This is a genomic window from Labrys sp. KB_33_2, from assembly GCF_052114505.1.
Lineage (GTDB): Bacteria > Pseudomonadota > Alphaproteobacteria > Rhizobiales > Labraceae > Labrys.
Genome location: NZ_JBFREW010000002.1, coordinates 229604 through 286813, shown reverse-complemented (window position 1 = coordinate 286813; position 57210 = coordinate 229604). Strand labels below are relative to the sequence as shown.

Here is a 57210-nt window from a genome sequence, read left to right as displayed (position 1 = left end):
CCCGCGCTGATCCGCAAATGGCGGATGTTCGTCTTGTCCGATGCGGCCAACGAATCCTTCTACAAGGTCGCCTCGATCCACAATGAGCGCGGCTACGAGAATATCCGCGCTGCCCTCGCCCACAGTTATGACATCGGCGCCAACCGCTCGGACATCCAGGTCGTCGATGTGGACCTGCTGGGCGACCGGCATCTGCGCCTGCAGCACAAGGTCAATGACGGCATCGTGCTCGAGCCCAACAGCCGCGACGCGACGCTGCGCCATATCCGCAGCCTTTGGGGTTACGAGGTGAGCCTGGAAGGCATCGACGCGCGGACGGGAACCAGGATCTATGAATGTTCAACCCGCCAGGCGGCGAGTTGAGTTGGCCACGAGTTGAGTGGGTCGGGGCGAGTGGGTCCCGCCCTCAGGGCTTGCCCGGCTCCAGCGCGATGCGCGCCTGCTGCGGCCGAACCAGGCGAGCAGCGCTTCGCCGCCGGGCAACTCGTGCAGGCCTGAAGCGGGGGCGGTCATCGGCTCACGCAAGCTCCTCGGGTGTTTCGGAATCGTTGCGGAACGTCGCAAGCTCCCCCAGGAGATCGACCAACTGATCGATGCGCTCGCGGCCGAAGCGCTCTTCCAGCACCGCATAGATCTTGCGGCTGTCGGGCAGGACTTCACGAATGACGGCCTGGCCCGCGGGCGCGAGTTTCAGAAGCACGCGGCGCCCGTCCCCCTTGTCCTTGTGCTTGGTGATGAAGCCGCGCTCTTCCAGCGAGCGGATCATGCGGGTGAGGCTGGGCGCCAGGATGAAAGCGCGATCGGCGACCTCGGAGGCGTCCAGCATGCCGGCTTCGTTCAGCACGCGCAGCACACGCCATTGCTGCTCCGTCACGCCGTGATTGGCGAGCATGGGGCGAAAATGGCTCATCACCGCCTCGCGCGCCCTCAGGAGCGCGATCGGCAGCGAACGCCGCGTTTCCTTCAGCCTTGCTTCCTCGATCACCGGAGGCGTTTCCTTCACTTCATCCATGCATCGTCACCCGATAGCGGCTCTGGGGCTTGAGCACTACTTGCATACTCTGCCCGCTGCGCAAACTCCGGGCGCCGTTCATGGTGTCCTGGCACCGCCATGGCGCGCCTGACCGATGCGCCATTCGCCCGGCGGCTCGCCGACATGCTTGCGGAAGAAGCGCGAGAAATAGGCCGGATCGCGAAAGCCGATCTCATAAGCGACGTCCTCGACCGAACGGATGGTGAAGACCAGGAGGCGCTTGGCCTCGATCAGGCGCCGCCTGTCGATGAAGGCCTTGGCCGACAGGCCATGGGAGGCCCCGCAGGCCCTGGCGAGCAGATGTGGGGTGGTGCCGAGCGCCGTAACATAACGCTCGATCGGCCAGGCGTCCCGGAAATGCCGGTCTACCAGGCGCCTGAAGGCCAAGGCGAGGTCATGGCCCTCGCGTTCGCCGATGCGGCCGGTCTGGCCGAGCAAGGCGATGTCGTTCATCGCCACCGCCAGCAAGGCCCCCAGGGGCGCCATCTGCCCCTGCCGATAGTCTTCGAGAAGACGCTGCATGGTCGCGGCCAGAGAAAGCCAGAAACGGCTCTCGCTCTGCCCGCGCACCATGATCGGCTCCTCGATCGGCAGGGCCGAAAGCGCGGCGATCGGCGGCAGAGCGCTGTCGGCGATCGAGGCGACGATGGCGTCGGTCTCCTCAGGCGCGACAGTGAAACCATGCACCACGCCGCTGGGGATGTAACTGACCGCAGGTGCGATAAAGTCCAGCCGCCTGTCCTCGATGAAATATTCGCCCCGGCCTCTGGTCCAGAAGGTGATCTGCGCCATCCTGTCATGTCTATGGGCGGAAACCTGGCCTGAATGCAGCGATTTTCGCTCCATTACCGTTTCCATATGCAGGAATCCGACATCAACAGGGCGATCGGGCTCACCATAAATGAAGAAGCTGGGAACCTTGTCGGACACGGGCGCCTTCTTAAAAAAGTACAAGTGATTTTACCATTCTGTCCATGGTACGCGCCGCCGGCAAGGCCTAGCCTGGCGTCAACGAACATCAGGGAGGAAGGCGATGCGATCGGAAGATTTCCGCGCCGATAAGAAACGGCCCTTCACGGGCGCCGAATATCTGGCTTCGCTGCGCGACGGGCGCGAGGTCTACATCAATGGCGAACGGGTTGCCGATGTCACCGCCCACCCTGCCATGCGCAATTCGGTGCGCTCGCTGGCACGGCTCTATGACGCGCTGCATGACGAGAAAACCAGGCCGATCCTGACTGCGCCGACCGATACCGGTTCCGGCGGCTACACCCACAAATATTTCCGTGTCGCCCGCTCCTCGGCCGAACTGGTGGCGCAGAAGGACGCCATCGCCCATTGGGCCCGCATGACCTATGGCTGGATGGGCCGCACCGCCGACTACAAGGCGGCGCTGATGAACACGCTCGGCGCCAACGCCGACTGGTACGGCCCCTTCAAGGACAATGCGCTGGCCTGGCACAAGCGGGCGCAGGAAGCCGTGCTGTTCATGAATCACGCCATCGTCAACCCGCCGATCGACCGCCACAAGCCGGCCGATGCGGTGAAGGACGTCTTCGTCCACATCACCAGGGAGACCGATGCCGGCATCCACGTCTCCGGCGCCAAGGTGGTCGCCACCTCCTCTGCCCTCACCCACTACAATTTCCTCGCCCAGAGTTCAGCCACCGTCACCGAGGACCCATCCCTCTCCGTGATGTTCATCGTGGCGATGAACGCGCCCGGGGTGAAGATGTTCTGCCGGACCTCCTACGAAGAGACGGCCAATCGCGGCGCCCACCCCTTCGACTATCCGCTCTCCTCCCGCTTCGACGAGAATGACGCCATCCTGGTGCTCGACAATGTCTTCATCCCTTGGGAGGACGTGCTGGTGCTGCGCGATGCCGGCAAGATCCTGTCCTTCCATCCCGCATCCGGCTTCATGCACGGCTATTGCTTCCAGGGCTGCATCCGCTTCGGGGTGAAGCTCGATTTCCTCGCCGGCCTGTTGGCCAAGGCCCTGCGCGCCACCGGGGGCGACGCCTTTCGCGGCAACCAGGCGATGCTGGGCGAGGTGATCGCCATCCGCCACCAGTTCTGGTCCTTCGCCAATGCCATGGCCCATAATCCCCTGCCCTGGGCCAATGGTGCCGTGCTGCCGAACCTGGAAGCCGCGCTCGCCTACCGCACCTTCATGTCCGAGGCCTATCCCAGGGTGATCGACATCGTCAGGCGCACCATCGCCTCGGGCCTGATCTACTTGCCATCCTCGGCCCGGGATTTCGCCAATCCCGAGATCGACCGCTACCTCGCCCAATATGTGCGCGGCTCCAACGAGATGGGCCATGTCGAGCGCATCAAGATCATGAAGCTGCTGTGGGATGCGACGGGCACGGAATTTGCCGGCCGCCACGCCCTCTACGAACTCAATTACGCCGGTGCACCCGAGGAAGTCCGCCTGCAGGTGCTCAAGGGCGCCGAGCGCGGCGGGCGCCTCAAGGAGATGGAAGCCCTCGTCGACCAATGCATGGCGGATTATGACGAGAAGGGCTGGACGAGCGAGACCTGGCTGCCCCCGCTCGGCGAGGCCATACCGCCCCGCGCCGCCGCCGAATGAGGCCGCCATGCAGGAGCGCCCCTCGAAAAACGCTTTCCGTGACGCCATGGCGCGGGTATGCGCCAGCGTCAACGTGGTTACCACCAACGGTACGGCCGGGCGCGGCGGCTTCACCGCCACCGCCATGTGTTCGGTGACGGACGAGCCGCCGACCCTGCTGGTGTGCATGAACAGCCGCTCGGCGCAAACAGGCCACTTCATCGAGAACGCCCGCTTTTGCGTCAACGTGCTGACACCGGACCACCAGCACCTCGCCGGCTATTTCGCCGGCCAGCGCACAGAGATGGAGGCCCGCTACGCCGCCGCCGATTGGATCGACTTTCCCTCCGGCAACCAGGCTTTGGCCGACGCCATCGTCTCCTTCGACTGCCGCCTGATCGACCGGCATCTCATCGGCAGCCACCACATCTTCATCGGCGAGGTGGTGGATCTGCGCAGCCGCAAGGATGGCCATGCGCTGCTCTATTTCGACAGGGGGTATGCGCAGGTGCTCGGGCAGGCGGGGAGTTTTGGGGGGGAGGATGACCTGAGCCCTAAAAACTGGATCGCTTCAGGTTAGAATTCTTCGCAATACAAGCGTGGCAGGATATTGCGGTAAAAATCTACTCAATTCAACAACACGCCCGCTCTACCCGTGCCGAACGACCGCGATCACAGCGATATTGATCTTATTCATTCCTGTCACGGCGTCGAACGTATGTTTTGCTTCAGCGCCACCGACTAACATCTCCTCGATCAATCCGCACCGTGTGATCCGCAAGAAGATGCGCCCTCGCCAACAATCGCATAGCGATAACGGTCCGTCTGCTCAGACCATCCGTAACGATCCGGAATGACGAGGCATCACCATGCTTTAACACCGGCAGCCGTGAACTCGACCGCCGGCAAGCCCCTCCCTGCCGAACGGATATTTCAATCCTGCCTGCCAGCGTGCTTGATACGGCCCATATTTCACGCCACATCTTCCGGGATGAGAAACGACCAGCCGGATCAGCGATGGTGGAAATGGAGCCTGCTGGCCTCCCTTCTCCTCAATTTGCTGGTCGCCGCGCTCATCCTGCCGCGACCACTGGTGTCGCCTCTGAAGGAAGAGCAGGCGATAACGGTCGAATTGGTGCAGTCGGTCGATCCGCCACCGAAGCCGAAAGCCGAAGCGCCCCCGCCAGCCAAACCGGTACGGCCACCGGCAGAAAGCGCCGTGAAACCACCGCCGCCGAAGGCTGCGGACGAACGGCAGGGCACGCAGCCTGTCATGAAGCCGGTGTTTCTGTTTGGCGACAAGGATCGCGGCCCCCGAAAGGCGCCGGATGGCAACAGCCCTGAAAACGGCTCGGCCCTACCCCCGGCCCGGCCTGATCCGGCTCAAACAAATGGTCCGAACACACCGGCCGTGACGCCGGCCCCAACCGAGCAGGCTCCCCAGGTTGCTGCGACAGAGGCGTCGGCTGCACCCACCCAACCCCAGGCCCCAAATCAGGCACAACCAGATCCGAAGCTGCCCGAATCCAGAACCTTGTTTTCGCAAGAGACGACCAACGACATCAACGCGATGCTTGCGATGGGAAGCATGTCTCGCGGCGAGCGGGTGGGCCAGCTTTGCGTCACGGAACTGCATGAGCAATTGCTGCATGCCTCGCCCTCCTATGTCCCCGATATGCTCCCTCGCGAACAGCTCGAGCAAGGCACCGTGCTCGAGGATTCCAAGGCAGCATTCGCCTCCAAGTCACAATGGTACAATTTGAGCTATCGTTGCGAAGTCGATGCGAAGGTAACGAAGGTCATCGCCTTCGCCTTCCAGGTCGGCAATCCGGTTCCGCGCAGCGACTGGAAAAGCCGCGGGCTCCCAGCGCCATAAACGAGGCGTGAAACGCCCGGCTTGGCTGCGGGGCGTCAGCGATCTTGGTGCATGGCAATCCGCGCGGCAGAGGCCCCAACCTGCCTATCGCGCCTTGCGCGGGCAATTTCAGCCCTGCGAGACGTCCGGCCGCCGATGCCGTCGCGATGGACGAAGCGCTTTGGCCGGAACTTGTCCCTGGTCACCCCGAGATGATCTCGTAGTGAAGGATCTGGGCCTCGCTGAGGGACGATCGCACACCGGGCGATATCAAACCGGAGCCGAAGAGTAGAACGTCTTCACGCCGCACGAATACTTCAAGGCCGGGTCCCGTCGACACGAATGTGCCCGACGAGCTTCGCTCGGCCAGCCTGGCCCTGCCGTTCGAAATGGTGAAGGTCGCGTGATGCCTTGAGACCCAAGGCTGCGGCACAACGATATTGCACTCTGGGGATCGGCCGACGGTCACGGATTCATTGTTGCGGCAGGATCGCAACTGATCCCCATATCTGATGACGAGATTGAGGTGCCGTGTCGGGCTGGCAATCCTGTCGAAAGCGGTGCTCTGGTGGGCAAGCTGCGTACTGACAACACCATCGTCATCCCGCAGGGTATAGACATCGAAGGGCTCCTGCTTCCCCTTGAAGGCCATGCTATCGAGGAGCCGCAAGGCACCTCGGCTGCCCGGGATAAGTGCTTCGAAAAAGCTCTGGCTGACCAGCACCTCCCCGGGGTTTGCCGTGCTCGACAACCTCGCGGTGACATTGACAACATCGCCGAATATGTCGCCCCGCATTCGAAGGACCGCTCCGAAATGCAATCCGACCCTGGCCTTCAACGGCCCATTCGTCAGCTGGCTGCTGATCTGGCCGACAGCCTTCAGCGCCGCCTCCGGCCTCTTGAACAGGCTGAGCACGTCGTCCCCCTTCGAGGAAATGAATTCACCGCCGTATCGGGCGGTGATCTCGCGAATCGCGTCCAGGCATTCCGAGATTTGCCGCAGAGCACCAACATCGCCGATGCGCTCATAGAGCGGCGTGCTCCCCACGACATCGACCAAGAGGACGGCAGCTAGAATTCTCTCCTGATCCATCAACGTGCATCCGCCCCGAGAGCGCAACACCTGTATACTACACCCAAATTACCCCTGGTTTCATTACTTGAGGTCCAAATAAAACGGTGTTGGTAACGGGCGAAGCCGGCTTCATGGCAGGATGAGCCATTGTCGAGCTGCGGCGGGCTATACAGTGCGCACCTTCGAGTGCAGCGCCGGCGCAAGTGGCGCCGACGGCTCCCCGGCGTCCGTCTTATTTTTTTGAGCAACGTCGGGCCTTGCACGGTCAATGTGCAAATACCAGACCGGCGATGATAAAGGCCGCGCCCCAGATGTCGTAGTAGTGCAAACTTTCCCCGAGCAAAAGATAGGCGAGCAAGGCCACGAAGACGGTCTGCAGATAAAGCAGCATGCTGGCGCGGCCAGCGCCAAGCACCTCGACGCTGCGATTGTAGAGGTAGTACATCAGTGCGCCGCCTGGCCCGGCCAAGTAGGCAAGCGCCAACAGGCCATTCGCGTGCAATGCCGAGCCGCCGCCGTATATTGACTCCCACAGATAGAAAGGAAGGGCGGCAAGGGAGCCGGCCCCGAGCAGAACCACGACCGTGGGCAGGAGGGCGATGCCGAATTTGGAACGGCGCAAGAGCACAGTGTAAAGGCCCCAGCAGAATGCGCTTCCTACGATCCACAGTTCGCCGATACTGAACTGGAGCCCTATCAGCGCGCGGAGATCACCGTGGGCAACAATCACCATCATGCCGGCCAGGGCAAGTAACGCTCCGATTGCCTTCCGGAGACCAAGCGGTTCGCCAAGCACGATCCGGGCGATAACCATGGTCATGACGGGTGAAAGTGCCATTATGATGCCGGCAGTGGTGGCATTGGTGGAATGGAGGCCTGTGTAGATCATGCCCTGGCACAGGGTCAGACCAATCGTTCCTATAAGCAGAACCTCCACCGCCCGCGATCGGATTAACGCGATTATCGCGCGGTAGTGGTGGTGCACGATCGGCAGCAAAATTGCGCAAGCAAGCAACAGCCGCCAGAAGCAGAGCGCCCATGGCCCCATTTCCGGCGCCACCCATTTGGCCGCGATGTACACGCCAGCCGAAAGAAGCCACCCCAGGACCGCGGTCGAGTAAGCGATTGGAAGGGACACGCCAGAGGCGGCCTTCGCATCGTCAGCATGTGTTATCGGCAGCATTTGGATCTCAGCCTCCTCCTACCGCGAATGGCCCCGGAGCGATTGCAGCGTCGCGTCGCCGGGTGCTGTTCTCTCGCTTGGAGCCCAATCAGCGCTCTTCAACCTGCCCGGCCTGACGACCAACCATCCGATTTCTTCTGATGGGATGGTTTCCTGGCAACACAACGACGCTCTCACATTACTCCGTCTCAGAAGATTAGAGTGTCCGCTGTTGCAAAAAATATTACGCGCTTCACCCCAACCTCACTTCCGCGGCTGAAATTACTACAAATTGCGAAGATTGATTACCAAGCATAGTGTCACGATGCGCCAACCTTTATCAAGGAACATGCTGTGACCGATCACGAACGCACCCTGAAGGAAATCGCAGCCATCCGCGAACTGCTGACCTCGAAGCCTCGGCCGGTCGGATGGGGCGAGCGGCGCGCACGGCTCGATGAGGTCGGAACAAACTGGCCTATTGCCGATGATATCCTGTGCACAGCTGTCCAGTGCGATGGCGTCCCCGGTGAATGGTCGATGGCGCCGGGCAGCGACGCTGAGAAGGTGCTGCTGTATTTCCACGGCGGCGGTTACTGCTCAGGCTCTATTGAAAGCCATCGCCGGCTGGTGACGGAAGCAGGTCGCGCGGCGCGCATGCGAACCCTTGCGATCGACTATCGCCGCGCTCCCGAGCACCCTTTTCCGGCCCAGCACCAAGACGCACTCGCCGCATGGCGCTTTCTGCGGCGGCAAGGCATCGCCGCCGAACACATTGTGGTCGGTGGTGATAGTGCGGGCGGCAATCTCACTTTGGCCCTGATCGCTTGCCTGCGCGCCGCTGGTGACCCTCTTCCCCGCTGTGCATGGTTGATTTCGCCCTGGACCGATCTCACCATGTCCGGCTCGTCGCTCGCCAGCAAGGACTCGATCGATCCGATCATCCATAAGGCCTATCTGGAGGAGCTCGCCGGCGCCTATGTCCCCGTGGGGAAAGAATATTGCGACCCGCTAATCTCGCCGCTGTTCGCCGATCTGCACGGCTTTCCGCCGCTGTTGATCCAAGTTGGTTCGGCTGAGACGTTGCTGTCGGACGCCACGCGGCTTGCCGAAGCAGCAGGGATTGCGGATGTGCCGGTGCGACTCGAGATATGGCCGCATATGATTCACGCTTGGCCACTTTGGAACGCCGGTCTGGACGATGGCCGCCGCGCGCTTTCAACTGCGGGTGAATTCATTCGCAAAGCCGGGTGCCAGCCAGCCAAATGTTAGGAACGGCAGCCTTTCATATAATCGGTTCCAAAACGCCCATATTGCTGCCGGCCACCTTGGAAGTCAGCGCGAAGTGAGACCGCAAGACCGCGTGGACCTTGCAGACTTCGGTGCAAGGCTGCGCGCGCACAAAGACCCAAAGCTTGCCAATCGGGCCGCGGGAGGGCAATTTCAGCCCAGCGAGACATTCGGCGGCCGATGCCGCTGTCTTCTCTGGTCGGACAACGGGACAAGGGAACGCGAAGATCATGATCATGGACGGTGGAATTGCCGATACCGGCAAGATGGACGAGGCCGCCAAGCTCGGGCTCGGATCGGGGCTTCTCAGCCGCCGCTCGTTCCTGGTCGGCTCCGCCGCCGGCCTTGGCGCACTCGGTCTGGCCGGCTGCGCGACGTCAGGCGGCATGAGCCGGGCCGAGGCGGCGAGGCTCTATGCGGCGGTGCCCGAGGAGAAATTCCCGATCCCGGCGGTCGATGTCAGCAAGATCGACCCCAAATATTATCGCCGGAAAGTGCAGTACCCCAGCAAGGAAGTGGCCGGCACGATCATCGTCGATCCGAGCAAATATTATGTCTACCGCATCGAGGGCGACGGGATCGCCACCCGTTACGGCGCCAATGTCGGCCGCCAGGGCTTCCTGTGGCATGGGGACGCCTATGTCGGGCGCAAGGCCGAATGGCCGGTGTGGACGCCGCCCAGGGAGATGATCGCGCGCCAGCCGGAGGCCGCTAAATATGCCGGCGGCATGCCGCCCGGCCTGAACAACCCGCTCGGCGCCCGCACGCTCTATCTATATCAGAACGGCAAATACACGCTCTACACACTCTACAGCACCATCATTCCCCAGTCGATCGGCTCCGGCGTTACGAGCGGCTGTACCGGCCTGCTTACCCAGGACATGCTCCACCTCTACGGCCAGACGCCGGTGGGGACGAAGGTGGTCGTGCTGCCGGCCTAAGGCTAAGGCCCAATACGGTTTCCCGGCGTATCCTTGCCCTACCATTGAAGTCGCAGCCTTGCGGCCTCAATCCGCCGAAGGAGGGTCAGGACGCCTCCGAAAACCGGGCGGCTATGTCCAGGCGTTGAGGTCGCTGACGAGCTGCCTGTCCAGCGACAGACTTTCGAGGCCGCTGGAAAGCAGGATGCCGCCGCGATCATGGTGACCACTTCCGCCCAGCTTGCGTTTGTGGTGCAGGAAGTGGCCGACCTCGTGCGCCATCACGCCGATGAAGGCCTCGCCATAGTCGAACACCCCTGGATTACCCTGGTCGACGACCACGCAGACCTGCTCGTCCGGCAGGAACTGCCCCGCCGCCTCACTGTCCGTGGCATCGTAATCGCCGACGAGAAAGCAGGTGAGATCGGCGCCGCCCTGTTTGAGCGGCACGATGTCCTGGCGGAAGACATCCCGCATGATCTTCGGCCCCAGGGCCTTTTCCACCATGATCCAGTCGGCGCCGGCCGGGGTGAAGAAGATGTTCGTCTGGGCCCCGAAGATCCAGTTCAGCCGGGTAAGGAACCAGGACGCGTCATCAGGCTTGAATTTCGTTGCGTTGACAACCTTGCCCGCCTGGTCGAAATGCCTGAGGAACTTGAAGGCGAGCGTGTAGCTCTTGCGCGGCATGATGGCGACATCGAGCTTGATGACCGTGCCGCCGCGCGTGCCCGTGAGCGGGGGAATGCCGGTCCCCTTGGCCTGGACCTTGAGGGCACGTGCCCCGGCCTGCGGCCGTATGGTGCCATAGAGTGAAGTGCGCAGCCGCAGCAACTGGTCGTCGCGCTCCTGGCTTTGCTGCTTACCGTAGCGGGTGTCGATATAATCCTGGGCGACGCGCTCGACCTGCTCGACGCGGACATCGTCGATCTGCAGTCGGGCCTGATCGTAGGACAGGTGAACGCCCTTGGCGTCACGCAGGCAAACCAGATTGAAGCCACCCTCTGGAACCACCATGAAGTTTTGCGCGGCAAACACCCCGGAATATTGCAGGAACTGCACGAAACTCGCCATGACGTTCCCCAGCCTCGATCCGCGATGATGCCGCGCCCGGTCCATCGCAGCCGCGAGAACCACCCGTGATCATTGTTGTCCGGTTGAGTGAACAATATAGCGGAAATCGGCTTTGCGAGGCAATCAACCGGCACCGATCCCGCCTGGCGCCGACCTGAACTCGGATCGCTCGTCAAAACCTCCAATTGAAAATCGTCTTGAAGGCATGCTGCTGGGCGTAGCCGGGGAGCTGCCCGTTGTGGGAGAGGCCGATAAAGGCGGGCACTCCGCAAAAAATCTGCGCCGCTCTGTCGGGCGGGCAGAGCGGCGTTCGTCCTCGGGGCATGGCAAGATGCTTTCTACCATGACTTCCTGCTCTCCAAGCCAAGAGCTCTTCTCCCAGCCAAGAGGACAACGATCATGCCCAGCACCATCCGTCTGCACCGCGTTCTGGCCACCAGCCCCGAGAAGGTCTACCGCGCCTTCCTCGAAGCAGATGCCCTCGCAAAATGGCTGCCGCCGAACGGCTTCACCTGCACCGTGCATCACTCCGAGCCGACGGTCGGCGGTACGTTCAAAATGTCGTTCCGCAACTTCACCACGGGCCATGGCCATTCGTTCGGCGGCGAGTATCTCGAACTCGTCCCGGGCGAACGGCTGCGCTATACGGACAAGTTCGACGATCCCAATCTGGCGGGCGAGATCGTGGTGACGGTGACGCTGAAGAAAGTGTCCTGCGGCACCGAGCTGAATATTGAGCAGGCCGGCATTCCCGACCTCATCCCGTCCGAGGCCTGTTATCTCGGCTGGCAGGACTCGCTGCGCAATCTAGCCCGGCTGGTCGAGCCCGAGATCAATCAATAACCGTCGACCCGCGTACCAGGACGCCCGGCATGGTGCGCCCTGGCCGCGTTCCATGTTTGAGGAGGTCGCCCCGGCAAAGGTGGCCTCTTCCCCTGCCCTCCGCGGGGYGATTGCTGGAGGATCGGCCGATCCAGTTGCCTGGCGCCCGGAATCAACCCACTCTCGGCAGCGACACGGCGCGCTCTACCTTGCGCGTCGAACAGCCCCCGAGCCAGCCATGTCTCTCCGTTTTCAGAAAATGCATGCCAATGGCGACGACTTCGTCATCGTCGACCTGCGCGGCCAGGCAGATATCATCGATCGCGATATCGCCAGGCGTCTGGGAGACCGCAATCGCGGCATCGGCTTCAACCAGCTCGCGGTCATGACGGATTGCGAAGACGCCGCAGCCAGCCTGACCTTCTGGAACCCGGATGGCTCGACGCTCGATGCCTGCGGCAGCGCCACGCGCGGCGTCGCCTGGATCATGTTCGAGGAAACCAAGTCCACATCCACGATCCTGAGAACTAATCGCGGCCTGCTGGCCTGCGCGCGGGAACCGAACGGCCTGATATCCGTCGATATGGGCGCGCCGCTCACCGGGTGGCAAGACGTGCCGGTGGCCAAGGAGATGGAAACGCTGAAGCTGCCGTTGCCCGGCGAACCCGCAGCCTGCAGCATGGGCAATCCGCACTGTACTTTCTTCGTCGACGATATCGATGCCATCGAGGTGTCGAGCCTCGGGCCGCAGATCGAAGCCCATCCGTTGTTCCCAGCGAGGACCAATGTGCATTTCGTCGAGGTCATCAGCCCGACGCGGATCCGCCTGCGCATCTGGGAGCGCGGCGGCGGCATTCCGCTCGGCTCGGGTTCTTGCGCGTGCGGCGCGGCGGTCAACGGCATGCGCCGTGGCTTGCTGGCTGGTACCGTCGCGGTGGAATGCGACGGCGGGATGTTCATGGTCCGCTGGGACGGCGCTGGCGGCGCCTTCCTGACGGGGCCGGTCGAGCCGAGTTTCAGCGGGGTCTGGTCCGGCTCGCTGACGCCGGCTGCCTGATCGCATAAGCAGTATCGACGGCCTGGGCACAGCCAAGTGACTGCCACTGCCATCTTTCCATTGATCGCCCAGTCAAAGCTGGATCCAGGCCGTCTTGAGATCGCTGTATTTGTCCAAGGCGTGCAGCGATTTGTCATGACCGTTCCCGGACTGCTTCACGCCGCCGAGCGGCACGGTGTGGTCGGCGCCGCCATAGGTGTTGACATGCACGACGCCGGCGCGAAGGGCGCGGATCATGCGATGAGCACGCGAAAGGTCGGCGGTCCAGACGGCGGAAGCAAGACCGTAATCGCTGGCATTGGCGATGGCGATGGCCTCGGCTTCCGTCTCGAAGGGGATGATCGACAGGATCGGGCCGAAGACTTCCTCCCGTGCCAGCGTCATTTGGGGCGTGACGTCGAAGATCGTCGGCTGCATGTAGAAGCCGCCGCTCTCCTGCAGGATCCGCCGGCCGCCGGTCCTGAGATTGGCCCCCTCGCCGAGGGCCTGTTCGGCATAAGCGAGATCCTTCCTCAACTGAGCCTCACTGGAAACCGCGCCGATCTCCGTGGAGAGTTGCAGGGGATCGCCGACTTTCATGCACGAGGCGATGGTGGTGAGCTTTTCGGTAAAGGCCTCGCGAATGGAAGCGTGCACCAGCAGCCGGGAGCCGGCGACGCAGACCTGGCCGGCATTGCGAAAGATGCCATGGGCCGAGACTTTCGCGGCCCGGTCGAGGTCGGGCACGTCGGCAAACACGATGTTGGGCGACTTGCCGCCGAGCTCGAGATAGACACGCTTGAGGTTGGAGCGGGCCGAGTATTCCAGCAGCTTGCGCCCGACACCGCCCGACCCGGTAAAGGCTATGACGTCGATATCCCCGTGCAGGCCGAGTGCCTCGCCGGACACCGCTCCCCTGCCCGTGACGACGTTCAGCACGCCTTCCGGCAGACCGGCCTCGGCGCAGAGCGAGGCCAGCTTGAGGAGGCTCAGCGAAGCCCCTTCCGCCGGCTTCAGCACCACGCAATTGCCGGCCGCCAGCGCGGGCGCGATTTTCCAGGCCCCGATCATCATCGGAAAATTCCATGGCACGATGGCGGCGACGACGCCGACCGGCTCGCGATGCACGAGCCCGAGCACGTCACCGGCCGTCGGCGCGATTTCGCCATAGACCTTGTCGATCGCCTCGGCATAGTAGCGGAAGGTTGCCGCGGCACTGCCCGGCTCGGCCTTCAGGGCCATGGCCATTTCCGTACCGTTGTCGCGCACGCCCAGCACGGCAAGGTCGAGGGCGTCGCGCTCGATCAGCTCGGCGATGCGCAGCAGCACCTTCCTGCGCACCGATGGCGCCGACTTCGACCAGGAGCCTTTCTCGAAGGCAAGACGGGCGGCGCGCACGGCGCGGTCGACATCCCCTGCCCCGGCGTCGCCGATCGTGGTCAGCTTGCGCCCGTCGATCGGCGAGATGACGTCCAGGACAGCGCCATCCTGCGGCTCGCTCCAGCTGCCGCCGATGAACAGTGATTGCGGGGCGACGGGAAGGAGCCGGAGACGATCGATCTGGTCCTGCATTTCTCAATTCTCACACGATAACGGGTCACGAAGTCGAGGGCGACGGCAGGATGGGCGGATTGCGTCATCCCTCACCCTTACCCTCTCCCTGCCCGGGAGAGGGAGGCATCAGCGTTATGCTTCTTCTTATCCCCTCGCATCTCTCCCAGTCGAAGCCCCCCCTCTCCCCTGTGGGGAGAGGGGTTAGGGGTGAGGGATCTCGGCCTGCTTTGCATCCGGAATTCATCACGCCTCCTGCCCGACGCCGAGCCGAGCAAAAGCAGTGGCGTCGGTGGATTTGAGCCGGATGGCGGAAAGGAAGCCGATGATGCCGGCGATCGGAACCAGTCCAGGCAGCAGCACGGCGAGCACGCCATTGGCGCCCGCGAGCGCGCCGAAGTTCACCGCGATGAAATAGACCAGCGCCAGCAGGATCAGGCCGGTCACCACCGGCAGGATCTTGGTCACCAGCACATTGCCTTCAAGCTCGGGATTGCGCGTGAAGAAGGCGACGATCGCCAATGCCGTGAAGGCCATCAGCAGGATGATCGCCAAGGTAGCGACATTGGTGAGCCAGGAGAACAGGGCCAGCACCGGATCCAGGCCGGTGGCGGCAAACAGCGCGACCACCAGCGCGGCGATGACGGTCTGGATCATCGAGCCGACATGGGGGCTCTGGAACAGGGGATGCGTCACGCCGACCGATCTCGGCAGAAGCCCCTCGCGGCCGGCCACATAGAGGTAGCGCGCCACGCCATTGTGGAAGGCCAGAACACCGGCGAACAGGCTCGTGATGAACAGAAGGCTCATCACCACGGTGATGCCGTGGCCGACATAGCGTTCGGCGAGGCCGAAGAGGAAGGTCGTCGGATCGGTAAGGCCCTGCAGCTGCGGCACGAGCTTGTCGACGCCGGCGCCGTTCACCATCAGCCATGAGGTCAGCATATAGAATACGCCGATGATCAGCACCGAGATATAGGTCGCCCGCGGCACGGTCCTGTGCGGTTCGCGGGCCTCCTCACTGTAGATCGTCGTCGCCTCGAAACCGATGAAGGCGGCAAAACAGAACAGGAGGCCGATGGCAGGCGTGCCGCTCCAGAACGCCGCCGGCGTGAAGGGCGTGAAGGTGAGGCCAGCATCGCCTCCCTTGAAGAAGATCGCCGCATCGATGACCAGCACGACGAGATATTCCAGCGCGACCAGCACGGTGAGGATCTTGGCCGACAGATCGACACGGCGATAGCCGAAAACAGCCACCGCGGCGATGCCGACATAGGTCCACACCCACCAGGGCAGGTCCAGGCCGAACTGCTCGGCGAAGAATCCCCTTGTCGCCGCACCGAACATGCCGAACACGCCGATCTGCATGCAATTATAGGCGAGAATGGCGATGAGGGCCGCCGCTCCCCCCATCAGGCCGCCAAGCCCTTGCGCCATATAGGCGTAGAAGGCACCGGCATTGCGGATATGGCGGGCCATGGCGACATAGCCGACGGCAAAGAGCAACAGGATCAGGGTGACCAGGACGAAGGTCAGCGGGATGCCGGGCCCATTTCCGAGCAGCATGGACAGGGGCACGCCGCCGGCGACCGCTGTCAGGGGTGCTGCCGCCGAGACCACCAGAAAGGTGATCGCCCCCACGCCGAGGCTGTTCTTGCGGAGCTGGTTAGATGGTTGGCTTTGCGAGTCTTGTCGCGTGTCTTGCCACGAATCTTGCACGGTCATGGGCGTTCGTTCCCCTGGTTGAAGGCGTCGGCATGCGTGGGGAAGGCTCGCCCGCCGTTTCGTCAGAAACGGCGCGAACGATGCTGCCCCTTATTCTTGTTGGCGTCTGTATTGATGCGCGAACTTCGGTTCATTATTTGAACCATTACTTCAAATATAGACTTGCAAAGAACCGCGGCAGCTGTCAAGTTATTTCGCATGTTAATTATCTCGGGTCGCGGCAGAAGAACCCGCAAGGCTCCCGGCGCACCGGAAGCCAAGACGAACCGACCCCCGGTGGAGGAAGAATGAGCACGATCGGCAAGGCCCTTTCATTGCTGGACACCGTGTCGCGCCTGCAAGAGGAGGCGGGGCTGACCGACATCGCCCGGCTCTGCGCCCTCGATAAGGCCACCGCCCGGCGCTTCCTGGTGGAACTCACCAAGCACGGCTTCGTCGAGCAGGATCCGGTGACACGCAAATACCGCATCGGGGCAGCGCCGGTGCGCCTCGCCCGCATTCGCGAGGCCCGCTATCCCTTCCTGCGCATCGCACTGCCCCATATCAAGGCGCTGGCGGAAGCCTCGACCGAGACGGTACATCTTTCTGAATTCTCGGGCAGCCAACTCGCCACCATCCATGTCGAGGATTCACCCAAAGCGCATCGGGTCATTGTCGATGTCGGGGGCATCCTGCCCTTCCACGCGACGGCGTCGGGGCTAGCCTTCCTGGCCTTTCGCCCCGCGGCGGAGATCGAAGCTGCCCTGGCATCGCCGCTGGAACGCTTCACCGAGCATACGATCACCGACCCGGCCAAGATTGGCGAATTGCTTGGCGAAACCAGAGCCCGCGGCTTCTCGATCGGCCATCAGGGCTTCGAGGTCGGCGTGGTCAGCGTGGCCGCGCCGATCCGTGCGCCCAACGGGGAGCCGATCGGATGCATCGCCGTTGCGGCTCCGACGGTGCGTGTCGGCAAGACAGCCCTCCAGGCCTTGGGTGCCGAGACCGTCGCCACGGCCGAGGTCATTTCGGAAAAATATTACGGTCTGGAACGGCCCACTGAAACCAATGCTCGTTTTGGGAGAACTGCCTGATGAGCGTGACGGTCTCGACGCCCAGAATACTCGTCATCGGAACGGGCGACACCAAATCGGACGAGCTGCAATTCATGGCCTCCGTCATCCGGGAAGCGGGCGGACACCCTGTCATGGTCGATGTCAGCATCCTGGGCGATCCGCCCTATCTCCCCGATCATTCCAGGCACGATGTCGCCACGGCTGCCGGTACCTCCATCGATGCCATCATCGCCAGCGGGGACGAAAACAGCGCTATGGCCCTGATGGCACAGGGGGCGGCAGCCCTCGTCCTCGACCTCTACCGAGCCGGCAAGGTGGATGGCATCATCGCGCTCGGCGGCTCGATGGGCACCGACCTCGCCCTCGACGTATCCGCTGTCCTGCCGGTGGGCGTTCCCAAATTCGTCGTCTCGACGATCGCCTACTCCCACCTCCTTCCGCCCGAGCGCATCGCGCCAGACCTGATGATGATCCTGTGGGCTGGCGGCCTCTACGGTCTCAGCGGCATTTGCTGTTCCGTGCTCTCGCAGGCCTGCGGCGCCGTGGTCGGCGCGGCCCGACATGGCCGGAAGCCGGATTCCGCGCGCCCCCTGATCGGCATGACGTCCCTCGGCTCCACCTGCCTCAAATATATGAAACATCTCAAGCCCGAGCTGGAACGGCGCGGCTATGACGTCGCGGTGTTCCATGCCACCGGCATGGGCGGACGCGCCTTCGAGGCGGTCGCTGAGAAGGGTGGCTTTGCGGCGGTGTTCGATTTCTGCATCCAGGAAGTCAGCAACCACCATTACGGCAGCATCGTCACCTCCGGTCCCGACCGCCTGGAGAATGCCGGGCGCGCCCGCATTCCCCAGATCGTCGCCCCGGGCGCCGTCGACATGGTGGACCTGCCATCCTGGCGCGAGCCGCCGCCCATCCTGGTGGACCGCCCCTATCACGCCCATAACCGCCTGATCGGCTCGGTGACCGCCTCCCCCGAGGGCCGGCGCGAGATCGCCCGGGTGATCGCCGCAAAGCTCAAGCGGGCCGCCGGGAGAACCGCCTTCCTGCTGCCGATCGAGGGATTGCAGGAATGGGACAAACCGGGCGAGCCCCTGCACGATCCGGCCGGCCACGCCGCCTTCGTGGATGAAATCCGCAAGGCCCTGCCCCCGAGCGTCACCCTTCGCGAGATCAACGCCCACATCAACGCGCCGCAATTCTCGGACGTCGCGCTCGCGCTCTTCGACGAATGGGTGGCCGAGGGCATCGTACCGGAGGGACGGCCATGACCGGCGAGCGCGCCCTCATCCTCGATTTCGGTGGGGTGGTGACCCGCACCCTGTTCGAAACGCACGATGTCACAGAGCGCACCCTCGGCCTGGCGCCTGATACGCTTACCTGGCGCGGCCCCTTCGCCCCGGAGACCGATCCGCTCTGGGTCTCGATGCAACGCCAGGAGATCAGCGAGCGCGACTACTGGCTCACACGAGCCGGCGAAGTCGGCCGCATGGTCGGCGAAGACTGGACGGATATGCAGACTTTCGTGCGCCGGGCCCGCGGCGCCGAACCCGAGCTGGTGCTGCGCCCGGAAGCGCGCGAGGCCATCCTGCAGGTGAAGGCAGCGGGGCTGAAGCTCGCCATCCTCTCCAACGAACTCGACCTGTTCTACGGCGTCGAATTCCGCCAGCGCTTTCCCCTGATCGACCGCTTCGATGTCATCGTCGATGCCACCCATACCGGCATTCTGAAACCGGATGCGCGCGCCTATGAGCAGGTCCTCGCCGAGCTCGACCTGCCCCGCGAGGCTTGTGTCTTCGTCGACGACCAGCTCAAGAACATCGAAGGCGCCAGAGCGGTGCGCCTGCCCCATGTCCATTTCGACGTCACCCGGCCGTCCCAGGGCTATGCCCAGGCTCTGGCCATGCTCGGCATTTGAATTTGAAGAGGAATGAACGATGCGTGAGACCAATTTCCTGATCGAGAACAATGCACGCCAGCTCTGGCATCCGATGGCGCATCCGGCCGACATGCAGGCCAATCCGCCGCGCATCATCACCTCGGCCAGGGGCGTCGAAATCACCGATATCCACGGCAAGACGGTGCTGGACGGCGTCGGTGGCCTCTGGAACGTCAATCTGGGCTATTCCTGCGACCCGATCAAACAGGCGATCAAGGACCAGCTCGACGAACTGCCCTATTACTCGACCTTCCGGGGCACCACCAACGCGCCCTCGATCGAGCTCGCCTATGAGTTGGCGGAGTGGTTTAAGCCGGACGGACTCAGCCGCGCTTTCTTCACCTCCGGCGGTTCGGATTCGGTGGAAACCTGCCTGCGTCTGGCGCGGCAATATCACCGGGTCAGCGGCCAGCCCGAGCGTACCAAGTTCATCGCGCTGAAGAAGGGCTATCACGGCACCCATTTCGGCGGCGCCTCCGTCAACGGCAACCAGCATTTCCGCCGCAATTACGAGCCTTTGTTGCCGGGCGTATACCACCTGCCGGCACCTTGGCCCTACCGCAATCCGTTCGGGACCAGCGATGGCGCCGAGATCACGGCGGCGATCGGCCGGCTGTTCGAGGAGGAAATCGCCTTCCAGGGCGCCGATACCATCGCGGCCCTGATCCTCGAGCCCGTGCTCGGCTCCGGCGGCATCATCGTGCCGCATGAGAGCTTCCTGCCGCTGATGCGCGAGATCTGCGACCGGCACGGCATTCTCCTGATCGCCGACGAGGTGATCACCGCCTTCGGCCGCACCGGCGCCTGGACCGGGTCGCGCCTGTGGGGCATCAAGCCCGATTTGATGTCCACAGCCAAGGCGATCACCAACGGCTATTTCCCCTTCGGCGTGGCGATGATCTCGGAGACGATCGCTCAGGCCTTCGAGAGCAACAAGAACACGCTCGCTACCATCAGCCATGGCTACACCTATTCCGGCCACCCCATCGGCGCGGCGGCGGCGATCGCCACGCTGAAGGAAATCCGCCGGCTCGACGTCGCCGCCAACGCCGCCGCCCGCGGCGCGGAACTGGGCCAAGGGCTCGAAAACCTCAAGGCCAGGCACGAACTGGTCGGTGACGTGCGCGGCATCGGCCTGATGTGGGCGCTCGAACTGGTCGGCGACCGCGCCAAGAAGACGCCGGCCGCCAAGGATGTGGTGCAGAAGGTGCAGGACGTCGCCTATGAGGCCGGCGTGCTGGTGCGCACCTCCGGCGCCAATGTCATCATCTCGCCGCCGCTGGTGATCAGCGCCGAGGACGTCGCGCGCATCGTTGCCGCCCTCGATGCCGGGCTGGCCGCGGCGGGAGGACGCTGAGATGGCCGGCAATGCCGCTCTGCTCGCGCGCCGCGAAAGGCTGCTCGGGCGCAACATGTCGCTGTTCTACCAGGAGCCGGTGCATCTGGTGCGCGGCGAAGGCGTCTGGCTCTGGGATGATGAGGGCCGGCGCTATCTCGACTGCTACAACAACGTGCCGCATGTCGGCCATTGCCACCCGCGCGTGGTCGAGGCGATCACGCGCCAGGCTTCGACGCTCAACACGCATACACGCTATCTGCATGAGGGCATCCTCGACTATGTCGAACGCCTGACCGCGACCTTCGACACCAACCTGAACGCGGCGATCCTCACCTGTACCGGCAGCGAGGCCAATGACGTCGCTTTGCGCATGGCGCAGGCCATGACCGGCCGGATCGGGGTGATTGCCACCGACCACACCTATCACGGCAATACCGCGGCGGTATCGCAGCTCTCCACCCGCATGCCGCCCGTCGGCGGCTTCGGTGGCCATGTCCGCCACGTGCCGGCGCCGGACAGCTACCGCCCGCTGGGCGGGGCGCCGGGCGCGGCCTTCGCGGGGGCCTTCGCCTCCAAGATCGAGGAGGCGATCGCCTCGCTGGAGGCGAGCCCGCACGGCTTTTCCGCTCTGATCATCGATCCCTTCTTCGCCAATGAAGGCTTTCCCGATCTGCCCCGGGGCTTTCTGGACCGGACGGTCTCAGTCGTGCGCAAGGCAGGCGGACTCGTCATCGCCGACGAGGTCCAGCCCGGCTTCGGCCGAACGGGCAGCCATATGTGGGGCCACCAGCGCGCCGGCTTCCTTCCCGATATCGTCACGTTGGGCAAGCCCATGGCCAATGGTCATCCGGTCGGCGGCGTGGTCGCCAACATCGATACGCTGAACACCTTCCGCAAGGCCTTCCGCTACTTCAACACCTTCGGCGGTAATCCTGTTTCCTGCGCCGCGGCGATGGCGGTGCTCGACGTGATCGAGGAAGAAAGGCTGATCGAGAACGCCGGCACCGTCGGCGCCCATGCGCGCGCCGGCTTCGAGCGTCTCGCAGGCAAGCATGCCCTCATCGGCGACATCCGCGGCAGCGGCCTGTTCATGGGCACCGAATTCGTGCTGGACAGGACGACCAAGGAGCCGGCCCCGGAGCAGGCAAGCCGCATCGTCAACGCCATGCGCGAGCGCGGCGTGCTGATGGGCAAGATCGGTGTGCATCAATGCGCCACCAAGATCCGCCCGCCCATGCCGTTCTCCAAGGAACATGCCGATCTGATGCTGTCGACCCTCGACGATGTGCTGTCGGGTCTGTGAGGCGGTGATGATGGGCGATCCGGCGCAAGAACTGAAGAACACGCTGTTTGAGCGAGCCAGCGAAGCGCTGCAGCATTGGCCGGCGCCGGCCCAGCAGCCGCAACTCCTCAAATATCGGGAGAATGCGGTTTTCCGTATCGTCCTCGCCGATGGCCGGCCGGCGGCTTTGCGGCTGCACCGGGCGGGCTATCACGACGAGGCAGCACTGCAATCGGAATTGGCCTGGATGACGGCCCTGCGGCAGGGCGGCCTGGCGGTACCCGCCACCATTCCGGCCGAGGATGGGCACCCCCTGGTCGCGCTGCCCGCCACTCACCGTTTTGCTGCCCAACATGCCGACATGGTCAGCTGGATCGACGGTGTGCCGCTCGGCCAAACGGGAATGCCCCTGGCGCAGCCGCCGGAAAAACAGGCCGAGCTTTTCTTCAGGATCGGCCAGGCCATGGCCACCATGCATGATCTCGCCGATGCCTGGCAGCGGCCATCCGGTTTCCATCGGCCGGCCTGGGATATCGAAGGGCTGGTGGGCGAGCAGCCGCTCTGGGGACGGTTCTGGGATTGTCCGGGCCTTTCGCCACGGGAAAGCGAAGCTCTTGCCAAGCTGCGGATCAGGCTCCGCCAGGCCCTCGACAGCCACGCCCCTCGCCTCGACTACGGCCTCATCCATGCCGACCTCGTGCGCGAGAACGTCTTCATGACCAATGGCGGCGTGGCCTTCATCGATTTCGACGATTGCGGCCACGGCTACCGCCTGTTCGACCTTGCCACGGCGCTGCTGAAGAACCGGCGCGAGCCGGCTTATCCGGCCATCGAGCAGGCGCTGGTCGCCGGCTATCGCAGCCGCCGCGGCCTCAGCGAGGAGGCGCTGGCGGCCCTGCCGCTCTTCCTCCTCTTGCGGAGCCTGACCTATATCGGCTGGGTGGCGCAACGGCCTGAGACCCCCGACGCCGCCGAACGCCTGTCGCGTTATCTGAAAGAAAGCTTTCAACTGGCCGAGACTGTGCAAATCGACCCTTGACACGGTTCACAATTTTATTAACATGTTAATTAAATAGATCGGGAAACGCCAAGGCCATGCCGCACCTCACCGTGGAATATTCCGGCAATCTCGAAGGGCGCGTCGAGATCGGCGCGCTCTGCGACCGGCTGCACGCCGCCATTCTGGCCACGGGGCTCTTCGAGCTCGGCGCCATTCGCGTTCGGGCCTTGAAGGCGGACCATTTCACCATAGCCGACCACCTGCCCGAGAACGCCTTCGTCGACCTCAACTTCCGCATCGGCCACGGCCGCAGTGCCGATGAAAAGAAGCGTACGGGCGAGGCCCTGTTCGCCGCGGCGGGCGAGGTGCTCGCTGCCCTGTTCGCAACCCCTCATTTCGCGCTTTCGCTGGAGATCCGGGAAATCGACCCGGAGCTGAGCTGGAAGCGCAATGCCATCCATCCGCGCCTTCGCGGCAAATAGCCTGCGCGACGGCCGCCCCCGATCATCGAGAGATCCATTCATGTCGACACTGCAGGAAAACCTGGCCAAGGCCGAAGCCTATCTGGCTCGTTTCAAGGGCATGGTCGTGCCCAACCGCATTGGCGGCGAAGACGTCGCAGCAGCCGATGGTGCCACTTTCGAGACGATCTCGCCGATCGACCTGAAGCCGCTGGCCCGCGTGGCGCGCGGCTCGAGCGCCGATGTCGATCGCGCCGCCAAGGCGGCCAAGGCGGCTTTCGCCGAATGGGCGGCCATGCCGGGCGGGGCTCGCAAGAAGCTCCTGCACAAGATCGCCGATGCCATCGTGGCGCGCGCCGAGGAAATCGCCTTCGTCGAATGCATGGATACCGGCCAGGCCCTGAAATTCATGGCCAAGGCAGCCTTGCGCGGCGCCGAGAATTTCCGCTTCTTCGCCGACCGGGCACCCGAGGCCCGTGACGGCAAATCCCTGCGCACCGAGGGCCAGTTCAACGTCACCACGCGCGTGCCGATCGGACCAGTGGGCATCATCACCCCCTGGAACACACCCTTCATGCTGTCGACCTGGAAGATCGCGCCGGCGCTCGCCGCCGGTTGCACCGTCGTGCACAAGCCGGCCGAATTCTCGCCGCTGACGGCAAGGCTGCTGGTCGAGATCGCCGAGGAGGCCGGATTGCCCAAGGGCGTGTGGAACCTCGTCAATGGCTTTGGCGAGGATGCCGGCCGCGCCCTCACCGAACATCCCCTGATCAAGGCGATCGGCTTCGTGGGCGAGAGCCGCACCGGCGCGATGATCATGCGGCAGGGCGCCGAAACCCTGAAGCGCATGCATTTCGAACTGGGCGGCAAGAACCCCGTGATCGTCTTCGCCGATGCCGATCTCGAACGCGCGGCAGACGCTGCCGTCTTCATGATCTATTCGCTGAACGGAGAGCGCTGCACCTCCTCCTCGCGCCTGCTCGTCGAGGAGAGCATCTACGACAGGTTCACCGCACTGATCGCCGAGAAGGCCAGCCGGATCAAGGTCGGCCATCCGCTCGATCCGGAAACGGTGATCGGGCCGCTGATCCACCCGGTGCATGAGAAGAAGGTGCTCGACTATATCGCCATCGGCCAGGCCGAAGGTGCCAAGGTGGCCGCGGGGGGCACCAAGGTCGAGGGACCGGGCGGGGGATGCTATGTCTCGCCGACCTTGTTTACGGGTGCCAACAACCGTATGCGCATCGCTCAGGAAGAGATCTTCGGACCGGTGCTGACGGCGATCCCCTTCGCCGACGAGGACGAGGCCCTCGCCCTGGCCAACGACGTCCAATACGGCCTGGCGGGCTATCTGTGGACCGCCGACCTCGGCCGGGCCCTGCGCTTCACCGACCATCTCGAAGCCGGGATGATCTGGGTCAATTCGGAGAATGTGCGCCACCTGCCCACGCCCTTCGGCGGGGTCAAGAATTCCGGCATCGGCCGCGACGGCGGCGACTGGTCCTTCGACTTCTACATGGAGACGAAGAACATCGCCTTCGCGACCAAGCCCCACGCCATCACGAAGCTGGGCGGCTGATCGACCGCTCACCAGAAATACATCGTCATCCCCGGCCGAGCCACTCGCGAGCGCAGCAAGAGAGGGCGAGGGGAAGGGGATCCAGAGGCTCAATGGCTCAACTTACGACTCCTGGATCCCCTTCCCGCCACCTGCGGTGGCGCTGTCGCCCCAAGTTGCATCGCAAGTTGGGCTGAGGATGACGCCTCAAACCGGTACTTCATGAATAGGCCCCAGGCCTAGCCGTCATAGAATACAGCCCGCCCCTCGATGGGAGCGGGCGGGAGGAAGACCCGATGCCCCTACCCCAACCTGTTCTCCATCCGCCCTTCAACATCGTCAGGCTCAGCCATGTCGAGCTCGCCGTGACGGATCTGGCCAAGTCGCGCGCCTTCTATGTCGACATTCTCGGCCTGCAGGTGACCGACGAGACATCGGACACCATCTATCTCAGGGCGATGGAGGAGCGCGGCCATCATTGCATCGTCCTCAAAAAGGCCGAGACCGCCGAGGCGCGCGACCTCGGTTTCAAGGTCTATTCGGAGGACGACCTCGACAGGGCGGCGCATTTCTTCAAAGGCAGAGAGCTGCCGGTCGAATGGATCGAGCGCCCCTACCAGGCCAGGACCTTCCGCACCCGCGATCCGCAGGGCATTCCGCTCGAATTCTATGCCAAGATGGAGCGCCTGCCGCCCATCCACCAGAAATACGCGCTCTATCGTGGCGTCAAGCCGCTGCGCATCGACCACTTCAACTGCTTCTCGCCCAATGTCGACGAGGCCGTGGCCTTCTACAACGAGATCGGCTTTCGCGTCACCGAATATACCGAGGACGAAGAAACCGGCCGGCTCTGGGCGGCCTGGACCCATCGCAAGGGCGGCGTGCACGACATCGCCTTTACCAATGGCCGCGGGCCGCGCCTGCATCACACCGCCTTCTGGGTGCCGACGCCCCTCAACATCATCGACCTGCTCGATCTGATGGCGACGTCGGGATGGGTTGCCAATATCGAGCGCGGTCCCGGGCGCCATGGCATCTCCAATGCCTTCTTCCTCTATATTCTCGATCCGGACGGGCATCGCATCGAGATCTATTGTTCCGACTACCAGACGGTCGATCCCGATCTGGAGCCGATCAAATGGGACCTCAAGGATCCGCAGCGCCAGACTCTGTGGGGAGCCCCCGCCCCCAAATCCTGGTTCGAGCATGGCAGTCCCTTCGCCGACACGCCCATCATCGACTCCATCCTCAAGGCCCAGCCGATCATCGCCCCCTGATCGCCAGTTTGGGCATCGCTGCCCCGGAACCAACGAAACGGAGCGTGTTCTGTCCTGAATGCACTCCGCCCTGCACTGTCAAGGAGACGATTGTGACCGACAGGCCCCGTTTTGCCGCCTTCTCCCATCAGGGAGCCCTGAAATACGGCCTTGCGAAGGGCGAGGGCATCATCGACCTGTCGAAGCGCCATGGCGAGCGCTGGCCGAGCTTGCGGGAGGTGATCGAAGCCGGCGCCCTGGCACAACTCGCCGAGGAAGCAGTATCGCTACCCCCCGATTATGCCCTTTCGGACATCACCTTCGAAATTCCGATCCCTACTCCGGAGAAGCTGATCTGCGTGGGCGTGAACTTTCCCGACCGCAACGAGGAATACAAGGACGGCCAGGCCGCGCCGGCCAACCCCTCCCTCTTCATCCGTTTTCCGCGCTCCTTCACCGGCCACGGCCAGCCGCTGATCCGCCCGCCCGAAAGCCCGCAGCTCGATTATGAGGGCGAGATCGTCATCGTCGTCGGCAAGGGTGGCCGGCGCATAGCCGAGACCGAAGCGCTCGACCACATCGCCGCGTTGTCACTGTGCAACGAAGGCACGATCCGCGACTGGGTGCGCCACGCCAAGTTCAACGTCACCCAGGGCAAGAATTTCGATCGCACCGGTTCGATCGGCCCCTGGCTCGTCCCCTATACAGACAGCACCCAGCTTGCCGACATCGAACTCACGACCCGCGTCAATGGCGAGATTCGCCAGAAGGACCGGACCAGCCGGATGATCTTCTCCTTCACCCGGATCATCGCCTATATCTCGACCTTCACCACGCTGGTTCCCGGCGACGTGATCGTCACGGGCACGCCGACCGGGGCCGGCGCGCGCTTCGATCCGCCGATCTGGCTCAAGCCCGGCGACGTCGTCGAGGTCAGCGCCGAGGGTCTCGGCACCCTCAGCAACACGATCGCCGACGAGGTCTGAGATGATGACAGCAGCTGAAATCGAAGCCGCCGCGGAAAGCCTGGACGAGGCCGAGCGCACCCGCATCCAGACCGGCCTCCTCTCCCTCAAGCATCCCGGCATCGACATGGCCGACGCCTATGCGATCCAAGCCCGCTGGGTGAGCAGGAAGATCGATCGCGGCGCCAGGGTGATCGGCTGGAAGATCGGCCTTACCTCCAAGGCGATGCAATCTGCGCTGAACATCGACATTCCCGATTCCGGCGTGTTGTTCGACGATATGCTGTTCGAGGACGGCGCCACCATCCCAGCCGACCGCTTCATCCAGCCGCGCGTCGAGGCCGAACTCTCCTTCGTGATGAAGGCACCGCTTCGGGGGCCACGCGTCACCGTCTTCGACGTGCTTGAAGCCACCGACTATGTCACCCCCGCCCTCGAAATCCTCGATACACGCATTCTTCGCGTCGATCCCGAGACCGGGAAGGCCCGCACCATCTTCGATACCATCTCCGACAACGCCGCCAATGCCGGCATCGTCACCGGTGGTCGAGCGATGCGACCGGATCAGGTCGATCTGCGCTGGATCGGTGCCATCGTCACGCGCAACGCCGAGGTCGAGGAGACCGGCCTCGGCGCCGGTGTGCTCAACCAGCCGGCGCGCGGCATCGCCTGGCTCGCCAACCGACTGGCCGAGTATGGTCAGGGCATCGAGGCCGGACAGATCGTGCTCGCCGGCTCCTTCATCCGTCCCATCGAGGCGCGGCATGGCGACACGATCCACGCCGATTTCGGCCCCTATGGTTCAGTGAGCATCTATTTCGCCTGAGAGCGGAAATGCCCTGGGATCGGAGGGCCGATCTCCTCAGCCCCATCAAGAGATGGAGCGGGATCGACCGTCTTTGGAAACCTCGCGCGCGATGGAAGGCGAAGATGGTCGATCTGGAGATCGACCCTCCAGGTTGCGTATTTCAATCCCCGAACAGCTCTAGCAGGCTCGCCACCTCGAGATCGGGGGTCACATCCGGCCGGGCGGCAGCCACCACTCCGGTCGTGACCAACACGGAACGCATGCCCGCCCGCTTGCCGGCCAGTATGTCGGTGGCGATCTGGTCTCCGATCATGACCGTCCCCTCGCGCGGCGTGCCGAGAAAGCCGAGCGCCTCTTCGATCATCAGCGGCTCGGGCTTGCCCACTACGATCGGCCGGCAGGACGGCACCGCCGCCTGAACGGCCGCCATCAGCACGCCGACGCAGGGCTCGAAGCCCCTCTCGACCGGAGCCAGCATGTCGGGATTGGTCACCACCACCGCGGCTCCGCCGAGTGCCGCGCGCACCGCCGTGCTCAGCTTGGCATAGCTGAGCTGATAGTCGAAGCCGAGCACCACGACCTCGGCATCGTCCCCCGCCAGGGTGAAGCCCGCCGCCTCCAGCGCTGCGAATAAGGGCTGTTCGCCGATGGCAAAGACCCGCGCTCCCGCAGGCCAGCGCCGGCGCATCAGGCTGGCGGTAGCCGAGACCGCGCAGAAGACCTGTTCGGGTTCGGTAACAATGCCCATCCGCGTCAGCTTAGCGGCGAAATCGGCCGCCGATTTCGTGGCGTTGTTGGTGACGAAGGCATAGGGAATGCCGTCGGCATGCCAGCGCCGGAAGGCCTCGACAGCATCGGGAATCGGGCTGTCGCCACGATAGGCCACCCCATCGAGATCCGAAACGATCCCTTTCAGACTCATGGATTGGAATGACGGCATCGACGAGGTTCCCTGACACGATTCGGCCGGGATCATAGGCTGGCCTGGTACGCAGCGGCCATTGCCTGAACTCCTGCATTCCTGTGCCTGTAACCACCCCGCGCAGAGTCCGGTTTTCCATGCCTCTTGATTGGGCATGGCGCGAGAAGGGTCAGCAATGGAATCGTGGAGCTGTAGGCATCAGGCTCCGGCGCCATCTGGTCTAGAGTTTCATCACCCACCAACGACAAGGTGGGACGGCTCGGCACTGCGTCGGATCGGAAGGCGAGCCCGAAAAACTTCTGCGCCCCCATTCAGAGGAACGAGAGATGATCAACCGCAGAGACCTTATGCTGGGCGCGCTGGCTGGAGCCGGCGCCTTCGGCTTCGGCCGCGTCAACCCCGACTTCCTGGTCAGTTCGGCCTTCGCCGCCGAAGGCCGGTCCCTGCGCTTCCTCGGCGCCGAGGCGCTGACCGGCAATTGGGACCCGACCACGCATACCAATCTCGGCCAGCTCATCGTCGAGGGTTTCGTGTTCGGCTATCTCACCCGGGCACCGATGAAGCCCGACAATCCGGAAGAACTGGTGTTCGAACTGGCTGAGTCCCTCAAGCCGATCGACACCTACACGCTGGAAGTGAAGCTGCGCAAAGGCGTGAAGTTTCACGACGGCACGCCCTTCACCTCGGCCGACGTCAAGGCCACCTATGAATATGGCTCGCAGCCCGACAGGCCGGCGCAATGGTATCCGGGCCAGGTCAAGGTCGACATCGTCGACGAGCACACCTGCCATATCAACACCAAGGACTATGGCTATCCGGCTGCGCTCTATTACTACCTCTCGTCCTTCCTGCCGATCATGGCTGCCAAGGACATCGCCAACAAGGCGCAGCTCTCGGCCCGCATGAACGGCACCGGCCCGTTCAAATATGTCGACCAGAAGGGCGACACCACCATCCTGGCCGCCAATACCGATTTCATATTCGGCGCGCCCAAGATCCCCGGCGTCGAATATCATTTCGTCGGCGACACCACGACACGCACTTTGTCCCTGCTCAACGGCCAGGCCGACATCATCGAGCGCCTGGAACAGGAGCAGGTCGACACCATCGCCAAGGACGACCGTTTCGCCATCCACAAGGCTGTTTCGGTGGAGAACAAATATCTGTTCTTCCGCTGCTCCAAGAAGCCCTTCGACGATCCGCGCATCCGCCTCGCCGCCTGCCACTCGATCGACCGCAAGCAGGTGCTCGAGGTCCTCGGCGTTTCCGGCACCTTCTCCAAGGCCCATATCTCGCCGGTTAAGTTCGGCTACACCGAAGTGGCCGACTATCCCGAATATGATCCGGACAAGGCCCAGGCCCTGCTGGCCGAGGCGGGCTTCCCCAAGGGCGAGGGCCTGCCGGAACTGACCTATTACTCCTCGGTCGGCTTCTATCCGAAGACCAAGGAATATGCCGAATTGATCACCGGCATGCTGGAGGAACAGGGCTTCAAGGTGAACCTGCAAACCCTGGAAGTCGCGGCCTGGGGCAATCTGCTCTACGACAAGCCCGGCGGCGGTGAAGGCAACATGATCGACTGCGGCTGGTGCACGGGCTCGCCCGAGCCGGACCTGGTGATCCGCACCCATTTCCATTCCTCCTCCAAGCGCATCACCGGCATCGTCGACAAGGAGATCGATGCGGTACTGGACAAGGAGCGCAACGCCGCCTCGATCGAGGAGCGCAAGAAAATCCTGCAGACTGAAACCCTGCCGACCATCGCGCGCAAGGCGCCGGCGCTGGCCCTGTTCACCTCGGTGTTCATCCACGCCTACTCCAAGAAGCTCGACGGTCTCTACATCTACCCGAACGGCATGCAGGACATGAGCAAGGCAAACCTGGCCTGAGCCGCAAGGGACTGGAGCCGGTCCCCCCGGCCGGCTCCTCTTTTTTCCAGGCGGTGCGGGATCGTTGCCGATGCTGATTGTCGAATTCCTGATCAAGCGGATCGCCCAGGGCCTGCTCATCGTGGCCCTGACGTCGCTGATCATCTTCACGCTGCTGCGCGTGGTTCCGGGCGACCCGGTCCGCCTGATCGTGGGTGGCATGGCGCCGGACAATGTCGTCGAAGAAGTCGCCACCAAGATGGGACTGCGCGATCCGATCATCGTGCAATATGGCCGCTACATGGTAGGCCTCGCCAAGGGCGATCTCGGCCAATCCTATATCAGGCCGCGCAGCGGCGGTGTCGCGGCAGGCGGGCAATATGTCGACCCGACCAAGGCCGAGATGGCACCGGTGGCCAGCCTCATCCTCGAACGCCTGCCGTTGACCCTGCAGCTCGCCGGTGTCGCCCTGGTCTTCGCGTTGCTGATCTCCTTTCCGATCGGGCTCGCGGGCGGTCTCAACCAGCATGGCTGGCCGAATGCGCTGGCCTTCGGCGTGCAGTCGCTGTTCGTCTCCATCCCGAATTTCTGGCTCGCCATCGTACTGATCCTGTTCCTGTCGGTGAAGCTCGATTGGCTGCCGGCACTGGGTTACAAGGGCTTCAGCTATGTGCTGCTGCCGGCCTTCGTGCTGGCGGTGGAGATCTCGCCCTTCATCATCCGCACCCTGACGACCTCGCTGGGCGAGGTGATGCAGGCGCCCTTCATCGACGAAGCCCGCGTACGCGGCCTGTCGCGCCGGCGCATTGTCTATTCCCATGCCCTGCGCAACGCCTCGGTGCCCCTGGTCAACCTGCTCGGCATCCAGCTCTCCACCCTGATCGGCGGCGTGCTGGTGATCGAATACATCTTCGACTATCCGGGCCTGGGCAATCTCACCGTGGTCTCGGTGCTCGGCCGCGATTTTCCGGTGATCCAGGGCATCGCCATCACCACCAGCGCCGTCTTCGTCTTCATCAACATCCTGGTCGATCTCGTGGCCTATCTCATCGACCCCCGCGTGGAGATCTGAGCATGAGTATCGTGACCAGCGACGCCGTGCCTACCCATGAACGGGCCCAGTCGATCAGCCGCCGCATTCTGGCCAGCGCCTGGGCCATGCCGAGCTTTCGCGTCGGCCTGTTCGTCTTCCTGGCGCTGCTCCTCGTCTCGGCGATCTATCCTGAGTTCTCCTCTATTTCCGCCACCAAGATGGTGGTGAAGGACAAGTTCATTCCGCCGCTGTTCCTTGGCGAGAAGTGGACCTGGCTCCACCCGCTCGGCACCGACCAGCTCGGCCGCGACATGCTGCTGCGCTGCCTGATCGGCCTGCGCTATTCGCTGCTGATCGGTATCGTCACCGTGGCGCTGGTCTTCCTGATCGGCTGCGGGTTCGGCCTGCTCGCCGGCTTCAAGGGCGGCTGGTGGGATACCGTCATCATGCGCATCACCGACGCGCAGCTCTCGATCCCGATGATCATCCTGGCCATCACCATCCTGGGCGTGACCAAGCCCGAAGTGCACACCATCATCATCGTGCTGGCTCTGTCCGGCTGGCCGCTCTATGCCCGTGTCGCCCGCAGCGCCGCCGTCACCGAGCGCGGCAAGGAATATGTCCGCGGCCTGCGGGTGCTCGGCGCCGGCGACTGGCGCATCCTCCTGCTCTATGCCGCGCCGAACATCCTGCCGCCGATTGCCTTCGTCGCCGTGCTGGACGTCGCCCGCATGATGATCTTCGAGGCGATCCTCGGCTTTCTCGGCCTCGGCATCCAGCCGCCGACGCCGAGCTTTGGCTCGATCATTTCCGACAGCCGCAAATATCTCATCAACGCCTGGTGGATCGCCACCAGCCCCGGCGTGTTCCTGGCCCTGGCGCTGACATCGATCAACCTGATGGGGTCCGCCCTCGAAAAGGCGCGCAACAAGATCTATGGAGGCGCCTGAGATGGACAATTCCCCGATCCTGGAAACCCGCCATCTCACTGTCGGCTCGCCGCGCGACGAGGCGCCCGTGCTCGACGACATCGCGCTCACGCTCCACAGCGCCGAGATCTTCGGCATCTATGGCGAGAGCGGCGCCGGCAAGACGGTGCTCAGCCGTGCCCTCGCCAACTGGCTGCCCGAGAGCCTGACTTATCGCCGCGGCTCGGTGCTGTTCGCAGGAAAGGACGTCACCACGGATTCCGCCGGAAATAGTTTCATCGTCGGCCGCGACATCGCCTATATCGGTTCCAAGCCCCAGAGTTCGCTCGATCCGACCCAGCCGGTCGGCGTGCAGATCTGCGAAAAGCTGCGCAGTGTGCGCCCGGCCTGGAGCAGGAAGGAATGCCACGAGCGTGTCATCCAGCTGCTCGGCGAGGTACGCATCCCCTCCCCGAGGGAGCGCTACTGGGAATACCCGTCCAAATTCTCCGGCGGCATGATGCAGCGTGCCATGATCGTCGACGCGATCTGCGCCGAGCCGGCCGTTCTGATCGCCGACAACATCACCCAGCCGCTCGACGTCACCATCGCCGCCCAGATCGTGGCACTGCTGCATGATCTCTGCCAACGCCACAAGATGGCGACGATCTACCTGTCGTCGTCGCTGGCGACGCTCGGCCAGTTCGGCGGGCGCACGGCCGTGCTGCACCAGGGGCGCCTGGTGGAAGAGCAGCCCTTCTCCGAGTTGATGCGGACGCCGCAGGACGACTACACCCGCCGCGCTATCGCCAGCGTGCCACGCATCTGGTCGACAAGCGAACAGCCGCTCTCGCGCCGCAACGAGGCCGACGCGCCGCTGATGCGGGTGGCTGACGCTCATCGCACCTATCTCGCCCGCAAGCGCGGCACCTTCAACACCTATCGCCATATCCAGGCGGTGCGTGGCGTCAGCTTCGACATCCTGCCGCGCGAGAACTTCGGCATCGTCGGTGAATCCGGTTGCGGCAAGTCGACCTTGACCCGCCTGCTCGCCTGGCTGGAAGCGCCCGACAAGGGCGACATCATCCTTGGCGGCGTCTCGCTGCGCACCCTTTCCGCCCGTGAGCTGCTTGCCAAGCGCGGCGAGTTCCAGCTGCTGCTGCAGGATCCCTACAACGCCCTGCCCCCGCGCACGACGGTGGGGCGGATGATCGAGGAAAGCCTGCTGATCCGCGGCAGCCATAGCGGCAAAGCACTGCGCGAGCGCGTATTCGCCGCCATGCAGGAGGTCGGCCTGTCGCCCCGCCTCTATGACGAGTTGCCCAATGCCTTGTCCACCGGCGAGCGCCAGCGCATCTCGATTGCCCGCGCCCTCGTGCTCTCGCCCAAGCTGCTGATCCTCGACGAAACCCTGTCCGCCCTCGACCAGCGCGAACAGGCCAAGCTCATTGAGCTGTTCTCCAGCCTGCAGGAGAAGAACGATCTTACCTATGTCTTCATCTCCCATGACCTCGCCATGGTCCGGAAGGTGTGCACCCGCATCGCGGTGATGTATCTGGGCGAAATGGTCGAGATCGCCGACAATCACGATCTCTTCTTCGAGCCGCAGCATCCTTACACCAAGGCCCTGCTCTCGGCTGCGCCGACCCTGGAGGAAAAGCCTTTCGATCCGCAGGACTATCTGCTCGAAGGCGAACCGCCGAGCCCCATCGACATCCCGCCCGGCTGCAGCTTCGCTTCCCGCTGCCCCAAGGCTTTCGGGCGCTGCCGCACCGAGACGCCAGCATTGAAGGAACATCGCCCGGGCAGCTTTGCCGCCTGCCATTTGCTCGATGCGGAGGCGGGAGAGAAGTCGGCGGCGGCATAATAGAACGATTAGTCTGGAATAAAGCGCAACCAGCCTTCTCCACGAAGTGGGGAAGGTGGCCCGGCAAAGCCGGGTCGGATGGGGTGTGGTGAGCAACGCTCCATTCTTCGAAAGCTGGCACGACGGTAGTGCCATCGCGTTGCTTTCAGCGCGCTGCCCGCCACACCCCATCCGTCATTTCTTCGAAATGACACCTTCCCCACTACGTGGAGAAGGCTGGTTGCGCTCTATTTTGTAAGGCGAACACAAGCCGCCTTGATGCGGTCGACGGCCAATTGCAGCGAGCCGATCACCAGATCGTCCGGCAGGCGCAACACGCGCCACCCCTGGCGTTCCAGCCAGGCCTGGCGCTCTCGATCATAAGCCGCAGCTTCCTCATTCTCATGCGTGCGGCCATCGACCTCGATGAGCAGAGCGGCCTCATGGGCAACAAAATCCACGGTATAGGGACCTATCGGCACCTGCCGGCGGAACTTGACGCCAACGCCACCAGCTCGCAATTCCCACCACAGCATGCTCTCCGACTTGGTCATCAGCCGCCGGCGTTCCCGCGCGAATTTGCGGCTGGATTGTCGATAGGAACGCGGCTCATTCATGGAGAAAGCATGAAGCGGCTACCGCCGCGATTCAAGCATCCCGCCCCTACTCTTCCGTCACCAGGCGCCAGATCACTTCCGTGAGCACCGCGAGCCCCTTGTCGAGGGAGGTCTCGTCGGTGAATTCGGCGGGGTTGTGGCTGAGGCCGTTCCGGCTTGGCACGAAGATCAATGAAGCCGGCACGCACTTGTTGAGGGCAAGCGCGTCATGGCCGGCGATCGTCTTCATTTCCATCGAGGAAAAGCCCAGATCCCGGGCGACCGAAGCGGTCAGCGCTGCGCCATGTGGATCGAGCGCTGCCGTGCCGCGCTGCTCGTCGGCCGCGACCTCGACGTCGACGCCCAAGGACGCCACTGCAGCCCGCGTCTCGGCCAGAAAGCGGTCGCCGAGCCCGAGGGCGATCGCGGCATCCTCATGTCGGAACTCGAACCAGACCTGGACCCGGCTCGGCGTCACATTGGGCGAATTGGGAGCGACGGTGATGCGGGCCGCTGACGCATGGGAGCCGGTGCGGCTGAGTTCGATCAGGCAGTGGTGCAGCTCGATCGCCCTGGCAGCCGCCCGCAGGGCATCGCGGCGGCGGGCCATGCGGGTCGGGCCCGTATGTGAGGGCTCGCCATGAAAGACCAGCGACAGCTTGCGCGCCGCCCAACAGCCGGTGACGACGCCGATCTCGACCCCCTCTTCCTCCAGAAGCGGCCCCTGCTCGACGTGAAGCTCGACATAGCGCCGGGGTTCCAGGGGCAGGTCTGCGGTGCCACGATAGCCGATGGCGGTTAGCGCTTCCGCCAGGGTGACGCCAGTACCGTCAGCAAGAGCGAGGGCGGCATCGAGCGCAAGTGTGCCGGCAAAGACTGAACTGCCGGTCAGGCTCGGCTGGAAGCGGGCGCCCTCCTCGTTGGTCCAGTTGGCCAGGACGAGATTGCGCCTGGCCTTGCCCGGCTCGACGGCCGCACGCGCGGCGACCGCCTCGATCGCCAGAAGGCCCGCCAAGACGCCATAGACGCCGTCAAAACGACCGCCGGTCGGCTGGCTGTCGAGATGGGAGCCGACGACCACCGCATCCTTCGACGACGGGGCCAGGCTGGCAATGCCGAACATGTTGCCGATGGGATCGACATGCAGAGCGAGCTGGCGGCCACTGATTTCCGCCGCAAGCAGGGCACGGGCCTGCCCGTCCTCCGACGTTCCGGTCAGGCGGCAGACGCCGCCATCGGGCGTGGCGCCGATCCGCGCAAAAGTCTCCAGCAGGCTGTTCAATGTCGAGGTCATGCTCGCCTCATGCCCGGGGCTGGAGCGGCCAGTCCATGGTAATCGACCTAAGGTCCTCCAGTGCCTTGGTCACCTGCAAGACGCCGAGATCGTCGCAGCGATGGCCGATGACCTGGATTCCGATTGGCAGATGCCGATCGTCAAAGGCCGTGCAGACGGTGGAGGCTGGCTGGCCGGTCTGGTTGAACAGGGCCGTGAACACGGTATGGGCCAGCGGCACCTCCCGCGAGACGCCCGGTTCCTCGGCTGGGAAATTCACCACCGGCAAGGTCGGGGCGATCACATAGTCCCAGCCCTCGAAAGCGGCGAGCAGCACCGCTTTCATCTTCGTGATGGCGCTGAGGCTGCGAAAGAGATCCTCACCCGAATGCGAGGCCCCCTGCAGGGCCCAATCCCGCACGTATTGATTGATACCGTTGCCGTCATGCGCAGGCAGGTCGCTATATTCGACGAAGCCGCGGACCTGCAGATAGAGGTCGATGGGGGCATAGGCGTCCTGGTCCAGCGGCGAGACGAAGGGTTCGACGATAGCCCCGGCCCCCTCCAGCAACCGGCCGGCAGCCTCTACGGCTGCATGCACGGCGGGTTCCGGCTTCGGCCCGAACCCCATATCGGTAAGGACGCCGATGCGCAGCCCCTTGAGGTCGCGTTCGAGATGCCGGTGATACTGCATGCCGTCGCCCGGGAAGCTCCAGGTATCGCGCTCGTCGGGACGCGTCAGCACGCTCAGCATGCGGGCTATGTCCGCGACCCGCCGTCCCATCGGGCCGGCCATGCGCATGGTGTCGGGCGGCAGATGCGGCACCCGGCCATGGCTCGGCTTGAGCGAGGCGAGCCCGCAATGGGCCGCGGGCAGACGCACCGAGCCGGCAATGTCGGTTCCAACAGACAGGAAGCCCATGCCGGCCGCAACCGAGGCACCGGCACCGGAGGAGGATCCGCCCGTATTCCAGGACAGGCCCCAGGGATTGCGGGTGATGCCGTGCAGCGAGCTGATGCCTGATGCCATCAACCCGCAATCGGGCATGGTCGTCTTGGCGAAGATCGGGGCGCCGGTCTCCATGAGGGCAAGGGCGGGCGGCGAATTGTAGGTCGAGGCCGGCTGGTTTCGGTTGGCGGCAATGCCGTGGGTGTAGGGCCAGCCCACCATGGCCACGCTGTCCTTGACGGTGACCGGGATGCCGTCGAGCACACCAGCGGGCGTACCGGCCCGATAGCGGGCCTCGGAGGCCCGGGCCGTGGCGAGGGCCTCGTCCGGCCGCAGGCAGAACAGCGCGTTGACGGCGGTATTGGTCGCCTCGGCGTGTTCGATCACCGTGCGCGTAACCTCGACCGGGGAAAGCTCCCCTGCCGCATAGGCGTCGACGATCTCACCGACACTCATGGCGACAAGGCTGGTGATGGACATGGAAGGCTCCCTGTTCCGGCGCGGATAGGAGCACCGGTGATACCGCTCGACCTAACGGGTTTTGGCCAAGCTCGGGTAGAGGCGCAGTCTGCCGGACAAGAAATCATGGAGCATCAGACATCCTCACCGCAGCCTTTCGCGGCGAAGATAGGATCGGGGCAATGGCTTGCGCCATAGCCTCCAAAATCACCATCGCTAGGGCAAAGTGCGTCAAACGAAACGCTCCGGCTCTAGTTCCTTGTTTCGACATGCCTTTGTGATTCCAGGCGATTTCGCAAAGGTCTTGGCGACACCACAAAGACTCCGGGGGCCGACGACGGAATGAGTATGTTCGAGGAGGAGCGGGCACGTGCCGAGGCCCATGTCCGACAGCTGCCCGGCTGGGCAGCACGCGCGATCACGACGGAACCAGCCATACCGGTGCTTGCCTCACCGAGTTGGCGAGGCGTCGACGGCTCGCCCTGGCGGGTCCGCGACAAGGCAAGCGGCGACAGCCTGTTCGTCAAACTCATGCATCCCGACGCCGCCTTCTACATCGATGTCGCCTGCGCCTTCCAGGCGGCGCGGCAGGCCTCCGAACTCGGTATCGGTCCTCATGTCTACCTCGCGGACGACGGCACGGGTGCCCTGGTGATGGAGGACCTCGACGCCGGCTGGCGTACCGCCACGCTGGAGCGCCTGCTCGAACAGGATATCGTCGATCGCGTTCTTGTCGCGCGCCGGCGTTTTCAGGAAAGCTCCGCGCTCTCCCGCACCAGCAGCGTGTTCGACGAGATCGAGCGCTTCCACCGGGATGCTCGCGCGGCCAAAGGCCAATTGCCTGCCGATGCGGACTGGCTGCTGGCGGAATTGCGCTATGCCGGCGAGGCGCTGGCGCCTGGCCGAAAGGCGCCGGTGCCCAGCCATGGCGACGGCAATGTCTCCAACATCATGATCAGCGAGGCTGGCGAGATCCGCTTGGTCGACTGGGACAGGGCTGGGAATGCCGACCCACTGGAGGATCTCGGCAGCTTCCTCGCCGAAGCCTTCGACCAGGAACCGGAGGCGAGGGATGCTTTCGCCCGCAGCCAGGGCGGCTTCGACGAGGCCGCCTACAACCGCGCCTGGCTCTACGGCGTGGCGGATGATCTGCGCTGGGGGCTGATCGGCACCCTGGTAGCCGCCCGCTCGCCGCGCAACACCCTGGAATTCCATAAATTCGCCAGCTGGCGCCTGGTGCGCTGCCGCATGGCCGCGCATTCGTCCCGTTTCGGCGAAGCGCTGCGGAGGATCTGATGTCCGTCAAGAAACGCCTCGGCGAGGCCGCCAGCGAAGCCGAACATCGCCTCGAGCAAGCAGTCGCCCGGGTGCCGTCCTGGCAAGGCCGCAGCGTGCATTATACCTCCCTGGTAGGCGGTTTGATGAACCAGAACTGGGTTGCCGAGATCGAAGGCGATGCCAGGCGCTATTTCATCAAGGTGCCTGGTGCGGGCTCGGAGATGTTCATCGATCGGGTCGCCGCCAATGAAGCCGCGCGCAACGCCCACGCGATCGACGTGGCGCCCGAAGTGGTGTTCTTCGATGCGGCGGATGGCCTGGAGATCAGCGAATTCCTCGACGGCTACCGGGCTTGCACCAATGCCGATTTCTCCGATCCGGCCATCCAGGCCGACGTGCTCGACATCTATCGCCGCCTGCATGCCAGCCCGGCTCTGTCCCTGACCAAGACCATCTTCGACATGATCGAGGAGCATATCGAGCAGGGCCACGAACTCGGCGCCCATTTTCCGCCGGCCATGCCCTGGATCGAGCACCGCTATCGCCAGGCCAAAACCGCCTTCCTGGCCTCGGGGCTCGATCTCGTACCCTGTTTCAACGACCCGATGCCCGGCAATTTCCTGATCAGTGCCGACGGTGCCCCCAATTCGCGGCCGATGAAACTGATCGACTATGAGTTCGCCTCCAACAATGAACGGGCCTATGAGCTCGGTGTGCTGTTCGCCGAGATGTTCTACGACGAGCGCAAGACCCTGGAGCTCATCGAGGAATATTGCGGCTCGGTCCGGCCCGACATGGTTGCCCGCGTCATGCTTAACCGCGCCCTGGCCGACGTCAAATGGGCGAGCTGGGCCGTGGTCAACCGCAAGCTCAACAGCTGGGACTTCGACTACCAGAAATATGGCGTGTGGAAATATATGCGTGCGCGCCAGGTCATGTACGACCCGCGGTGGGAGAGCTGGCTGCGGCAGATCTGATCATCTTGGGGGGCTGGTTTTGCGACCAGCCTTTCACGCACCGCACCTGCGGGCAAGGTTGGGCGGGTCCGAAGACCCGCCCCCCAATCAAGGCGAAGCCTGCAGGGTGTGGGACCTGAAACTATGGCGCGGCAGGCGCTCCTGCGTCTCCACAGCCTGCAGCGGCGCCTTCAACTCTGGCACCTCCTGCGCGGTACGCCGCGCATCACGCGGCGCCATGTTGAACTGGCGGCTGAAGCTGCGCGAGAAATGCGAGACGTTCTTGAAGCCGACCTGGTAGGCGATCTCCGAGACCGTGAGTCGTCCCCCCGGATCGCCCACCAGCAGCTCGTAGGCCCGCTGCAGGCGCCTCAACTGCATGAACTGGCTCACCGTGGTGTCGTCGTCATTGAACAGGCTGTAGAGATAGCTCAGTGAGATCCTGCTGCTGGCGGCGATCTTGCGAGGTGTCAGTTCCTGGTCGCCGAGATTCTTCTCGATGAACTCGAAAATGCGCCTGCGCAGATGGTAGCGCGCATTGCGCACATCCACGGTCGAGCCGCGATCCTCCGCGCCGATGGCTAGCGCCACGAAGCTGAAGATCTCGGTGGCGAGCGCTTCCGGATTGGGCGGCGGGCAATCGGCGAAGACTTCTGCAACACTGCGCAGCAGATCCACCATGAGACGCGTCATTTGTACATTGGCGCCGAAGCGGCGGCCGATGTGATCGTCGACCGACGTCATCCGCCCCCGCAGTTCCAGCACGGGAATGCGCAGCACCATGAGCGTGGTGTTCTCCTGGGCAGAGAATTCGTGAAATTCCATCTGGCTGAACAGCCCATACTCGCCGGCCCCCACGCTGCCTGTACGGCCGGCCTGCGCATAGTGCAGCCTCCCGCTCAGGGGAACCAGGAGCATGTAGCAGGCCTCGCTTGCACCTCTGGCCGGCTCGCAATGACAGACCCGCTCTCCCTCGGCCTGCGTGATTTCCAAAGTGAGCCGGCCGATATGGATCGGCCGTGATGCCGCGGGTCGCGTGCGGATGGCAGGATGATGCATGAGGTGGCCCCGTTCGATCTGTCTGGATGGTGTTTGGTCTTGTTATGGTTTCGGCCCGCAATCTGGTGCAGACTCGGCCTATCGATGGCTCTGCGGCCACTTTGCCTGAGAGGTTAGAGAAAGTTGTGATCCTAGCGGATCACAACTTTCTCTAACTCTTTGTTTTAACGCCTTTTCTTGATCGAAAAATCTGTCAACTTTTCTGGAAAATGCTCTAGCGCGTCCCCTCCCCGGTATTCTCGCTTCGCGGACCGGCAACGATGATCTCCGTGCCGGCCTCCTTGAGGCCGCCGGCGAGCGAGCCTTGCGGCTGCCGATCGGTGACCAGGCGGTCGATCGCATCCCAGCGCGAGCAGATGGCGACCGCGAGCTGGTCGAATTTGGCGTGATCGGCCACCACGATCGCCTCCGCGGCCCGCTGGACCATGGCGGCATAGACGGCACCGGCCTCCTCGTCGGCATCGTAGATGCCGCGGGCACCCAGGCCAGTGGCGCCGACAATGGCGCGATTGGCCTCGTAGCCATTGATGCTGGCAATCGTCTGCGATCCCAGCAGATAGCCTTCGCTGGCATGGACGCGGCCGGCACAGAACAGTACGCGGATGGTCGGGTTGGTGCCGAGCGCCATCGCGGCGGCGAAATCATGGGTGATGACGGTGATGTCGCGGTTGCGGGCGGCCAGGAAGCGGGCGACATGATAGGTCGTGGTGCCGCCACCCAGCATCAGCACTTCCTTGGGCAGGATCATGGCCGACACCGCCGCGGCGATGGCTTCGCGCTCGGCGATCATCACATGGCGGCGATCACTACGAGAGGGTTCGTGCGCAAAGGGACGCGAAGCCCCGCCATAGGTTCGATTGATCAGGCCCTGTTCATGCAATTCGAGGAGGTCGCGCCGGATCGTCTCACCGGAGACACCGAGGGCGGCGGCGAGTTCGGACGCCCGCAGGGTCGGCGCGGCGGAAAGCTGCGCGATGATGCGCTGCTGGCGCACTTCCTTGGAAAGCCGGTCACGTTCCTGGCTCGGCTGAGCCGAACGGGAATGTCTGTCTTCCTTCTCCGCGGACGGCGCATCGCTTGCCATCGATCACTCCACCGGTTGGCGTCGCTGCTGGAAACGGGACTTGGCGTCCTCTCCCATGATCTTGTTCCAATAAATGTGGAATGTCCACAAAAAATGCGGAACCTTCCTCACATCCACATGCTACCGCCTTCTCTCAACCATTCTGTTTCTTGACAAAATGGATAAAATAAATGTCGGTTTTTATGTAATTTTCAAAATGAGGCACGGTCTGACACTGATATTCTTCGAACTGTGTGCTGAGCGTCTTTGAAGATTGTGGAACCTCACACACAATTCAATGTTGGATGCAAAGTTGCTCATCTCCCGCAGGGAGATGCCCGTCAGCCCCACCGGAAACCGCCTGGACCAGCCATGCAGATCGAGAAGGAAATCCTCGCCCTCAACGCCTATGACCCAGCGGCGGCCGCGCCCGGCGACGAAAAAACGCGCCGCGCGGTGGAGCGGCGCCTGGGTGCTTTCGGGCGAGCAGCCGTGCTGTTCTATCGTGAGCCCATCGAGGCGGTGAGCGCCGAGGGCGTGTGGATCCAGGGGGCGGATGGCAGGCGCTATCTCGACGTCTACAACAACGTGCCCTCCGTCGGGCACTGCCATCCGCGTGTGGTCGAGGCCATCCGGCAGCAGGTCGGCACGCTGAACATCCACACGCGCTATCTCAATGCGGTCGTCGACAGCTATGCCGAGCGCCTGCTGGCGACCCTGCCGGAGCCGATCGGCAATGTCGTCCTCACCTGTACCGGCAGCGAGGCCAACGACCTTGCGCTGCGCGTCGCCCAGGCGGCCACTGGCGGCACAGGTTTCATCGTGACCGAAATGGCCTATCACGGCAACACGGCGGCGGTGACCGACATCTCGCCGTCCTCGCGCCCGGGCCGCCCGCTTGCACCGCATGTGCGGACCGTGTCGGCACCGGATTCCTACCGCAGAACGGACGAGCATCCCGGCGAGGCCATGGCCGCCGCCGTGACCGAAGCGATCGTGGACATGGCGGGCAAAGGCATCCGCTTTGCCGGCATGATCGCCGACACCATCTTCTCCAGCGATGGCGTCCATGCCGACCCGCCCAGCCTGCTGGTGCCCGTCATCGATGCCGTGCACGCCCAAGGCGGCCTCTTCATCGCCGATGAGGTCCAGCCGGGCTTCGGTCGTACCGGCGACGCCCTCTGGGGGTTCCAGCGCCACGGCATCGTTCCCGACATCGTCACCATGGGCAAGCCGATGGGCAACGGCTTCCCCATGGGCGGCATGGCGCTAAGCCCGGATCTGCTCGCCGCCTTCAACACCCGCGACAGGTATTTCAACACCTTCGGCGGCAATCCCGTGGCCGCCGCCGCGGGCCTCGCCGTGCTCGACGTGATCCGGGACGAAGGCCTCATCGAGAATGCCCGAGAGGTCGGCCGCTATCTTCGCAACGGCCTGCAGGAGATTGCCAACCGGCATCTTGCCATCGGCGAAGTTCGCGGCGCCGGCCTGTTCATCGGCCTGGAATTCGTCACGGACCGCGAAAGCAAGACCCCGGCGCCGGAAACGGCCAGTGCCATGATAAACGGACTGCGCGAGCGCGGGGTACTGATCGGCGCGGCGGGCGCTTATGGCAACACCTTGAAGATCCGTCCGCCCCTCTGCTTCGGCAGGGAGCATGCTGACGCCTTCGTCGACCATTGCGATGCGGTCCTGGAGCAGATCGGCGGCTAGGAAAAATGCGGCGTCGCGTCCGCTGCTGGCTGTCCGAACCTTTGCCAAGCCATGCCCAAAAGTCCCGCAACCGCCTGTTGGCCTCACTTACTCCACACCTGAATGATCAGTTTCGTTCGATCACAGTGGAAGTAGGAGTGCGCCATGCATAGTTTGTCCCTCGTTGCGATCTTGTCGTTATCGCTTGCGGCAGCAACTTCGGCATCGGCCCAGTTGCTCGGCGAGAAATACACGCGCTACCCTGGCCAGCCCGCCTGTACGCTTTTCGTCTCCCTCGACAAGATCAAAGCGGGGCGCCCGCTTCCCACCGATTGCATCAAACTGCGGCAATTCCAGAGGGTGACCTATCAGCGCAATGTGGGGGGCTACGAGGTCATCGATGTCGGTGGCCGCATCTATTTCACCTTCGGAAACTGCGATTACACCGGCAATACCAGCCCGTCCAAGAGCTGCTTCACCTTCAAGTCCAACGCCGCGGATATGAAGGCCGATGATATCGGACTTGCCGAACGCAAGGCGGCCGACAGTAAAAGACGCCTGGACAAGTGCCTGGAGCAGGCGGCGCCGGCTCGGCCCGGCGAGCGAAAGGCCGCGCAACGAAGCTGCACTTCCTTTGCCGCGACATATAGGAACGAGAAGAAGAATCTGGATCGAATCCGCGCCCAATAAATTGATTATTGAAGATTCCATTGGGTGCGGAGATCTTTCAGAAAGCAACTCGTCCACGTCGCGCGACGTGCGACGATAGTCCGAGCGTTGAAGTGTTCGGCGATGCAGCGCAAAGCTCGCCGGCCGCACGCCAAATGTCCGACGTGTCATAAAACCATCATCCACCCCCGGCCATAGTGCTACCCACAAACTGGCCACGCGCCCGCTCGCGGTGGATGCGCTGTCGCCATGGCACGACTGGTTTTGGCGGGGTAATGCAGCATGTCTTTTCGCATAGATCCGAACGCACGGTTTCGCTTCGATCCAATCCGGAATGTCAGCTTCGCGCTTCCCCCGCAGCAGCAGAAATTCTTCGAATCGCAGGTCGACAAGGCCGTGCGCGAACGGGCCGATGCTGGCGGGCCCAAACAACTCGACCCGAAGACGGAGAAGACGGTCGTCGTCGAACAGGGCGACAGCCTGTGGAAGATCGCCGCCGAGAGCAACGTCAAATTCGCGGACCTCATCGCGGCCAATAAGGGGCATCTCGATGCCAATGGCGAGGCGCTTCATCCCAACGACGTCGTCATCATCCCCGAAAGCGCGCCCGAGCTGGTCGCCAAATCCCCCACTGGTGCCGATGGCGTACCGTCTGGAGAAAAGGCCTTTCTCGACGACATCTACGGCCAGGGCAACAAGCTCGGCTACCAGGACGGGATCTCGCTGGAAGAGCTGAATGCCGGCGGGGCGGCCATCAAGGCCGATATCGGGGCCTATCTCGACGCCCTGCCGCCGTCCCAGCGCCAGGCGGCTGCCCTCCGGATCGCCGCTTACGACTGGTCGGATGGCGGGCCGGCCAAGGCCAGTGCCGAGGCAGCGATCAAGGAGCGCGGCCTCGAGACCGATCCCGAGGAGGCCTTTGCGAAAGGCCTCTATGAACGCGGCAACAAGGGTGCCGATTCCGACGACCCGAATTATGATTTCGCAGCCGAGCAGAAGCAGCTCACCGCCGATACCAAGGTCTATCTGGCCGGTCTGCCAAAGGCCGAGCGGCCGGCCGCGCTGCAGCGCCTGTTCGATCGCGACTGGACCGATGGCGGCCCCGTCTTGGGCGCGATCGAGACCGCCGGCAAGGAATTGGGCATCACCCTGCGCCCTTCAGGCCATGCCGGCCCGCAAGCGGAAGGCGCGGCGCGCAAGATAATCGATGATGCCAATGCTGCCGGCAGCCCGGGCGAAGCCTTCAAGAAACTGGCCGACGGTTATGCCAAGGCGACACCTGAGGTGAAGCAGGCCATCGCGAATTCGCAGGATGCCCGCATCCTCATCCAGGCGGCAGCCGACGAGGCAACGCAGAAGCTGAAGGGCTACGACCCCAAGAAGGCGAGCAGCGACCAGGGCGATGCCGCGACCGTGATGTACAATCTGCGCAGCCTGGTGGACAAGGCTGATCCCGCTCTGGCGGTCAAGCTGATGCAGGCCGCCCTGCCCACCATCGAGGCCGCCAATGCCACACGCCAGCGCGAGATCGGCACCAATCTGGTCGGCATGGAAGGCCTGTCGAACCTGATGAAGATCATCGACAAGATGGGCGATGCACCCGGCGCTTCGGCCATCGTCGAGCGCTTCGCCGACATCGGCAGCTACAACATCAATTCCATCCCCCAGGCCATCGCCAGCGGTTCGCGCCTGGATTACCCGCTCGCCCTCGGCTATCCAGTCGACGAAACCATCACGCCGAACGTGCAACAATTTGCGGCCGGCACAGTGAACAAGGATGTCGATGCCTATCTGGAACACACCAAGGAGCTGCAATATCTGATCGCCAGCAAGGGCCCGCTGATGACGCCGGAGCAGCTCACCCAGGCGATCGCGGACTACAAGACGGGCAAGGGCCCGCAATGGCAGCAGAAGGAACAGGATCTGGCCGCCAAGATCCGGGAGGACGGCAAGAAGCTCCTGGTCCAGATCGACCAATTGGGCCATCTGCCGCCCGAGCTCGCCCAATATCAGAAGCATGCCAACGACACCGTTGCCAAGCTCCTCGGCGACGACAAGACCGCAATGGCGCTCAACATGACGCTGACGCAGGAGCCGACCCTGCTCGGCCTGCCGCGGTTCGACAAGCTTGCCGGCACGCTGCGCTTGACCGATCGAGGCCGCAAGATCGTCGAGGAAGCTGCGACCCAGCTGATCCGGCGCACGGTGATCCCCGGCTTCGCCGATTTCGATCCCGGAAACCCCGCGACCTTCAAGAAGGTCGACGATGCCCTCGTTTCCTTCAAGGACGGCAGCATGGCCAAGATGCTCGGCGTCAAGCAGGGCGAACTCGACAAGGCCATCAAGCTGGTCGAGGATTCACTGCCAAAGGCCGGTGACGCGCCCGCCGAGGTGGAGCGCAAGATGCGCCAGCTCAATGCAGGGCTGGACGACATCACCGACGCCAATGGCATCAAGGCCTTCAAGAACGACACGACACCGGGCAAGATCCTGCGCATCATCGGCACCGCCGCCACCTTGGCAGGTCTTGCCAATTCCGGCGTCAACTTTGCCAACAACCCGACCTGGAAGGGTGGCCTGAAGATGGTGATCGATGCCGCCGGCGTCAGCCAGCGCGTGATCGAGCTCTCGCATGGCTTCGGCCTTCTCTCGGGCGGCAACAAGTCGGTGGAGGTGTTCGGATCCAGCAGCAAGCCGGCCGTGAAGGTTCTCGGTGCCGTCGGCGCGGTCTTCGATGTCTGGAACGCGGTCGATTATTTCAAGGCGGGTGATCCGACGATGGGGAGCCTCTCCCTCGCCGCGGGCGGCGGCACCGTCATGGCCGCGCTCGGCACCGGCACAGCCTTCGGCCCGATCGGACTGGCCGTCGTCATCGGCGCGGTGATCGCCCAGTTCGTCGTGGCTGGTAATCGCGACAACCATGAGTTCGAGACGGGCGACGCGACCGCCTTCCTCAAGCATGCCGGCCTGTCGGAGGAGGCCGCTACCGCCCTCAGGAACCAAAGCCGCGAAGGCTACAGCCCCGTGCCGCTCCTCATCAAATATGGCGAGGCCAAGGGCTTCAAGATGAACGATCCCGCCAGCCGCCAGGCCTTCATCGACTGGATCGACGCCATGCCCAAGGCGGCACGCGACACGCTGATCAGCAACCTGCACCACACGCTCGCCGGCCTCAAGGGCGATGCCTCCAAGCTCACGGCGACGGCATCGTCCGATTCAACCTATACGGATCCCTCGCGCTTCAACGCCAAGGAGGATTTCACCGCCCCCGACGACTACGGTTCGGGCGAGGTGACGGTGCATATCGACAACACCGCTTCCAAGGTTCGCAAGGGCGAAGCCGGCCCGGCCTCGGTCGCGCAGATCGATGTCGCCCTCACGGCACTCGGCATCGCCGTCCCCGTGGCCTGAGGGACCGGACGCCTTGCGGCCTTGGGACATCGCCTCGACTGCCAAGGCTGGCGGCTCGATACTCGATACTAGACCAGCCCGTTCTTGACGAGGTGGGCAACGATGGCGGGGAAATAATCCGCCTCGACATAGGCGCCCAGGGCCGTTCGCTCGAACAGCGCCTCCGCCAGGGCGGCATCCTCGACGATCGCCAGGTCCAGTTCGCGGGCTTGCGAGCGGAGGCTTGCGACGGCCGCCCCCTCGCCCTTGCCGACCACCACCGGAACGGGCGTTTCGCCACGCACATAGCGCAGGCCGACCAGATGGTCTCGGCCGGCGACGACCAGGACGGCATTGGCGAGGCCGAGCTTATAGGGCCGGCTGGTCACGTCGCGGCGCTGGCGTTGCAGCTCCTGTCTTATCAGAGGATCTCCCTCCAAGTCCTTGTGTTCGCGCTTGTATTCTGTCTTTGTCATACGCATGTCGCGCAGGAAGAGCCCGCGCTGGATCGGCACGTCGATAAGGCCGACGACGATGAAGGCAAGCGCAGCCGCAGCGCCGAGGGGCGTGAGAATGGCGAGCAGCGTCGGCTCCAGACAGGATTGGCCGCAGGCCGGAACTTCGAAGAGCGGCTGCAGCCAGGCGGCCAGGATGGCGACGAAGACGGCTGCGAGCAGCAGCGTCTTCATCAGGCTCTTGGCGAACTCGACGACATTGCGCAGGGACGCGATGCGCTTGAGCCCCTTGGCAGGGTTGACATGTTCGAATTGCGGCTTGAGCGGCTCGAAGGAAAACACCGGGCCGCGCGTTGCGATGGTGCTGACCAGAATCGTCACGCCGATGACGACGCCCGCCAATGGCACTACGATATAGAGGAGCGTGATCATCGCCTGATGGATCATGGCACTGGCGGTCTCGGCGAAAGGGGCCGATTGCGCCTCCGCGACAAGCTCGGCGAATTGCTTGATGCGATCCATGATGCCAGACCCGGCGATATAGAGGAAAGCGAGAGCGGCGAAGATCGAAAAGCCTGAAACCAGGTCCCGGCTGTTGGAAACCTGGCCTTTGCGCCGTGCATCGCGCAGTTTCTTTTCCGAAGCGGGAAGTTTCTTTTCTTCACTTTCCTGGGACATGTCAGCGCCCTATACCATGCGTACGCACACTATTTCCTGCGCGTTTTTGCGCGTTTCCAAGGTTCCTCGTGGATGACCTGCGTATATGGTTTCCGTGGCAGGAGGCTTGCGATATGATCCGGCGGCTTTCAGGAGGATCGGCATGCGGCTGCGCACGGCGTTTTGTCCCGTCTTTGCGATGATGGTGCTGTCGGCATGCACCACGGCGCATAATGCCAACACGCCCGATGTCGGCCTGAGCGGCGCATCGAACACGCAATCCTCCCGCCTGATGCGGCTGGCCGCCGATGTCGAATCGCATGGCGACAAGGGAACCGCCCTCGCCCTCTACGAACGGGCGGCGGCCGCACCCGACGCATCGGCGACGGCCAATGTCGAGGTCGGCGACGCCTATGTGCGTGCGGGCTCCTATCCCAATGCGATAGGCGCCTATCGCACTGCGCTGGCGAAATCGCCCAAGGACGGCAAGGCGCTGGTCGGGCTGGGCTCGGCGATGATGGCGACCGGCGACAACGAGGCCGGGCTCCGCGCCCTCGGCGAGGGTGCGCAGATCGTCAACACCAGCAGCGCCTATAACCGGCTCGGCGTAGCGCAGACCGTGGCCGGACAGACCGGTGCGGCCGAAGCCTCCTTCTCGCGCGCCCTCACCCTGTCGCCTGCCGACCTCGACATCAAGGCCAATATGGCGCTCGCCGCATCCCTCGCCGGCGACGCGCCAAAGGCAATGCCGTTCATCCAGCAGGTTGCGGCTGCTCCGGACGCGCAATTGCATCACAAGCGCAACCTCGTGGTCTGCTACGGGCTGCTGGGTCAGGACAGCCAAGTCCGCACCACGCCACCTGTCGGCCTTTCCAGCAGCGAGGTCGATGCGCTGCTGGCCCGCACCCGCTCGATCCGTGCCAAGGCCAGCCCCAGGGAGCGCGCCGAGGCGCTCGGCCTGATGAACACCGCGGCCAGCGCAAGTTAGTCGATGGTGTGATCCTTCCCTCGGCCCGGATCCGACCCTAATCCGAGGACTGCTGCGTCGCGCTGCCGCCGGCACCGCCGAGATTTCCCGATGAGGATGCATCCCCCTCCTTCTCCCCCAGCAGATATTTGCGGGCCGCGCGCGCCGTAGGGGCGCCGGCGGCAGGACCCATGCGCCGGCCCTCGACAAGGTCACCCTGCCTTTCGGCCATGCGCTGCAGATTATAGGCATTGGCACAACCTGGCGGCAGATGGGCCCCGAGGTCGGGCATGGCGGCTTCCACCGTGCCCCAGGCCGGGCGTTGGACGTCGGCCGGAGGTCCCAGGCAGGCATCGGGCACCAGCACCGAGCCGGTCGCTCCCTTGGCCGAGCCATGGCCGCCATTGGTCGCCACATAGCTATAGCCAGGCGAATAATCGGCCGTGGAGCCCGCCGAGCAACCGGCCAGGCCAATCAGGCAAAAGCCAAGGCCGGCTCGCAGGAAATTCGCGTTCATCGCTGCCGTCCTTCCTATTTCACGATGAGGCCCATGCCGGCGGTATTCGCCGGCTTGCGAGCCTTCTTGTTTCGCGCGGGCCGGTCGATCGGCGTGGCGAGGTCATGGCTTCGCACGGGCTGGACGAGATAGGGCGTGACCAGGATCACCAGCTCGGTTTCCTCGCGCTGGAAGCGCTCCGACTGGAAGAGCGTGCCGAGCACGGGCACGTCGCCCAGGAAGGGGAACTTCTGCAGGCTCTTGGCAAATCTCTGCTGGAACAGCCCGGCGATCGCGAAGGTCTGCCCGCTTGCCACCTCCACCGTAGTATCGGCCCGGCGCACCACGAAACTCGGCAGGTTGAAGCCGCCCAGGGTAACGCCGCCGGAATCGGAGATCGAACTGACCTCCGGCTTGACGTGAATGGCGATGTGGCTGTTGGGGAGCAGGGTCGGGGTGAAGTTGAGCGAAACACCGAAGGACTTGTATTCCACCGTCACGGTATCGCGGCTTTGCGGAATCGGCACGGGAATCTCGCCGCCGGCGAGGAAGCTGGCCGTCTGGCCCGTCACCGCAGTCAAGTTCGGCTCGGCCAGGATCTTGACGATGCCGTTGCGCTGCAGGGCTTCGATGAGCGCGCTGACATTGACGGCATTGGATCGCACACCGATGCCGAGATTGCCGCCGCCCTCGCTCACACCGCCGGTCTTCAAGAGGCCGAAGGAGAAATTCCCCGAATTGGCGAACACGCCCCAGTCCACGCCGAAGGACAGCAGCTCGGAACGCGAAACCTCGGCAAAGCGCACCCGGATATTGATCTGCTGCGAGCCGGAGATGGTGGTGTCATTGATCGGCGGCCGGTCGGGCTGCGAATAGGTGCGCGCGACATCGTCGGTGTCGAGCGCTTCGTCGACGCTGCCGGCATTGCCGGTGGCGACGATGCGGTCCCCGAAAATGGTGAGATTGGTGGCGCCCCGAGGCTGCAATACCTTCTGCGCCCGCTGGGCGGGCCTGGGATCGGTGCTGACCCGGAATTCCGTGGTCGCCTCGATCTTCTGGTCGGCCGTCACCGCGATCAGATTGGTCAGGCCGGGCTTCAGCCCGAAGACATAAACCAGCTGCGGCGAGACGATCTGCAGATCCGCGATGGTCGTATCGGCGACCAGCACAGCTTCGACCGGCTGCTTGAAACGGAACAGGCGGCCCTGCCCCACGGCGAGGTCGACACTGGGTTTGCTCGGCAAGCTGGTCATGGTCTGGGCATGGACGCCTTGCATCAGGCCCAGCAGGAGAAGCACGAAAGCGGCAAGCACGGCCAGTTGCCGATACAGGAGAGACCAACCGATTTCCGGGGCGAGACCCGTTGCATGTGTGACCATGCAAAGGCCGGCCCTGCCGTGACTTGTCATTCCGTTCCTCTCCTTTTGATGCCGTCGGTGCCCGCCCTGCCCCGTGTCAGGCGGCCCCTTCATGTTGTTTGGCCGGGCGGGTGGTGGCGAGCGATGGCCGGGCAGCGCCCTGGCCCTGCAGGCTGGTGATGGTGGCGAGCGGCTGCACGTTGAATTCCGGCGCAAGCTCCTGATAGGACAGAACCGCGAGTTCGAGGCCGTTCTGGGCCAGAAAGGCGCGCATGTGGCGCCGGACGTCTCCAGCCGTCAGGACGACGGGGGTGGCGTCCGGCGCGGTTTCGGCCAAAGCCCGGCCGATCTGAGCCACGATGGATTGGGCCTGCTCCTCCGGCAGGCCGAGAAAGCCACCCAGCGCCGCCGATTGCTGGCCGGCGCGCAGCAATTCTTCCGCCGAAGGCTGCATGACATAGGCGGCGATGACTCGGTTGCGGTCGGCGGCACGGAAGCTGATCTGCCGTTTCAGAGCAGCGCGCACATGCTCGGCAAGCAGTGCCGGATCCTGCTCGCGAGCGCCGGCTTCCACCAAGGCTTCCAGAATGATGCGCAGATTGCGGATCGGCACATTTTCCGCGACCAGCCGGCGCAGCACCTCGGCAATCTTTTGCAGCGGCATGGCTTCGCGCGCTTCCCTGACCAGCTCGCCATACTCTTCCTCTGCCTCGGAAAGCAGCGTACGGGTCTCCTGGATGCCGAAGAAGTGCCCGGCATAGCGCTTCAGCACGTCCTCGGTCCATTTGCCGACGACCTCCCCCGGCCCGAAGGAGGTCAGCCCGGCCTCGGCCAGCGCCGGCGCCGCACCGGCTTCGACCCAGACCGCATTCTCCCGCGGCCCGGCCGGATGTTCCTCATAGGCGAGGCCGAGCAAAGTGAGATTGGCGGCATCGCCTTCGACCTTGATGCGGTCTTCGGGCAGATCCGCCTCGAGCACCGGTGCCTCCTCCACGTCGATGCGGACGTGCTGCCTCGGCAAGGCCGGGTCCTCATAGACGCCGATGCGGGGCAGTTCGACACCCAGATCGTCATAGAGGCGCTGGCGAATACCACCCACATGATCGTCCAGCGCCATCCTGGCGAGCATGGTGCCCTTGCCATAGCGGACCAGGATCCGGGTCGAAGGCAGGGCGGCCTCCCCTTCCTGGGTTGGAAGCGAACCAGAAGCCGCGCCCGACCGCGCGATGTCGGCGGCGGCGACAGGGCCCGAGCCCTGTCCCTCTTCCTTCGTCCCCTTGGCATTGCGATGGAGGGCATAGGCGCCGGCGCCCAATATAGCGCCGAGAATCAGGAAGACGATGGTGGGGAAGCCGGGCACCAGGCTGAGACCGAGCAGGATGACCGCCGCCAGGCCCAGCGTGCGCGAATCGCGCAGCAATTGTCCGGCGATCTGGCCGCCGAGATCGCCTTCCCCATCCGCCCCGGCGACGCGGGTGATCATGGTGCCCGAGGCCACCGCCACCAACAGCGCAGGGATCTGGGCGACCAGGCCGTCGCCCACCGTCAGCAGGGCATAGGTGGACGCCGCCACGCCGATCGACATGCCATGCTGGAGGGTGCCGACGGCAATGCCGCCGATCAGGTTGACCAGGATGATGACGATGCCGGCGATGACGTCGCCCTTCACGAATTTCATGGCGCCATCCATGGCGCCGAAAAGCTGGCTTTCGCGTTCGAGACGCTGCCGGAGCCGGCGCGCTTCCGTCTTGTCGATGTCGCCATTGCGCAGTTCGGCGTCGATGCTCATCTGCTTGCCGGGCAAGGCATCCAGGGTGAAGCGCGCGGCGACTTCCGCGACCCGCTCCGCGCCTTTGGCGATGACCAGAAACTGCGCGATGGTAATGATCAGGAACACCACCAGCCCCACGGCGATGCTGCCGCCGACCACGAAGGTACCGAACGCCGTGATGATCTGGCCGGCGTCGGCCTGAAGCAGGATGAGGCGGGTCGTGGTGATGGTGATGGCAAGCCGGAACAGGGTTGCGATCAGAATGACCGACGGCAGCGACGAGAAATCCAGCGGATGGCTGACATAGAGCGCGGCAAGCAGCACCAGCACGCTGATCGCAATGTTGGTGGTGATGAGGACGTCGACCAATTCCGTCGGCAGGGGAATCAGCATCATCACCACGGCGACCAGCATCATGATCGCGATGACGAGATCGGCGCGTTTGGAGGCTTTTGCAAGGAACGTCAGAACGCGGTCAGGCATGGTCATTCAGCTCTCGTTGCGCCAGAAAGTCCTGAAAGGACTGGCGCGCTTCCACTGTGCGCCCTGCCGCCAGCAAGGCCTTGCCCCTGAGCAAGGCGAGGGCGGGATGATCGGCGCTTCCCAGTTTCTCCAGCCGTTCGATCGTGGCGAGCGCCTTGTCCGCCTCTCCGCCCAGCACGAGCAGATGGGCCAGGGTGCGCAGCACTTCCGTATTCGCCGGCTCGAGCTGAGCCGCGATGAGGAGATAGGCGGTGCCGCGCTTGACCTGCCCGTGGCGGCCATAGAGATGGCCCAGCAGGTGCAGCAGCTTCACGGTGTCCTGCCGGTCGGTCAGCTTTCGGTTTCCTTCTGCAGCCGCGCCATCAGGTCGCGATGACGTTCGATCTCTTCCTCCATCAGCGATCGGGCGAGGCTGCGAAGCTGGTCTCCTCCTTCCAACTGGGGCACCAAATCGGCAATGCAATAGCGTAGAATGGACACCGAGCGGCGCAGGATGGCCGAGCCCGCTCCCTTGGGCATGGTGAAATCCAGGAGTTCGTCATCGAGGGAGCGCTTTGCCGATGGTCCCGCCGGCCTGCCGGTCGATCGCGCCGCCGTCTCCGAACGCTCGCTCTTGTTCGTCTTGCCGGCTTCTCCGGAACGCGACTCGATCGAATGCAGCCGCCGCCGGTTGACCGGAGGTCCCTGCAAGCCCTTGACGTTCGTCTCCTGGCTGGACGAACCGAGATTGGGGGCATCGAGGCGAATTGCATCCAGCCGTCGGGTCATCGGTATTTCAAGGTGAGCGTCGTGCCGTTCTTGGCCAGCCTCAGATCATCCTCCCCGATCTTCTCGATGATCCAGCCGCCGGTGACGAAAGCCCCTTCGTGATAGCGCGCACCATCGCTGGCGATGACATAGGGCCGCTCCCCGAACCAGATCGCTCGCAAGGTGAGCGGCGGCGACTGGGCCGGCTTGCCCGTCTCGACGCGTGAGACGAGAGGGACGCGGTCGCCATAGGCTTGGTCGTAGCGGGCCTGGATGTCCCGCCAGGCCTCACCTTGCTGCACCGGCAGCACGCCCGAAACGACCAGGCGGTCCTTTTCGGCGCCGATCGTCAGATTGGAGAATCCGGCGGCGGCCAAACGGCCTGCCAGGTCGTCGCGAGCACGGCTTGCCGGGTTGGCTCCGCCGTTCAGGCTCGCGACAGCCGGCTGCGCACCTGGCTTTTCGGAAACAAACGGAAGCGGCTGCGGCTCTTCGGCCGGATGGGCCTGGGAGGAAAATGCCGTGGCGCTCGGCAGCCAATTCAGGGCGTGCGAGGCCCCTACCACCATGACGACGATTCCGCCACTCGCGAACAGCAGCCTGCGGAGCCATGTACCGCCGTCAAAACGCGTCGCCATCGCCGAGCGGCCGCGCAAATCGAGCCGAAACCGCGCCTCGCCGATGCCGACCTCGAGCGGCAGGTGACAGCGGCGGCCATGGCCCTGTGGCAGGATTTCCCCTTTTGCAAGGCTGAGCGCCCCGCCGAGCGCCTCGATCTCCACCCGGCGCCCCCGGCAACGCAGGCGCGCATGCATGGGCGCAATTCCCGCATCCCTCAGGACGATCTCGGCGTCCTTGCCCGAGCCGATCGTATAGTCCGCCTCATCGAGGCCGAGACTGGCGCCCTCATGGAGGCCGCCGGTCACCTCGAAGTCCATGGTGGCTTCGGGCTCGAATCGCGCCTTGTTCGCATCTGCGGCCGGCGGTGACGAGGGCCGACGCAGGGCACGCGCCTCACCTTGAGCCTTGTCGATCAATCCGGTGGGCATCGATCCCGTCCCCAATCCCCAATCGGGCCTCCTTTTCCGATCTGCGTCTTCGGAAAGCGACTCCGACAATGCGGTTCAAGCGCCGCCAGCCGAAGCCGGCGGCGCTCGTGACTCAGGTCTTGCTGCCGCGGGTAATGTTGTCGGCGGCCTTGTTTTTGACGCCGATTTCAGTCGTCGCCACCTGAAGCTTCAGGTTCAGCAAGAACATCTTTTCCATTTTCGCGATCGCATCGTCGACAGCTCCGCTGGGGCTGCTTGATGCGTTTGGATTTAGGGAAGACACGGACATCGTTCACTCCTTGAATCGCGCTTCGAACGGCGAGATCACAAGACCGCGAAGGGCATCGCTCGGATCGCCGTCGTCGGCATGCTAGTGAATCTCGAAATGAAAGTCCATTTGGAATGCGTGTTATTAATAAGTTCCAATTGTTGCATTGGCGAAGGCCATGTCATACTCTCGTCATCAACAAATTTGGGTCACAGCAATGAGAGAAGGTCCGTTGACGCAGCTCCTGGTCGAGCGGTTCGAGACCATGCCGTCGCAACTGAAGCTGGCGGCCCGGTTCGTGCTGGACCACCCCCAGGAAGTTGCGCTGATATCGATGCGCGAGCAGGCGCAGCGGGCCGGCGTCTCGCATTCCACCATGATGCGCCTTGCCCGCTGGCTGGGCCTGGAAGCCTATGAAGACATGCGCGCCCTTTATGCGCAGGCGCTGCGCGAACCGGGCGCCAAACCGGCAGAGACGGTCGAGACGCCCAGCGTGGCGGAGGACGGCCAAGGTTATTCGACGGTCAGCGCCACCACCGACATGCTTGCCGCACAGGTCGCCCGTCTGGGCGAATACACCAGCGCCATGCAGCATGTCGCCGTCGCGGACATATTGATCGGCGCGCGGCGCGTCTATTGCCTGGGGCTGCGTTCAGAACAGGTCGTCGCCACCCACTTTTCCCGCCTGCTCTCGCTCTTCGACGATCGTGGCACGCTACTCGATGCCGCCGCAAAGGGCGAGGTCGACGCACTTCGCCACGCCGGCCCCGAGGATGTCATGCTGGTCGTCGGCATGGCGCCCTATGCCCGTGCCACGGTCGAGGTTGCGCGCCGTGCCGCCAAGCGCGGTGTGACCATCGTGGCGATCACCGACAGCCGAGTGTCGCCATTGGCGCGCCTGGCTCGTGCCAGCGTCGTCGTCACGGTCGAATCCCATTCCTTCTTCAGGAGCGTCACGCCGGCCCTCGCGGCGGCGGAGATCCTGATCGCCCTTATTGCTCAACGGTCCGGCGTCGACGTCAAGGAAGCGATGCGTGCCGTGGAGCAGCACCTCAGCGAATACGATGTCTACTGGACGCCTTCACGATGAGGCCGCCACCGTCACTTTGAGATCCGGCTCAGGCGTTCCGGTGGAGGTACGCGGGAGATCGGACTGCTTTTGGAGATTCAACGCATGGTCGTTCGTCCCATCTTTGTGCCGCCACCCCCACCGAAGATCA

Annotated in this window: 52 protein-coding genes (2 of these 52 only partly in view); 31 read left to right on the top strand and 21 right to left on the bottom strand. The window is 63.9% G+C overall.

Features of this window, described 5'->3' with window-relative positions; all coding sequences use genetic code 11:
• Positions 1-363: the 3' end of a SpoVR family protein gene (locus AB4037_RS04635; RefSeq protein ID WP_441770695.1), read on the top strand. The gene continues 1200 nt to the left of window position 1, outside the view; the window shows 363 of its 1563 coding nt (coding positions 1201-1563); its start codon lies off the left edge, out of view; it ends in the stop codon at positions 361-363.
• Between the two features lie 154 nt (positions 364-517).
• Here the strand turns inward: AB4037_RS04635 and hpaR are convergent, their stop codons facing one another.
• Together hpaR and AB4037_RS04625 are read right to left on the bottom strand one after the other, a co-directional pair.
• Positions 518-1012 (bottom strand): homoprotocatechuate degradation operon regulator HpaR, encoded by a 495-nt coding sequence (gene hpaR, locus AB4037_RS04630; RefSeq protein WP_434960719.1) that lies wholly within the window; start codon positions 1010-1012, stop codon positions 518-520.
• Positions 1013-1090: 78 nt separating this feature from the next.
• Positions 1091-1963: a helix-turn-helix domain-containing protein gene (locus AB4037_RS04625; protein WP_441770694.1), complete on the bottom strand. Its 873-nt coding sequence runs from the start codon at positions 1961-1963 to the stop codon at positions 1091-1093.
• 103 nt (positions 1964-2066) lie between these two features.
• On the opposite strand from AB4037_RS04625, the gene AB4037_RS04620 reads away from it, so the two are divergent.
• The 3 genes from AB4037_RS04620 to AB4037_RS04610 all read left to right on the top strand — a co-directional run bounded on the left by AB4037_RS04620 (position 2067) and on the right by AB4037_RS04610 (position 5484).
• Positions 2067-3629: a 4-hydroxyphenylacetate 3-hydroxylase N-terminal domain-containing protein gene (locus tag AB4037_RS04620; protein WP_434960717.1), complete on the top strand. Its 1563-nt coding sequence runs from the start codon at positions 2067-2069 to the stop codon at positions 3627-3629.
• Between the two features lie 7 nt (positions 3630-3636).
• A complete protein-coding gene (locus AB4037_RS04615) occupies positions 3637-4188 on the top strand; it encodes a flavin reductase (protein WP_441770693.1) in 552 nt (183 codons plus the stop codon).
• A gap of 309 nt (positions 4189-4497) precedes the next feature.
• Complete coding sequence (locus AB4037_RS04610) at positions 4498-5484, top strand: DUF930 domain-containing protein (protein WP_441770692.1); 987 nt, start codon at positions 4498-4500, stop codon at positions 5482-5484.
• A gap of 181 nt (positions 5485-5665) precedes the next feature.
• Here AB4037_RS04610 and AB4037_RS04605 read toward each other — a convergent pair whose 3' ends face one another.
• The gene (locus AB4037_RS04605; RefSeq protein ID WP_441770828.1) at positions 5666-6556 is read right to left on the bottom strand and encodes an FHA domain-containing protein; all 891 of its coding nucleotides are present in this window, start codon (positions 6554-6556) and stop codon (positions 5666-5668) included.
• Between the two features lie 247 nt (positions 6557-6803).
• Positions 6804-7721 (bottom strand): DMT family transporter, encoded by a 918-nt coding sequence (locus AB4037_RS04600; protein ID WP_441770691.1) that lies wholly within the window; start codon positions 7719-7721, stop codon positions 6804-6806.
• A 333-nt stretch (positions 7722-8054) separates the two neighbouring features.
• Between AB4037_RS04600 and AB4037_RS04595 the strand changes: the two genes are divergently transcribed.
• The gene (locus AB4037_RS04595) at positions 8055-8972 is read left to right on the top strand and encodes an alpha/beta hydrolase (RefSeq protein ID WP_434960712.1); all 918 of its coding nucleotides are present in this window, start codon (positions 8055-8057) and stop codon (positions 8970-8972) included.
• Positions 8973-9220: 248 nt separating this feature from the next.
• Positions 9221-9931 carry a L,D-transpeptidase gene (locus tag AB4037_RS04590; protein ID WP_441770690.1) on the top strand — a complete coding sequence of 237 codons (711 nt, stop codon included), beginning with the start codon at positions 9221-9223 and terminating at the stop codon, positions 9929-9931.
• Between the two features lie 111 nt (positions 9932-10042).
• On the opposite strand, the gene AB4037_RS04585 is transcribed toward AB4037_RS04590, so the two are convergent.
• Positions 10043-10981, bottom strand: coding sequence for a hypothetical protein (locus AB4037_RS04585; protein ID WP_441770689.1), 939 nt, complete (start codon positions 10979-10981; stop codon positions 10043-10045).
• Between the two features lie 399 nt (positions 10982-11380).
• On the opposite strand from AB4037_RS04585, the gene AB4037_RS04580 reads away from it, so the two are divergent.
• Positions 11381-11824 carry an SRPBCC family protein gene (locus AB4037_RS04580; protein WP_441770688.1) on the top strand — a complete coding sequence of 148 codons (444 nt, stop codon included), beginning with the start codon at positions 11381-11383 and terminating at the stop codon, positions 11822-11824.
• A gap of 217 nt (positions 11825-12041) precedes the next feature.
• The gene (dapF, locus tag AB4037_RS04575; protein ID WP_441770687.1) at positions 12042-12860 is read left to right on the top strand and encodes a diaminopimelate epimerase; all 819 of its coding nucleotides are present in this window, start codon (positions 12042-12044) and stop codon (positions 12858-12860) included.
• A gap of 72 nt (positions 12861-12932) precedes the next feature.
• On the opposite strand, the gene AB4037_RS04570 is transcribed toward dapF, so the two are convergent.
• Complete coding sequence (locus tag AB4037_RS04570; protein WP_441770686.1) at positions 12933-14411, bottom strand: aldehyde dehydrogenase; 1479 nt, start codon at positions 14409-14411, stop codon at positions 12933-12935.
• 225 nt (positions 14412-14636) lie between these two features.
• Positions 14637-16115 (bottom strand): APC family permease, encoded by a 1479-nt coding sequence (locus tag AB4037_RS04565; RefSeq protein WP_441770685.1) that lies wholly within the window; start codon positions 16113-16115, stop codon positions 14637-14639.
• Positions 16116-16402: 287 nt separating this feature from the next.
• On the opposite strand from AB4037_RS04565, the gene AB4037_RS04560 reads away from it, so the two are divergent.
• The 11 genes from AB4037_RS04560 to hpaH all read left to right on the top strand — a co-directional run bounded on the left by AB4037_RS04560 (position 16403) and on the right by hpaH (position 27796).
• On the top strand, positions 16403-17188 hold the full coding sequence (locus AB4037_RS04560) for an IclR family transcriptional regulator (RefSeq protein ID WP_441770684.1): 786 nt from the start codon (positions 16403-16405) through the stop codon (positions 17186-17188).
• A complete protein-coding gene (locus AB4037_RS04555) occupies positions 17188-18441 on the top strand; it encodes a Tm-1-like ATP-binding domain-containing protein (protein ID WP_441770683.1) in 1254 nt (417 codons plus the stop codon). Before AB4037_RS04560 ends, AB4037_RS04555 begins: the two co-directional genes overlap by 1 nt.
• Positions 18438-19088 (top strand): HAD family hydrolase, encoded by a 651-nt coding sequence (locus AB4037_RS04550; RefSeq protein WP_434960704.1) that lies wholly within the window; start codon positions 18438-18440, stop codon positions 19086-19088. The genes AB4037_RS04555 and AB4037_RS04550 overlap by 4 nt, the downstream gene beginning before the upstream one ends.
• Positions 19089-19107: 19 nt before the next feature.
• Complete coding sequence (locus tag AB4037_RS04545) at positions 19108-20466, top strand: aspartate aminotransferase family protein (RefSeq protein ID WP_441770682.1); 1359 nt, start codon at positions 19108-19110, stop codon at positions 20464-20466.
• Between the two features lies 1 nt (position 20467).
• Positions 20468-21751 carry an aspartate aminotransferase family protein gene (locus AB4037_RS04540; protein ID WP_441770681.1) on the top strand — a complete coding sequence of 428 codons (1284 nt, stop codon included), beginning with the start codon at positions 20468-20470 and terminating at the stop codon, positions 21749-21751.
• A 7-nt stretch (positions 21752-21758) separates the two neighbouring features.
• Complete coding sequence (locus AB4037_RS04535; protein ID WP_441770680.1) at positions 21759-22769, top strand: phosphotransferase enzyme family protein; 1011 nt, start codon at positions 21759-21761, stop codon at positions 22767-22769.
• Positions 22770-22825: 56 nt separating this feature from the next.
• The gene (locus AB4037_RS04530) at positions 22826-23212 is read left to right on the top strand and encodes a 5-carboxymethyl-2-hydroxymuconate Delta-isomerase (RefSeq protein WP_441770679.1); all 387 of its coding nucleotides are present in this window, start codon (positions 22826-22828) and stop codon (positions 23210-23212) included.
• Between the two features lie 40 nt (positions 23213-23252).
• Positions 23253-24770, top strand: a complete 1518-nt coding sequence (gene hpaE, locus AB4037_RS04525) for a 5-carboxymethyl-2-hydroxymuconate semialdehyde dehydrogenase (protein WP_441770678.1) — start codon at positions 23253-23255, stop codon at positions 24768-24770.
• Between the two features lie 275 nt (positions 24771-25045).
• A complete protein-coding gene (gene hpaD, locus AB4037_RS04520) occupies positions 25046-26026 on the top strand; it encodes a 3,4-dihydroxyphenylacetate 2,3-dioxygenase (RefSeq protein WP_434960698.1) in 981 nt (326 codons plus the stop codon).
• A 92-nt stretch (positions 26027-26118) separates the two neighbouring features.
• The gene (locus AB4037_RS04515) at positions 26119-26991 is read left to right on the top strand and encodes a fumarylacetoacetate hydrolase family protein (protein ID WP_441770677.1); all 873 of its coding nucleotides are present in this window, start codon (positions 26119-26121) and stop codon (positions 26989-26991) included.
• A gap of 1 nt (position 26992) precedes the next feature.
• Positions 26993-27796: a 2-oxo-hept-4-ene-1,7-dioate hydratase gene (gene hpaH, locus AB4037_RS04510; protein WP_441770676.1), complete on the top strand. Its 804-nt coding sequence runs from the start codon at positions 26993-26995 to the stop codon at positions 27794-27796.
• A 142-nt stretch (positions 27797-27938) separates the two neighbouring features.
• Here the strand turns inward: hpaH and AB4037_RS04505 are convergent, their stop codons facing one another.
• The gene (locus tag AB4037_RS04505) at positions 27939-28718 is read right to left on the bottom strand and encodes an HAD-IIA family hydrolase (RefSeq protein WP_441770675.1); all 780 of its coding nucleotides are present in this window, start codon (positions 28716-28718) and stop codon (positions 27939-27941) included.
• 308 nt (positions 28719-29026) lie between these two features.
• Between AB4037_RS04505 and AB4037_RS04500 the strand changes: the two genes are divergently transcribed.
• From AB4037_RS04500 to AB4037_RS04485, 4 genes are all read left to right on the top strand, one after another.
• Positions 29027-30589 (top strand): ABC transporter substrate-binding protein, encoded by a 1563-nt coding sequence (locus tag AB4037_RS04500; protein ID WP_434960694.1) that lies wholly within the window; start codon positions 29027-29029, stop codon positions 30587-30589.
• A 70-nt stretch (positions 30590-30659) separates the two neighbouring features.
• Entirely contained in the window at positions 30660-31640 is a 981-nt protein-coding gene (locus AB4037_RS04495; protein ID WP_434960693.1) for an ABC transporter permease, read from the top strand.
• Between the two features lie 2 nt (positions 31641-31642).
• On the top strand, positions 31643-32551 hold the full coding sequence (locus AB4037_RS04490) for an ABC transporter permease (protein ID WP_441770674.1): 909 nt from the start codon (positions 31643-31645) through the stop codon (positions 32549-32551).
• A 1-nt stretch (position 32552) separates the two neighbouring features.
• Positions 32553-34376: an ABC transporter ATP-binding protein gene (locus AB4037_RS04485; RefSeq protein ID WP_441770673.1), complete on the top strand. Its 1824-nt coding sequence runs from the start codon at positions 32553-32555 to the stop codon at positions 34374-34376.
• Positions 34377-34603: 227 nt separating this feature from the next.
• Here the strand turns inward: AB4037_RS04485 and AB4037_RS04480 are convergent, their stop codons facing one another.
• Genes AB4037_RS04480 through AB4037_RS04470 form a run of 3 tightly spaced genes read right to left on the bottom strand, consistent with a single transcriptional unit; the run spans position 34604 to position 37653 of the window.
• Entirely contained in the window at positions 34604-34972 is a 369-nt protein-coding gene (locus AB4037_RS04480; RefSeq protein WP_441770672.1) for an endonuclease domain-containing protein, read from the bottom strand.
• A 46-nt stretch (positions 34973-35018) separates the two neighbouring features.
• Positions 35019-36245: a Zn-dependent hydrolase gene (locus tag AB4037_RS04475; RefSeq protein WP_441770671.1), complete on the bottom strand. Its 1227-nt coding sequence runs from the start codon at positions 36243-36245 to the stop codon at positions 35019-35021.
• A 7-nt stretch (positions 36246-36252) separates the two neighbouring features.
• On the bottom strand, positions 36253-37653 hold the full coding sequence (locus AB4037_RS04470) for an amidase (RefSeq protein ID WP_434960688.1): 1401 nt from the start codon (positions 37651-37653) through the stop codon (positions 36253-36255).
• 321 nt (positions 37654-37974) lie between these two features.
• Between AB4037_RS04470 and AB4037_RS04465 the strand changes: the two genes are divergently transcribed.
• Both AB4037_RS04465 and AB4037_RS04460 read left to right on the top strand, forming a co-directional pair.
• Positions 37975-38928 (top strand): phosphotransferase, encoded by a 954-nt coding sequence (locus AB4037_RS04465; RefSeq protein WP_441770670.1) that lies wholly within the window; start codon positions 37975-37977, stop codon positions 38926-38928.
• Complete coding sequence (locus AB4037_RS04460) at positions 38928-39887, top strand: phosphotransferase (RefSeq protein WP_434960686.1); 960 nt, start codon at positions 38928-38930, stop codon at positions 39885-39887. The genes AB4037_RS04465 and AB4037_RS04460 overlap by 1 nt, the downstream gene beginning before the upstream one ends.
• An 87-nt stretch (positions 39888-39974) precedes the next feature.
• Here the strand turns inward: AB4037_RS04460 and AB4037_RS04455 are convergent, their stop codons facing one another.
• Positions 39975-40925 (bottom strand): helix-turn-helix domain-containing protein, encoded by a 951-nt coding sequence (locus AB4037_RS04455; RefSeq protein ID WP_441770669.1) that lies wholly within the window; start codon positions 40923-40925, stop codon positions 39975-39977.
• Between the two features lie 214 nt (positions 40926-41139).
• A complete protein-coding gene (locus AB4037_RS04450) occupies positions 41140-42009 on the bottom strand; it encodes a DeoR/GlpR family DNA-binding transcription regulator (protein ID WP_434960684.1) in 870 nt (289 codons plus the stop codon).
• Between the two features lie 351 nt (positions 42010-42360).
• On the opposite strand from AB4037_RS04450, the gene AB4037_RS04445 reads away from it, so the two are divergent.
• From AB4037_RS04445 to AB4037_RS04435, 3 genes are all read left to right on the top strand, one after another.
• Positions 42361-43701: an aspartate aminotransferase family protein gene (locus tag AB4037_RS04445; RefSeq protein WP_441770668.1), complete on the top strand. Its 1341-nt coding sequence runs from the start codon at positions 42361-42363 to the stop codon at positions 43699-43701.
• Positions 43702-43845: 144 nt separating this feature from the next.
• Positions 43846-44370, top strand: a complete 525-nt coding sequence (locus AB4037_RS04440) for a hypothetical protein (RefSeq protein ID WP_434960682.1) — start codon at positions 43846-43848, stop codon at positions 44368-44370.
• 261 nt (positions 44371-44631) lie between these two features.
• Entirely contained in the window at positions 44632-47760 is a 3129-nt protein-coding gene (locus tag AB4037_RS04435; RefSeq protein WP_441770667.1) for a LysM peptidoglycan-binding domain-containing protein, read from the top strand.
• 68 nt (positions 47761-47828) lie between these two features.
• On the opposite strand, the gene AB4037_RS04430 is transcribed toward AB4037_RS04435, so the two are convergent.
• The gene (locus tag AB4037_RS04430) at positions 47829-48872 is read right to left on the bottom strand and encodes an EscU/YscU/HrcU family type III secretion system export apparatus switch protein (protein WP_434960680.1); all 1044 of its coding nucleotides are present in this window, start codon (positions 48870-48872) and stop codon (positions 47829-47831) included.
• 142 nt (positions 48873-49014) lie between these two features.
• Between AB4037_RS04430 and AB4037_RS04425 the strand changes: the two genes are divergently transcribed.
• Complete coding sequence (locus tag AB4037_RS04425; protein ID WP_434960679.1) at positions 49015-49839, top strand: tetratricopeptide repeat protein; 825 nt, start codon at positions 49015-49017, stop codon at positions 49837-49839.
• 37 nt (positions 49840-49876) lie between these two features.
• Here the strand turns inward: AB4037_RS04425 and AB4037_RS04420 are convergent, their stop codons facing one another.
• The 7 genes from AB4037_RS04420 to AB4037_RS04390 form a co-directional block, all read right to left on the bottom strand.
• Positions 49877-50335, bottom strand: coding sequence for a hypothetical protein (locus AB4037_RS04420; RefSeq protein ID WP_434960678.1), 459 nt, complete (start codon positions 50333-50335; stop codon positions 49877-49879).
• Between the two features lie 14 nt (positions 50336-50349).
• Positions 50350-51723, bottom strand: a complete 1374-nt coding sequence (locus AB4037_RS04415; protein WP_441770666.1) for a type II and III secretion system protein family protein — start codon at positions 51721-51723, stop codon at positions 50350-50352.
• A gap of 46 nt (positions 51724-51769) precedes the next feature.
• Positions 51770-53932: a type III secretion system export apparatus subunit SctV gene (gene sctV / locus AB4037_RS04410; protein ID WP_441770665.1), complete on the bottom strand. Its 2163-nt coding sequence runs from the start codon at positions 53930-53932 to the stop codon at positions 51770-51772.
• Positions 53919-54239 (bottom strand): hypothetical protein, encoded by a 321-nt coding sequence (locus tag AB4037_RS04405; protein ID WP_434960675.1) that lies wholly within the window; start codon positions 54237-54239, stop codon positions 53919-53921. Before AB4037_RS04405 ends, sctV begins: the two co-directional genes overlap by 14 nt.
• A 17-nt stretch (positions 54240-54256) precedes the next feature.
• A complete protein-coding gene (locus AB4037_RS04400) occupies positions 54257-54694 on the bottom strand; it encodes a hypothetical protein (RefSeq protein WP_441770664.1) in 438 nt (145 codons plus the stop codon).
• Positions 54691-55722 carry a SctD/MshK family protein gene (locus AB4037_RS04395; RefSeq protein ID WP_441770663.1) on the bottom strand — a complete coding sequence of 344 codons (1032 nt, stop codon included), beginning with the start codon at positions 55720-55722 and terminating at the stop codon, positions 54691-54693. The genes AB4037_RS04400 and AB4037_RS04395 overlap by 4 nt, the downstream gene beginning before the upstream one ends.
• 112 nt (positions 55723-55834) lie before the next feature.
• Positions 55835-56011: a hypothetical protein gene (locus tag AB4037_RS04390; protein ID WP_181160973.1), complete on the bottom strand. Its 177-nt coding sequence runs from the start codon at positions 56009-56011 to the stop codon at positions 55835-55837.
• 211 nt (positions 56012-56222) lie between these two features.
• Here AB4037_RS04390 and AB4037_RS04385 point away from each other — a divergent pair, with 211 nt between their 5' ends.
• Both AB4037_RS04385 and AB4037_RS04380 read left to right on the top strand, forming a co-directional pair.
• Positions 56223-57080: a MurR/RpiR family transcriptional regulator gene (locus tag AB4037_RS04385; RefSeq protein WP_441770662.1), complete on the top strand. Its 858-nt coding sequence runs from the start codon at positions 56223-56225 to the stop codon at positions 57078-57080.
• An 84-nt stretch (positions 57081-57164) separates the two neighbouring features.
• Positions 57165-57210, top strand: the beginning of a protein-coding gene (locus AB4037_RS04380) for an MSCRAMM family protein (RefSeq protein ID WP_441770661.1). It continues 7325 nt past the right edge of the window; the window shows 46 of its 7371 coding nt (coding positions 1-46); its start codon is at positions 57165-57167; its stop codon lies beyond the right edge, outside the window.

Excerpts from the sequence above, each read along its gene's own strand:
- hpaR (WP_434960719.1), bottom strand. The coding sequence starts at position 1,012 with ATGGATGAAGTGAAGGAAACGCCTCCGGTGATCGAGGAAGCAAGGCTG.
- AB4037_RS04620 (WP_434960717.1), top strand. The coding sequence starts at position 2,067 with ATGCGATCGGAAGATTTCCGCGCCGATAAGAAACGGCCCTTCACGGGC.
- AB4037_RS04615 (WP_441770693.1), top strand. The coding sequence starts at position 3,637 with ATGCAGGAGCGCCCCTCGAAAAACGCTTTCCGTGACGCCATGGCGCGG.
- AB4037_RS04605 (WP_441770828.1), bottom strand. The coding sequence starts at position 6,556 with ATGGATCAGGAGAGAATTCTAGCTGCCGTCCTCTTGGTCGATGTCGTG.
- AB4037_RS04600 (WP_441770691.1), bottom strand. The coding sequence starts at position 7,721 with ATGCTGCCGATAACACATGCTGACGATGCGAAGGCCGCCTCTGGCGTG.
- AB4037_RS04590 (WP_441770690.1), top strand. The coding sequence starts at position 9,221 with ATGATCATGGACGGTGGAATTGCCGATACCGGCAAGATGGACGAGGCC.
- AB4037_RS04585 (WP_441770689.1), bottom strand. The coding sequence starts at position 10,981 with ATGGCGAGTTTCGTGCAGTTCCTGCAATATTCCGGGGTGTTTGCCGCG.
- AB4037_RS04580 (WP_441770688.1), top strand. The coding sequence starts at position 11,381 with ATGCCCAGCACCATCCGTCTGCACCGCGTTCTGGCCACCAGCCCCGAG.
- dapF (WP_441770687.1), top strand. The coding sequence starts at position 12,042 with ATGTCTCTCCGTTTTCAGAAAATGCATGCCAATGGCGACGACTTCGTC.
- AB4037_RS04570 (WP_441770686.1), bottom strand. The coding sequence starts at position 14,411 with ATGCAGGACCAGATCGATCGTCTCCGGCTCCTTCCCGTCGCCCCGCAA.
- AB4037_RS04565 (WP_441770685.1), bottom strand. The coding sequence starts at position 16,115 with ATGACCGTGCAAGATTCGTGGCAAGACACGCGACAAGACTCGCAAAGC.
- AB4037_RS04560 (WP_441770684.1), top strand. The coding sequence starts at position 16,403 with ATGAGCACGATCGGCAAGGCCCTTTCATTGCTGGACACCGTGTCGCGC.
- AB4037_RS04555 (WP_441770683.1), top strand. The coding sequence starts at position 17,188 with ATGAGCGTGACGGTCTCGACGCCCAGAATACTCGTCATCGGAACGGGC.
- AB4037_RS04550 (WP_434960704.1), top strand. The coding sequence starts at position 18,438 with ATGACCGGCGAGCGCGCCCTCATCCTCGATTTCGGTGGGGTGGTGACC.
- AB4037_RS04545 (WP_441770682.1), top strand. The coding sequence starts at position 19,108 with ATGCGTGAGACCAATTTCCTGATCGAGAACAATGCACGCCAGCTCTGG.
- AB4037_RS04540 (WP_441770681.1), top strand. The coding sequence starts at position 20,468 with ATGGCCGGCAATGCCGCTCTGCTCGCGCGCCGCGAAAGGCTGCTCGGG.
- AB4037_RS04535 (WP_441770680.1), top strand. The coding sequence starts at position 21,759 with ATGATGGGCGATCCGGCGCAAGAACTGAAGAACACGCTGTTTGAGCGA.
- AB4037_RS04530 (WP_441770679.1), top strand. The coding sequence starts at position 22,826 with ATGCCGCACCTCACCGTGGAATATTCCGGCAATCTCGAAGGGCGCGTC.
- hpaE (WP_441770678.1), top strand. The coding sequence starts at position 23,253 with ATGTCGACACTGCAGGAAAACCTGGCCAAGGCCGAAGCCTATCTGGCT.
- hpaD (WP_434960698.1), top strand. The coding sequence starts at position 25,046 with ATGCCCCTACCCCAACCTGTTCTCCATCCGCCCTTCAACATCGTCAGG.
- hpaH (WP_441770676.1), top strand. The coding sequence starts at position 26,993 with ATGATGACAGCAGCTGAAATCGAAGCCGCCGCGGAAAGCCTGGACGAG.
- AB4037_RS04505 (WP_441770675.1), bottom strand. The coding sequence starts at position 28,718 with ATGCCGTCATTCCAATCCATGAGTCTGAAAGGGATCGTTTCGGATCTC.
- AB4037_RS04500 (WP_434960694.1), top strand. The coding sequence starts at position 29,027 with ATGATCAACCGCAGAGACCTTATGCTGGGCGCGCTGGCTGGAGCCGGC.
- AB4037_RS04495 (WP_434960693.1), top strand. The coding sequence starts at position 30,660 with ATGCTGATTGTCGAATTCCTGATCAAGCGGATCGCCCAGGGCCTGCTC.
- AB4037_RS04490 (WP_441770674.1), top strand. The coding sequence starts at position 31,643 with ATGAGTATCGTGACCAGCGACGCCGTGCCTACCCATGAACGGGCCCAG.
- AB4037_RS04485 (WP_441770673.1), top strand. The coding sequence starts at position 32,553 with ATGGACAATTCCCCGATCCTGGAAACCCGCCATCTCACTGTCGGCTCG.
- AB4037_RS04480 (WP_441770672.1), bottom strand. The coding sequence starts at position 34,972 with ATGAATGAGCCGCGTTCCTATCGACAATCCAGCCGCAAATTCGCGCGG.
- AB4037_RS04475 (WP_441770671.1), bottom strand. The coding sequence starts at position 36,245 with ATGACCTCGACATTGAACAGCCTGCTGGAGACTTTTGCGCGGATCGGC.
- AB4037_RS04470 (WP_434960688.1), bottom strand. The coding sequence starts at position 37,653 with ATGTCCATCACCAGCCTTGTCGCCATGAGTGTCGGTGAGATCGTCGAC.
- AB4037_RS04465 (WP_441770670.1), top strand. The coding sequence starts at position 37,975 with ATGAGTATGTTCGAGGAGGAGCGGGCACGTGCCGAGGCCCATGTCCGA.
- AB4037_RS04460 (WP_434960686.1), top strand. The coding sequence starts at position 38,928 with ATGTCCGTCAAGAAACGCCTCGGCGAGGCCGCCAGCGAAGCCGAACAT.
- AB4037_RS04455 (WP_441770669.1), bottom strand. The coding sequence starts at position 40,925 with ATGCATCATCCTGCCATCCGCACGCGACCCGCGGCATCACGGCCGATC.
- AB4037_RS04450 (WP_434960684.1), bottom strand. The coding sequence starts at position 42,009 with ATGGCAAGCGATGCGCCGTCCGCGGAGAAGGAAGACAGACATTCCCGT.
- AB4037_RS04445 (WP_441770668.1), top strand. The coding sequence starts at position 42,361 with ATGCAGATCGAGAAGGAAATCCTCGCCCTCAACGCCTATGACCCAGCG.
- AB4037_RS04440 (WP_434960682.1), top strand. The coding sequence starts at position 43,846 with ATGCATAGTTTGTCCCTCGTTGCGATCTTGTCGTTATCGCTTGCGGCA.
- AB4037_RS04435 (WP_441770667.1), top strand. The coding sequence starts at position 44,632 with ATGTCTTTTCGCATAGATCCGAACGCACGGTTTCGCTTCGATCCAATC.
- AB4037_RS04430 (WP_434960680.1), bottom strand. The coding sequence starts at position 48,872 with ATGTCCCAGGAAAGTGAAGAAAAGAAACTTCCCGCTTCGGAAAAGAAA.
- AB4037_RS04425 (WP_434960679.1), top strand. The coding sequence starts at position 49,015 with ATGCGGCTGCGCACGGCGTTTTGTCCCGTCTTTGCGATGATGGTGCTG.
- AB4037_RS04420 (WP_434960678.1), bottom strand. The coding sequence starts at position 50,335 with ATGAACGCGAATTTCCTGCGAGCCGGCCTTGGCTTTTGCCTGATTGGC.
- AB4037_RS04415 (WP_441770666.1), bottom strand. The coding sequence starts at position 51,723 with ATGACAAGTCACGGCAGGGCCGGCCTTTGCATGGTCACACATGCAACG.
- sctV (WP_441770665.1), bottom strand. The coding sequence starts at position 53,932 with ATGACCATGCCTGACCGCGTTCTGACGTTCCTTGCAAAAGCCTCCAAA.
- AB4037_RS04400 (WP_441770664.1), bottom strand. The coding sequence starts at position 54,694 with ATGACCCGACGGCTGGATGCAATTCGCCTCGATGCCCCCAATCTCGGT.
- AB4037_RS04395 (WP_441770663.1), bottom strand. The coding sequence starts at position 55,722 with ATGCCCACCGGATTGATCGACAAGGCTCAAGGTGAGGCGCGTGCCCTG.
- AB4037_RS04390 (WP_181160973.1), bottom strand. The coding sequence starts at position 56,011 with ATGTCCGTGTCTTCCCTAAATCCAAACGCATCAAGCAGCCCCAGCGGA.